Source organism: Stenotrophomonas sp. S39, from assembly GCF_016624665.1.
In the GTDB taxonomy this organism is placed as follows: domain Bacteria; phylum Pseudomonadota; class Gammaproteobacteria; order Xanthomonadales; family Xanthomonadaceae; genus Stenotrophomonas.
This window is the reverse complement of the sequence record NZ_JACVTT010000028.1, coordinates 1-49,251: the sequence shown is the minus strand read 5'-3', so window position 1 is coordinate 49,251 and position 49,251 is coordinate 1. Positions and strand designations below refer to the sequence as shown.

Genomic DNA, 49,251 nt, shown 5'->3' with positions numbered 1-49,251 from the left:
CCCCCCCCCCCCCCCCCCCCCCCCCCCCCCCCCCCCCCCCCCCCACTCTACGGAGAGCGGAAGAGCAGCCGAGCAAGCTCGACTCTACGGAGAGCGGAAGAGCGGTCGAGCAGGCTCGACCTCTACAGACAGCGGAGCGCCGCGATCAGTCTTCGATGCGCAGCACGGCGCCAGGCTTCAGTACGGCGCTGCCGCTCAGGCCGTTCAATGACAGCAGTGCCTTGACCGGCATGCCGTAGCGGCGGGCGATGGTCCACGCCGATTCGCCATTGCGCACGGTGTGGCGGCGGTTGCGCGGGCGGTCAGCGGCGCTGGCCACGACCTTGGCGACCTGCGGGGCCGGCTGCAGGCTTGCAGTGGCGGTGGCCGCGCCCGCGGCGGTGGCCACCGAGGCAATATCGGACACCGGCGCGGAGGCCGCGGCCACCGGGGCCAGCACGCGGGTGGTGCCTGACGGGCGGCTGCTGCCGGCCAGGGCCGGGTTCAGGCGGGCAATGCGGTTCGGGTCCAGCGCACGCTGCGCGGCCCACTGCTGCACGCTGGTGCCCGCTGGCAGGGTGTGGCCCTTCAGTACGGGCACGGTACGGTCCAGCGAGGCCATCACGCCGGGTTCGTCTTCGGCATCCTCCAGCACACAGGCCAGGGCATGCAGCTTTTCGACGTAGGCATGGGTGACCGGCGACAGGCCGGGCAGGGCGGCCGGCTTGGCGTTCTGGGCGTTCATCCCCGCCTTGCGCATCGACTGCAGCACGCGGTACTCGCCGGCGTTGTAGGCCATGGTCGCCAGGCGCCAATCGCCGCCGAACATGCCGTGCAGGGTCTTCAGGTAGCGCACCGCGGCCTGGGTGGAATCGACCGCCGAGAGGCGGCCGTCGTAGCCGTTGGCCATCGGCACGCGGTGGTTGCGCGCGGTGGTGGCGATGAACTGCCACAGGCCGGTCGGGCCGCTGCCGTTGCGGGCGTTGGGGCGGTAGCCGCTCTCCACGAACGGGATGAGCGCGAATTCGGTGGGCAGGCTGGCCTTGCGCAGTTCTTCGACCACATAGCCGAACAGCACCAGCGCATCGTCATCCTGGTTGGCCAGGCGTGAGGGGGCGTGGGCAAACTGCTTCTGCCAGCGCGGGCTGGTTGCGTCAGCGTCACAGGTCGGTTCGGCCAGGCCCTCGCGGAAGCTGGCGAAGATCTCCTGGCCGTTGCGGACCGACGCGGCCGGCAGCAGGGCCGGGTCCATCGGCACGGCCGACGCGGCGGTCAGGTTCTGGCTGATGCCGGCACCCAGCGACTGCGCGCCCGCGTTTCCGGCCAGCCCCAGGACAAGGCCCAGGGCCAGCGGCAGACTTCGGCGCATCATGCGCGGAAGCCGTCTTTCCAGTGCCGGAGACCGGCCATGACATCGACGTCGTCAACGACATCGCGCCCCAGGTGCGCCGACACCGCCGCGCGGATCGGCGCGGTGTGCACACGCAGGAACGGATTGCAGTCCAGTTCGTTGGCCAGGGTTACCGGCAGGGTGGAACGGTCATCGCGGCGCATGGCCAAAGCCTCCTCTTGGCGCTGCCACAGGGCAGCGTTGGCGGGGTCGACATGCCGCGCGAAGACGGCATTTGACACGGTGTACTCATGGGCGCAACAAAGCAGCAGTTGCACGGGCAAGGTACCCAGCTTGCGCATCGACGCCAGCAGCTGGGACGGCGTACCTTCGAACAGGCGTCCACAGCCCAGGCTGAACAACGAATCTCCGCTGAAAAGATGTTCAGCGGTGTGAAACGCGATGTGGCTGCGGGTATGCCCGGGCACGGATAGTACGTGGAACATCCGGCCTAGTGCCTGAACGCGTTCACCTTCGCCCACCCGCTCGGTGGCCGTCGGGATCCGCTCCTCGACCGGAGCGATGACCCGTGCGCTGGGAAAACGCGCCTGCAGCGCGGGTACGCCGCCGAGGTGGTCGTCGTGGTGGTGGGTCAGCAGGATGGTGTCCACGCGCAGGCCTTGGTCGGCCAGGGCCAGCACGGGCGCGGCATCGCCGGGGTCGACGACCACGGCGGCGCCATCGTCGGCGATCAGCATCCAGATGTAGTTATCCGCAAATGCGGGCAGGGCAGTCAGTCGCATAGAATTGGACCATGCCCCTGCTGCAGAGCCACCGTCAAGCGAGCCTGGTGCCGTGGTTCGACAGCGAGCCGGCGGCGGCCCTGCGCGTGCTCGAGCGCCAGCTGCTGCTGCCACGGCTGGCCACCCTGCCGTCCCAGCCCTGGCTGTGGATCGCCCCCACGGCATCCTGGCTGGAGGATGCGCAGCTGGGCGGCCGCGGCCTGCGCCTGTACCGCGACGGCGCCGGCTATGCCGGTGATACCCGCTGCGCGCTGCCGCTGCCGCTGGCCAACGAGAGCGTCAACGCCATCGTGCTGCAGCACGTGACCGCCGCCGATGCCGATTACCTGCTGGATGAATGCTCGCGCGTGCTGATGCCCGGTGGCCAGCTGTGGCTGAGCAGCCTCAACCCGTTCAGCCCGTACCGCACCCGCTGGCGCCAGCATGGGCTGGTGGTGCGCACGCCGCAGCGGCTGCGCCTGCTGCTGGCCCGCCATGGGCTGGAATGCGATGACACCCGCTACCTGGGGCCGCTGTGGCAGGGGGCTGGCAGCCGCCGTCGCGCGCGCTGGGCGCCGCTGCGCGCGGCCTGCCTGTTCCATGCCGAAAAACGTACGCTGGCCCTGCCCGGGCCGACCCCGCTGCCGGTGCGCTGGCACGGCACCGTTGCTACCTGATCTGGAGTTGTATTGAAAACCATTGAAATCCACACCGACGGTTCCTGCCTCGGCAATCCCGGCCCCGGTGGCTGGGCCGCTCTGCTGCGCTACAAGGGCCACGAGCGCGAACTGAGCGGCGGCGAAGCGCACACCACCAACAACCGGATGGAGCTGATGGCAGCCATTTCCGGGCTGGAGACGCTGACCGAGCCGTGCGACATCGTGCTCTACACCGATTCGCAGTACGTGCGGCAGGGCCTGACCCAGTGGATGCCGGGCTGGATCCGCAAGAACTGGAAGACGGCCGGCGGCGACCCGGTGAAGAACCGCGAGCTGTGGGAGCGCCTGCATGCGGCCACGCTGCGGCACCAGATCGACTGGCGCTGGGTGAAGGGCCACTCCGGCGACCCGGACAATGAGCGGGTCGACACCCTGGCGCGCAATGCCGCGATCCAGATCCGCGACGGCAGCCCGGTAAACTGAGCCCATGCGTCAGATCATCCTCGATACCGAAACCACCGGCCTGGAATGGAAGAAAGGCAACCGCATCGTTGAAATCGGCTGCGTGGAGCTGTTCAAGCGCCGCCCGACCAACAACAACTACCACCAGTACATCCGGCCCGACGTCGACTTCGAGCAGGGTGCGCAGGAAGTCACCGGCCTGAGCCTGGATTTCCTGGCCGACAAGCCCGAGTTCGCGCAGATCGCCGATGAGTTCCTTGCGTTCATCGATGGCGCCGAGCTGATCATCCACAACGCGGCGTTCGACCTGGGCTTCCTGGATTACGAGCTGTCCCTGCTGGGGCCGCAGTACGGCAAGATCACCGACCGCTGCACGGTGATCGATACCCTGGCGATGGCGCGCGAGCGCTTCCCCGGCCAGCGCAATTCGCTGGACGCCCTGTGCCGGCGCCTGGGCGTGGACAACTCGCACCGTGCGCTGCACGGCGGCCTGCTCGATGCGCAGATCCTGGGCGATGTCTACATCGCGCTGACCTCGGGGCAGGAAGAGATCGGCTTCGGCCTGGAAGACGACAGCGGGGCCGACGGTGCCGCGCTGCTGGCCTTCGATACCAGCGCGCTGCTGCCGCGCCCGCGCGTGGTGGCCACGGCATCGGAGCTGGAGGCGCACACCGCGCGCCTGGAGCGCCTGCGCAAGAAGGCCGGCCACGCGTTGTGGGATGGCCCGAAGGTTGAAGAGGCCGCAAGCGCGTAAGGGGTCGGGGGGATGCCGGGCATGGACCGGCATCCACGACGCGTCATCCACGCATGGCGTGGATCTACCGGTTAATGGCAGCGCACCAGGATGACGGTGATGTTGTCCGATGACGCGCCAGCGCATTCGCGCTGACGCCCCACAATTTGCGCCGCAAATCGTGGGCCCCGTCTCATCACCACCCACACCCCCGCCGCTTCGCGTCCGCCCCCTGACTCAGGGGGCTCTCCTCCAGACGCCCTGTGCGAGCGTCAGGATCAGTGGCAGCGCACCAGGATGACGGTGATGTTGTCCGACCCGCCGCCGTCCAATGCGGAGGCGACCAGGCTGTCCACGCATTCCTGGGCGCTGGCATCGTCGTAGGCCAGGGTGCGGGCGATGTCGCGGTCGTCGACGTCTTCGGTCAGGCCGTCGCTGCACAGCAGCAGCTGCATGCCCGGGCGCAGTTCGCCGCTGGTGGTGGCCACGTTCAGATGGTTCGGGTCGGTCACGCCCAAGGCCTGGGTGACCACGTTGCGGTGCGGGTGGGCGCGCGCCTGTTCGGCGGTCAGGTTGCCCTGCGCCACCAGTTCCTGCACCACGCTGTGGTCCTGGCTGAGCTGGGCCAGCTGGCCGTCGCGCCACAGGTAGGCGCGGCTGTCGCCCACCCAGGCCACTTCATAACGGTTGCCCTGCACGCGTGCGGCGACCACGGTGGTGCCCATCGGCAGGGTGTCGTTGCGCCGACGCGACGCACGGATGATCTCTTCGTCGGCGGTGCGGATGGCGTGCGCCAGCGGCGCGCCGCGGCGGATCTCGCGGACGATGGTCTCGCGTGCCAGGGCGCTGGCCACCTCACCGCAGGCGTGCCCGCCCATGCCGTCGGCCACCAGCCACAGGGCCAGCTCGCTGTCACCGTAATAGGTGTCCTCGTTGAGCTCGCGGCGCAGGCCAGGGTGGGTGAGGTGTCCGAATTCAATCATGGTGGTTGCTGGGCGGGGTCATGCCGGGGAGAACGGCATCATCACGGCCAAGCGGACATCCGGCAAGGCGTTCAGTCAGAAAATTTTCACATGATGGGCCGCAATGGCTTGTGGTCTGCCGCGCTTCCTCGTATGATGCGCGTCCCCGGTTCGCCGGGGAACACCTGGAGAGGTGGCAGAGCGGTTGAATGTACCTGACTCGAAATCAGGCAGGCGTTTATAGCGCCTCGGGGGTTCGAATCCCCCCCTCTCCGCCAGATTAAAAAAGAAGGGCTGCCGAAAGGCAGCCCTTCTTTTTTAATCTGGCGCGGGACGCGAAACGCGCTTTGCGCGCTTCGCCCCATGCATTGCTGCGCAACGCATGGGCCCCTCCCTTTGCCTGCCTCTCCCCGCCCCTGTCGGGGCAGCCCCTCAACAGAGGGGCTTGTTCCACCCGATGTCTTGCTGGAACGGGTGCATTGCGTGGATGCCGTTCGCACACTGCGGGTTACCATGTACGCATCACCTGTTGGAGCGCTGCCATGACCGCTGAAATCCTTGTGCCTGTTTCCTTTGGCGAGCTGCTCGACAAGATCTCGATCCTGCAGATCAAGTCCGAGCGCATCAGCGATGAAGGCAAGCTGGCCAACGTGCGCCGCGAGCTGTCCGCGCTGGATACCACCTGGATGGGCCACCCGGCGGCGGTGAAGGACATCGCCAAGCTGCGTGCCGATCTGAAGGCGGTCAACGAGCAGCTGTGGGACATCGAGGACGAGGTCCGCCTGAAAGAGAAGGCCCAGGCCTTCGACCAGGCGTTCGTCGACCTGGCCCGCAGCGTCTACCTGCGCAATGACGAGCGCGCGCGCATCAAGAAGGCGATCAACCTGGCGCTGGGCTCGGCGTACGTGGAAGAGAAGTCCTACAAGTAATCCCACGCCCTGCGTGGAGGGTGCGGGCCATGGGCGGCCCGCACCGGTCGCTCAGCCGAGGTGATCGGCCACGTAGCGTTCGAAGGCGGCGATGCCGTCCTCGACGGTGATCAGTTCCATCACATCGTCGAACTCGATCTTGGTGCCCCACTTGAGATCGGCGGCGGTCTTGCCCAGGTACTTGCGCGCGGCATCGTCGTAACGGTCCACGCAGTAGCGCCGGTCGGAATAGGGGCCGCTGCGGTGCGGGTTGCTGGCCGCATGCAGGCCCAGCACCTTGGCGCCCATCGCGTTGGCGATATGCATCGGGCCCGAATCAGGCGTCATCACCAGATTGGCGCGGGCCAGCAGGGCCGGCAGCTGCTTCAGCGTATCCCTGCCCACCAGGTCCAGCGCCGGCGTCGTCAGCTGGGTGAGGATGGCATCGGCCATGCTGCGCTCCAGTTCGCTGCGGCCACCGCACAGCACCACCTGCCAGCCACGCGCGCTGGCATGGTTGGCCACGGCGGCATAGCGGTCGGCGTACCAGTTGCGCATGACGTGGCTGGAGCACGGCGAGATCATCAGCACCGGGCGGCCATCATCGGCCCACTGCGCTGCCGCCCATTCGTAGGCCGACGGCGGAATGGCCAGATCCCAGCTCACTTCGGTCTGGCGCAGGCCCAGCGGTTCGCAGAAGCTGCCGATGGCATCGAGCACGTGGATGCCCGGGCGGTCGGGAATACGTTCGTTGACGAACAATCCGTGCAGGTCCTTGGAACGGCTGCGGTCGTAGCCGATGCGGCGCTCGGCCGGAATGAAGGCCGACAGCAGGTTCGCGCGGAAGGCGACCTGCATCTGCAGCAGCGCTTCGAAGCGGCCCGGCGGCAGCTGCGTGCGCAGCTCCTTGACCCCGGCCATGCCGGTCTTCTTGTCGTATGGGTGGAACACCACGCCAGGCAGGCCATCCAGCAGCTTGTGGCCAACCTTGTCGATGATCCAGTGGATCGGCGTGTCCGGGCGCGCGGCCTGCAGGGTGCGCACCAGGGGAACAACGTGGGTGACATCCCCCAGAGCAGACAGGCGCAGGAGGCACAAGGATGAGGACGCTGATGCCATGTGTTGTTAGACTCAATGGAATGGTCGTATTTGACGCCAATGAAGCGCTGACGCCATGCCGCGAGGGTCGCGGCATCGGGGCCATTCTGTTCGACCGCGAGCGGCTGCGGCAAGCCGACGTCGGCCTGTTCTCGCCCCAGCACTGGGGCAGCAAGGCCCGACCGGTGGGTGAAGGCGGGCGGGGCAGTGCCTGGTTCGTCGATGCCTCCTTTGGTCCCGGGGTGCTGCGCCACTACCTGCGCGGCGGCCTGGCAGCCAAGCTCAGCCGGGACCAGTACATCTGGCGCGGCGCCGACCGTACCCGTAGTTTTGCCGAATTCCGGCTGATGCGCGCCCTGCGCGCGCAGAAGCTGCCGGTGCCCCGGCCAGTAGCGGCCTTCTACATGCGTGAAGGCATGCGCTACCGCGCGGCCATCCTGATGGAACGCATCGAGGGCGTGCGCTCGCTGGCCGACCGCGCGCTGGTGGCCGGCCGTGGCGCGCCGTGGGAAGAGGCGGGCCGGCTGATCGCGCGCTTCCATCGCGCCGGCCTGGACCATGCCGACCTCAACGCCCACAACATCCTGTTCGATGGCAATGGCCACGGCTGGCTGATCGACTTCGACCGCGGGGTCATCCGCATCCCGGCCACGGCCTGGCGCGAGCGCAACCTCAAGCGCCTGCTGCGTTCGCTGGTCAAGCTGCGTGGCGAGCGCAGCGTGGAAGACGTGCAGAAAGACTACGCGCGGCTGCGTCGCGCCTATGACATGGCCTGGAACCGGGGCACCTGATGGACTGGTCGTTGCGTTTTCTCGGCGTCGGCAATGCGTCGGCGGTCGAGCTGGGTTCCCCCATGTCGGTCATCGAGCGTGATGGCCGCCCGTGGCTGACCATCGATTGCGGTGGCGAGGGCCTGACCGCCTTCAAGGCGCACTACGGGCACCTGCCGCAGGCGCTGTTCGTCACCCACGTGCACCTGGACCACGTGGCCGGCTTCGAGCGGCTGTTCGTGGATACCTTCTTCAACACGCACCGGCGCGGCAAGGTGCGCCTGTACGTGCCGGCCACCGTGGTGCCGCTGCTGCACAAGCGCGTGGGCGATTACCCCAACGTGCTGGCCGAAGGTGGCGCCAACTTCTGGGATGCCTTCCAGCTGGTCGTGGTGGGCGATGCGTTCTGGCATGAGGGCGTGCGCCTGGAAGTGTTCCCGGCACGCCACCACTGGCCGGAGACCGCCTATGGCCTACGCCTGCAGGGCGCGTTGACCTGGAGCGGCGATACCCGGCCGATTCCGGAGATGCTGGCGCGCTTTGCCAACGACAACGAACTGATCGCCCACGACTGCGGACTGCATGGCAATCCTTCGCACACCGGCGTGGACGATCTCGAGCGCGAGTACAGCGCTGAGCTGCAGTCGCGGATGATGCTCTACCACTACGCCAGCGCGGCCGATGGCCAGGCGTTGGCCGCGCGTGGGCACCGCGTGGCGCAGCCGGGGCAGTGCGTGCCGCTGGCGACCCCGACGGCGCCGCACGTGCTGGCGCAGGATCCGCCGTGAACACCTCTGGCCAGCCTGCTGATGCAGCGCTGGCTGCCGAGCTGGAACATCTGGAACGCGCGCTGCACACCCCGCAGGTGCGCGGCGATCGCGCGCGGCTGGCGGAACTGCTGGATGAGGATTTCAGCGAGATCGGCAGCTCCGGCCAGTGCTACGGCCGTACGGCGGCGCTGGCCGAGATTCCGCTGGAACGGGCGCAGGTGCAGATCGAATCGGAGCAATACGCAGTCTCGCTGCTGACGCAGGACCTGGCCCAGGTGCGTTACCGCAGCCGCTACCACCTCGACGGCCAGCCGCAGCGCTGGGTGCTGCGCAGTTCGCTGTGGCGCCGGCATGCGCAGGGATGGCGGGTGGTGTTCCATCAAGGAACGCCCGAAGCACGGTAGCGCCGGGCCATGCCCGGCGAAGGGCGCCAACCAAGGTTGGCAGCTACCAGAGCGCGAGACGAAGGGCGCCAACCAAGGTTGGCAGCTACCAGAGCGGGGCACGGCCCAAAAAGGCGGTGGCCCCGCCGGCTGACCTCGGCGCCCGCGTCGATCGATACCGTTGCTGCCTTCCGGCCCTGGCGGGATTTTCGACCTAGCGTCGCGAGGGGCCGACGGGGCCACCATAGAGACGTTGGCCGCCCAAGGGCGGCCGGTTCACGGATCAGGGGAAGCAGCGCGTCGCGCGCCGGAGACCACAGCCGGACTGCGCATCGGCTGGCCGATGGCAGGCGCGCATTCTAGCGCAGGCGTGGGCTTCGACGCCAGCTTCATGCGATGAATCGGCTGTAACCCGTACACAGGCAGCACGGCCGGCACGTGCCCCCGTTGCTAGAATGCGGCCGCAGGAGGAACGACCTCCCCCGCATCGGGAATCAATGACCAGGACGGCCTGGCCCTACCAATAGGAGGGCCGTCATGGCCTGGATCTATCTGTTGTTCGCCGGCCTGCTGGAAATCGTCTGGGCCGTGTCCATGAAGCAGTCCGAAGGCTTCAGCAGGCTCACCCCCACCGTGGTCACCATCCTCGGCATGATCGCCAGCTTCTGGCTGCTGGCCGTGGCCATGCGCACGCTGCCGCTGGGTACCGCCTACACGATCTGGACCGGCATCGGCGCCGTGGGCGCCTTCGTGGTCGGCATCGTGTTCCTCGGCGAGCAGGTCAGTGCGATGCGCATCGGCGCGGCCGTGCTGATCGTCTGTGGCCTGGTGCTGATGAAGCTCTCCAGCAGTTGAGGCTGCGCGATCAGGCGGAAATGCCTGCCAGCGCCGCGTACATCACCACCACGTTGACCAGGAAGAAGTAGACGCCGCCGATGAGGGTGTAGCGCAGCACGGTCAGCAGCTTGTTGCCGCCGTACACACGCTGCTGCATCCACAGCAGGTAGACCGGCACCGCCAGCCACAGCAGTGCGGTGATCCACAGGCCGAGCGTGGCGACCAGCGGCGAGGCGAGTGCATTGCTGATGCTGGCGACCAGGAAGGTCGCCAGCACCACCATCATCAGCCAGCAGTGGCTGTACAGCGCCACCACCAGATGTTCCAGGTAGCCCATCGATCGCGGGATGTAGGCAATGCGCAGGACCAGCGCGAACACCGGCATCAGGAAGAACAGCGCGCCGGGCAGTGCGGTCAGGATCGCCTGCATGTACAGATCGGTCTTGCCGCCCATGCGCTGGATGTTTGCGTTGCCGTTCTGCAGGCGCCGGTTGAGCCAGTTGTTGGCAAACTGCGGCAGGCCGGCGAGCACGATGGGATTGGTGTCCGCATCCCAGGGCTTGCCGTTGATGCTGTAGTTGAAGAACGTGCCGTGATTGTCGTCGGTCGGCGACGCGGGGGTGTCGGTGGGTGCGCCGAGCTCGGCCCTGCGCTGCGCGGCGGCGGCATTGACGGCAGCCCGGGCAATGGCGAAACCGGGGTTGCCGGTGTTCGTGGTGCTGGCCTGCTGGTCGATCAGTGCCATCTGCTGCGCGCGTACGGCTTCGACCTGTTCGGCGGTGGTGGCCTTGCCGAACAGCGAATTGCCGCTGGCGCCCACGCTGAAGTTGTCGACGTGCACGAACATCTTGCCGATGAAGAAGGTGAACAGGGTGAGGATGACGAACAGCCGCAGCGGCTGCACGTAGCCCACCCGGCGGCCCTTGAGATAGTTCAGTGCAATGCGGCCGGGCACCCACAGGTCGCGCAGCGTGCGGAAGATGCGCCCGTCCAGGTGCCAGAACGATTCGAAGACTTCCTCGATGGCGTGGCCGACATGCTTGAGCGGGTTGTGCGCGGACTGCCCGCAGTGATGGCAGTAGTGGCCCTGCAGGGCGGTGTCGCAGTTCTCGCAGGTGCCGTGTGCCGACGGATCGGCGTCGGGCAGGGCGGCGTGCACGCGGTCGATCGAGCTCATCGGGGCAAAAGGCCGTGCGTAGGGTGAAGGCGCCTACGATAGCGATTTTTCAGGTTTCGTTCAGCTTTTGGGACAGGGGCGTTTTTGGGGCGCGGGCGTGGCATGCCATCCACGCATGGCGTGGATCTACTGCAGGCGTACTTCCATGTGCACGGCGTGAATTCCCGGGCCGTGACCGTCCGTTACCCGTTGGGTGACGCGGAAGCCCAGCCCGGCGTAAAAGCCCTCGGTGTGCTGGCTGGTGCTCAACGCAATGCGCTCCACGCGGGGGTCGGTGGCGGCCTGCTGCAGGCGCACCCGTGCAAGATGGCGGCCAAGTCCTTGTCCGTGCCGGGATTTCTCCACCATCCCCCAGCAGAACCCGGCGGTCCCGTTCGTGGGAGGAGACAGCCCTCCGCAGGCGACGACGCTGCCGTCGAGTTCGATGACCTGGTAGGCGTGCTCTTCCGCCAGCCCGCGCAGGAACGACTCGAAGTCCGGGCGTTCCTCCGGGGCGAAATAGGTCGGCAGATTGCTGTCAAAGATCGCCAGGCAGGCGGCCAGATCGTTGTGGTGGTAGCGGCGGGTCTTCATGGCGTGACCATAGCGCGTAGGGCCGGGTGGGGAAGGGCTGCCGGGTGGCGCGCCATCCACGCATGGCGTGGATCTACTGCCTTCGGGGGAGAGGCAGGCAAAGGGAGGGGCCCATTCGTTGCGCAGCAACGCATGGGGCGAAGCGCGCGCAGCGCACTTCGCGTCCCGCGCCAGATAAATAAAAAAGGCCGCCCGAAGGGCAGCCTTTTTTATTTATCTGGCGGAGAGAGGGGGAGCGGATTGAATCCGCTCTAACCCCTTCTTCCTTCAGCGAAACGCAAACCGGGCCTGTGTCCTGTGTTGTGACCATGAGTCTAACGCCCTCCACATGGCTAAGCTTCCGGGTGGGTAGGAGAATTCCTATGACGAAATGACATCCGTTCAGCTAATATTTGGAGAAAGCAAGGTGGTGTGACGATTCGCTACCAAGTTCCGCAGGGGGGAACAATGCACAGAGGTTTTCAGATTGAAGGTCTTTCGGACACCTTCGGCACGGAGAGTGATTCGCGTGGACGCGCGATCCGCGATAAGCAAATTTCCACGGTGAGGAGCACTTTGGATGCATATCTTTCGGACGACGGAAGTTTGGACGCAAAAGCACTTAGCAAGGCTTGGTTCCCTGCCATCAAAGCTGACGTATTCATATCTCATTCTCACAACGATGAGGCCAAAGCCCTTCGCCTAGCAGGTTGGCTTGAACAGCATTTCGGCCTGAATTCATTCATTGATTCAACTGTCTGGAATAGCGCAGATGCGCTATTAAAAAAAATAGACGATAAATACTGTATGCAGGAGAATAGGACAAGCTACGACTACGATAAGAGAAATCTCTCGACGAGCCACGTGCACATGATGTTGGCTATGGCAATTACGGAAATGATTGATCGCTGTGAATGCTTGTTTTTTTTAAATACGCCTGCGTCGATAACCCCGGGCAAGACGATCAATGAAGCCAAGACTTCATCACCCTGGATTTATGCAGAGATAGCCATTTCTAAGACGATCCAAAAGAAGCAGCTGCCGTCATCCCGTAGGGTTTTAGAGTTCGTAGCCATGGACTCAGTCTCTAAAAAGGCGGACGGTTCAGTCCCGCTGATCCATGAGTTGGACGTGGCTCACTTGTCGAGAGTAAGCGAGATGCAATTGCATATATGGGCAATTAAAAGCTGTCTTCCTCCCAAATCAAATCCTCTTGATGTCCTGTATGAGCTAATACCGGTCAGAAAATATACACATCTATAACATGGAGTTTGAGATGAGCTATCGTAATAAAACCTATATTGCTTTCGCAAGTGAAGACATCAGGTCCTATCGTTTGATGGAGGCATGGAGAGACAACGATAAGATTGATTTTAATTTCTATGACGCGCACGACCTATTTGAGGCGAGAGACACAAGTAAGCCTGAGACAATCAAGCGTAATCTGAGAGAGCGGCTAAAAAACGCGAAGCAGGTAATATTGCTTGGAAGCTCCTATGGAAAGAAAAAGGGCGGCGATGGTATCTCATTCTTGGCCCATGAAATCGAAGTCATTAAGGAGTTCGATCTTCCAGTCATTGTTGCGAATTTGGATGGTGACCGCAATATTGATGAAAACTTCATACCTAAGCCTCTCTTAGATGCGAACTATTACACCATGTCGGTGTCGTTTCAAATGAAAATTATAAAATTCGCCCTGGATAATTACGTTGGTTTCTACCCATCTAAGAAGGGTCAAGGACCGCACTACTATCAGTCAGCCTTCTATACAAATCTTGGCCTGTAAAGGTAAATGATCATGGGAGACCTGATCCAAGATATGACAACCCGTCGATTTTGGAAGAATTACATTCTGAAGTCGTTTGCCGTATTGGGAACAATTATTGCTGTCATTAGAATAATTGTTCTCTTCTTCCCTGCGCGGGCAGAACTGCTGAATGAAATATCATTTATCATCGTAGTCGTTTCATCGCTTGCAGCCGGCCTTTATCTGAACTGGCCAAATCCTATCCAGGCTGAGTATTCCTCTCCTAAGACCAAAATAAAAATAGTTAAGGGTGATATTTTCAACCAGAGTGGAAATATTGTCATCGGTGTCTGCAATACGTTTGACACGGAAACTCCAAATATCATTGAGCGGAAGAGCCTTCTGGGTCAGGCAATCGACAAGCTTTATGAAGGCTCATGGAAAGAGCTGGATAAGCAGATAAGTGACGCTCTGGTGGGTAAGGTTCCGGTTTCCCCTATCGAAAAGGAAGGGAAGAAAGAGAAATATGAAATAGGAACCGCTTTGACTGTCAGGCACTGTGGGAAGAAAATCTTTCTTTCGGCATACGCCGATATGGATCAGAACAATAAAGCGAGCTCGCAGATCGAGACACTGACAAAGAGTTTGTTCGACTTGTGGGCTGAGGTCACGACAAAGGGTAACGGGCAGCCTGTATCTATCTCACCCTGGGGCGGAGGGCTGTCGAGAATATCAGGCGTGCTCCCGGCTCAGGACTCAATTAGACTCATCATTCTTTCCTTCATGTTTTGTTCAAGAAAAGAAAAAGTATCCGATGAGTTAACGATAGTCGTTCCTGATGACCAGTTTAAAAAACTGGACCGTTTGGAGCTGCAAGCCTTCTTGTCTTCTCTAAGGAGCTCGTAATGGGCGAGACCAGCATTGATCTTCCTGACGACGGTGCGTGTGCCTTCTGTGCATATCTCAGGGGAGATAGGCCTTATACGATCTTGCGGCGTGATGAACTCACGGCAACGCTGGTGACTCGGGAGCAAAGGGGCGTTCCACATCTGCTGGTCATTCCGATTGCCCATCGACCAACGCTGTTGGAGCTGCATGACAGTGAGACGCTCGCCTTGATGACCGCTGTTCGGGATGCAGCACGGCTTATTGATAAAACGTATGAGAGGCCTGGCATCGCGGTGTGGCAGAACAACGGGAAGGACGCGAACCAGGCCATTAGCCATCTTCATTTCCACGTTGCTGGAACGCTTGATGAGGGGGGGACTGAGTGGGGAAAGGTGAAAGAGATCTCGGTTGAGGAAACGGATGAAATCGCTGAGAAGCTCCGGGCACCAAAAGCGGAGGAAGACCGCGCTATGCGACGTTCCACCCGCTTGTTATAGTTACGCTCCGATCAATTAGTCCACTGGCCAAATGAGCAAACCGACCCTTGATTCAATCGCTTCGGCCAAAGCCAAGTTGGCCGAAGAACTTCGCAAGCTTGAAGAGCAAGAAGCGAAGCTCATTGAAGACGAAGCGTCCGACGCGTTCTTGCAGATTTCAGATCTGCTGAGCCGTTACGGGCAGCACCTGACGTCTAAGCAGAAGGCGGATATCGCCAATCAAGTTGGCAGTTCTTCCAATGGGCCAGGTCGCCCGAAGAAGTCAGCTGGCACTGACACGCGCAAAGAAGTGGCCCCGAAGTATTGGCTGCCGCATACGCAAGAGACGTGGACTGGTCGTGGCCGGACTCCACGTGCCTTTGCTGCCTGGGAAGGTTCTCCTGCATACAAAGAGTGGAAGGCCAAGCATCCCGATGAAAAGTTCCCGAAGTATCCGGGATGAAATAAAAAGGCCCCGCAAGGGGCTTTTTTATTTGTGAAACTTCGATTTTCTTGAGAGGGCTTTTGCAAACTGTCCAGGGGTGTATGCTGGGATCTCAATTCCTGGATAGAACTTAGAGAGTGTCTCCGCGCAAGCTCGTAGCTCAGGCGGGCAAACTCCTCTGTCGATGTAGCTCATCAGGCCCGGGACCGAGACGCTTTCGGATGGGGCTCCCACGACTGTGTGTCCAGTGAGTGCGGCAATCTGCACCGCACCAACTTTTTCTTTGGTTAAATTAGAGGCGAAGGTATGGCGGAACACGTGTGAGCCGATGCCTTTCTTGAACCCATGTTTCTTGATGTATCGGCTAAACTGCTGAACAAGTGTGCCGCCGTAGCCCTTGATGTATGCCTTGCCATCTTTGACCGCGACGGTGAGGGGCAGGTGTGGGAAGAGTCGATCTTGTCCAGTGGCTCGAACTTCATTGACATAGGCCAAGAAGTTGGCATCTAGCAACGGCTGGGCAATGGGAATGGCGCGAATGGAAGAGGCGTTTTTAAGGCGTTGCCCCGTCGCCGTAACCTGGATGCAGATGCATGTGACCCCATCGACAGTGTGAATATCCGTCGTTCGAAGCTGTGCGATCTCGCTAATCCGTGCTCCTGTGTAAAGCGCCAGGAGAGGGCCCCACCACCTGTGGGGCTTGTCTTTGGTCCACTCCGAATAGGCTTCCGGCTCAAAGATCTTTTCAAGCTCGCCTCTAGTGAAGGGGCGGCGGTTCTTCGCTGCTGTAGAGACGTCAATTAGTTTAGCAACGCCTTTCGCGGGTGATCTGAAAGACTTGTCCGCTTCCTGTTGCGTATTGAAGAAAGCGTTGATGCGTCTGATATGACTATTATAAGTCTCGCTATTGATGGGGGAGGGGGTGCTTCTCTTCCCGATTTCCAAGATCTCAGCAAAGCTTAGGTCTTTCATGGATGGATTTCGTCGTGCATTGCTTGGCCAAAATTTGAAGCTGTCCAAGGTCCTTCGGATATCATTGCCAGTGATTGATGCTAATGGCTTGTTACCGATAGCGGCAAGCATAATTCCAAGTGTTTGCCTGTTGAGTTGGATGTAGGTCAGGGCGAGATTGCGGCGTATTAGATCTGATATGTAGCGTTGAATGACATCATCCAGCAGATCTACTGTGCTTTGTGTGGGTGATGTGCAGGCGACAGATTTCTTGGCGCGTGACTTGCGCTTCAATAGGCGAAGTATTTTATCGCAGCATTGCGCTGCGTTCTGGCCTTCTACGATGATCTCTCCCACAACGCCATTTTCAACGGGGAGGTTTCTTATTATGCAGCGATGGATAGACGGTTCGGATTTTTGGTCGGGCATGGTGTTTCCTTCGTGTCCGAACCTAACGTCAAGCAAATGTCTGTCAATAGCTGATGTATTTAAATGGAGTTTCAGTCCACATTATGTTGTTTCGCTCATGCTGCAAAACCTTGCGGGACAGGGCGTCGTCGACAGTGTTATTTAACATGGCTAGTGTTGTTGCGCTAGTCTCAGGACTTGAAAATTTTGCTGTTAAGGAGGACGCTCAGTTCCTCGTGGCTGATATAGCCGTGCACAAAGAGCTTCATAAATTCCTTCGCCCGCTTCGGCAAGAGCATTTGATTCTTCCGCAAGATATCAAGCGACTCTTCGCAGATCTGGGCACGGGAGTCTCGTTCCGAATCGGTGATCCGGGGTATGACTGGCTTAATTAATCCATCTGATAGTTTTTTGCCCATGCGGCGATTTATATCTCGGAATCATCTATAGTCAAGTCGATCCCTTTACGGCTATTGGAATCATCGAAAACTCGCGCGTCTATCTCTGATTCGCTAATGGCTGCGGGGCTTTTGAGAGCGAATAGGCATCAGGCTGGTAGCAATTAGAAATCGGAGGATGTGTCATATTTCTCGTTCAGGAGGACCAACATATGAGCAATTCGCTGCCTCTCTTTCAGTTCATGGACGTTGCCCACGGCTGCGCCGAAGCCGCTCGGGAGAGCAACGCTCTTGCGTTGAACCGCTGCGCAGAGCTAGATGCTTTCATTGACCGGACAGCTTCGAGTCGTTTGAAGCCGCCAATGGCCGCAATCCTTCGGATCAATGCGCGAGGGATGTTCTGCGCATCGATCAATACGGCCCTAATAGGGTATCGGGCTGCGCTTTTTCCTACGTTACGCGCATCTTTGGAGGCCGCGTGCTATGCCCAGGAAATTGAGATCAAGCCAGAACTCAGTGATCTTTGGGTTAATCGGCATCGAAGCGATGAAGATCGAAAGAGAAGTCGAAAGGCCTTCGGGGACGCTGTGCTCAACACCTGTAAGCGTTTTAGCCGCCTAATGCCGGACAACGCGGGATTGGTGCGTCAGATGTATGACGCAATGATCGACGACGGGGCACACCCCAATGTTAGGTCCATCTTGCCTTCGCTCAGGATGAGGGAGACAGAGACGCATCATGAAGTTGCCATTGGTCTGGTGGTTCCTGAGCGCGTCGAGGTATCACTTTTTTGCTGCTATGAGATCGGCCTTTTTACTTCTTGGCTTATGGGCGATCTTGATCAACCTGACGAAGAGTTCTGGATAGAAGCCGCACGACTCAACGAAATCAAGAACGATTGGGAAAACGAACTACTGGCTGGGAGGAGATGATCTTCATTTCATATGAAAAGAGCCCCAAAAGGGGCTCTTTAATAATGGTAGCGACGCTTGACTCAGTCCATGCTGACCCGAGCGATGACTTTGTAAGAGCCCCCAACGTCAGCAAAGGTAAAGACCCCATTGAACTGTTGGTCAAACTTTCCACCCATCGCCAGGACTCGCGACTTCACCGGGCAGTTGTAGCCAGAGTCAACCTTGGTGCACTTGCCAAGCTCGAACTCCATCAGGCGGGCATCTTCTGATCCGTTGTCTTTGACATAAGCAAGCATGGCGTCCTCAGCCTTGTTCTGGGAAGGGCCGCTCGAACATGCGGTCAGCGCAATGGCCAGGACGGTGGCAGTCGCGAAGCGCTTCATGGTCATCATCATTCCTTGGTTAATTTAAAAGATAGAAGCCAGGAGGGCATAGACGCCCATCCACAAGAGACCAATTACGGTCGATCCGAGCCAAGCAGCCAAGGCCAGACGCAGTCCTGCGGAGGTGTTTCCCTTCGTTGCTGCCAAGACCCCGTGCAGGATGGCGACGATGGACAGGACGATCAGCACAACGAACCCGATCACCGGAACGATGGGAGCCACCCAGCCGATGTAGGCAATCCGCCATCCTCGGTTCACCAGCTCTCTTGTGGCGTCCCCACTTCCAACAGCATTCCCGTGTGAACTCATCCTGCGCTCCCTGGACCGGTTGACGTTCCATCGCAAGATACGCTAAACGTAGGCTACGGGCAACGTAATTTACGAGCAACGTAGCTTACGTTCATCCTTGGTGGCATGAATGCTCCCAACGCCCGCAGTGCCCGAGAAGTCTTTGCCTACCGTATGAAGGAGGCAAGGCAAGTCCTTGGGATGAGCCAAAAAAAATTAGGAGTGGCGATGGGATTGCCCGAAGATGTTGCAGGCGTTCGAATCAACCGATACGAGCGGGCTGTGCATGATTGCGACACGGAGACGGCCCAGAAGATGGCTAAGGCCTTGGGTGTGTCACTGGCCTATCTGTATGCAGAGACAGATCAGCTGGCTGAACTGATCCAGGAGTTCGGACGATTGACTGCCAAAGAGCAGAAAGAACTGCTGGCCAAGGTCAAGGAAAGATCGGCGAAGTCTTGACCCATTTGATCGTCAAATCTGGCCCCAAGGCAGCAGGAGGCGTGCGCTTGGTTTAATGCCACGTAGGGTGAGTTGCCACTTTGCTACCTGCTTTTCAAACAATGCAACGTCATACGGAGCAAATTCGCAAGCCGCAAGGGTATCGAGAACGTCATTGCTGATCGCCATCACCTTCATCCCAGACTTCTGGTGCTATAACAGAAGCAGCTCTGACGCAATCAGATGGAGGTCTTGCGTCTTCTCCGATCTTGTCACTGAGGTATTTTTAGAATCGCCCAAATAATTTATCGAGCGCACAACTCGCAGAGCTTCAAACTTAAGAGAATTAAATTTGTTGACCTTTGCCATGAGTAGGCCTGAGTAATAGCCAGCGATGGTGCCGGGGATCAGCGCCATTGCTAAGTCATAATAGAAACTAGTCATCATTTGCTCTCTCCAACAGTTTTGATCTAGATCCCAAGTCAGGCACCACTACTTCATCTAAGAGGTCCCGAAGTTCTCTCTGGGCAATCCATTCTCGAAGAAGCGAAAAGCTCATGAACGCATACCATGCAAAAATGGCCGCTGCCACTAAGAAGGTTATTCGCTGTTCTGGGAGCTCTTTGGAAAAATGCTTTTCAAGCCCTGGATCGGCCCAAATTTCACAAAGAATGTCGCGGTCATCCTCGTGGAACCCAACTTGGGGCTCTGCTTCATCTTGTTCGTTGCTACAAGATGATTTGTTGATTGTTGCCCTCTGCCCAAAGGGTTGAAAAACGCGGGCTTCGTCCTGCGATAACCAAAGCCAAGTGTCTGTTGCCTTAAGCGAGACAAGCAATTTGCTGCTCGCTGCGACGGCTGAGAAGCCTGCTGTCGCCAGGATCATGACGAGTAAGAAAAATGCAGGAAGCGCGAGCCACGCTCCGTGAGGCACTCGATTAGGATTGAGGGTCAGACTCTTTAAATTAAACGCCCAGCCAGCCCTTCCTATCAGGTCGAGCGGAATGTTCGTTCTATTAGAGAATTTTGATAACTTCTGCGCGTCACGCAGGGTCCGCACTTTCACGCCGTGCGTCATCCTGAAACTGACCAATGCCGTTTGATCTGCCAAACTCTTTTTGATGATAGGATCCTCCACCTCATCTTTGGCGATAAAAAATCGCAGAAGGCGAACATTGACTGGGTGGAACGAGCCTACACGCCAGCATATTATGAGTGCCGCAGCCGAGATCCCGAGGATTGATCCAATCGCAACATCGCGGGTCAAAAAACTAATCCAGTCCATGGAGTGCTCGCCTTCTAATCTTGATCATCACTGCATAGCTTATCGGCAGAGAGAATGGAAAGTTGAGTGTTCGACCGAGTCTCGGTCACCGCTGAATAATGTTGAGAATTTATAATTCATTAAGGTTTATTCAGTCGTTGAGATTGATTGGATAAACGCACCTAATGTTGCCGCCTTAAAGTGGTCGTGGCAAAACCCAAAATTCTATGGAGCAAGAGCCCACATATGGTTTTCGCTCTGCGAAAACCGTGGGCATCGCTTTGCGATGAAAAGAGCAATATTCGACGCGATTAAATCCTCGTGATAATTGTCACGATAAAATATGTTGGCAAGCCTATTTACAAATAAAGTCTAGCGCCTTTGATGTTCACTTCACTAACATGAATTGGGATATCAATGGCGATTTACCACGTCAATATAAAATCATACAGCAGAGGGAAGGGCCACTCATCGGTAGCAGCGGCAGCTTATCGTGCGGGGTTCAACTTGCGCGATACAAAAAATGGCACCGTCCATAAATACAAAGGTAGAGGGGGAGTCGTCTCCCAAGAGATGCTAGCCCCGAAAGGCGCGCCGGACTGGTGCCTTGATGTTCGCTCATTTTGGGATAAAAACGAGATGCACGAGACAAGGTCCAACGCCAGGCTTGCCCGGGAGGTCGAGATTTCTTTACCCAAAAGCTTGGACTCAAAGCAACGACATCATCTGGCGATTGATCTAGGCCGCCTGATGGTAGATCGGTATCAGGTTGCTGTTCTTGTTGCGGTTCATGCACCCAGCAAGAAAGGCGATCAACGCAACCATCATGTTCACCTTCTACTGTCGGCACGCAAGGTCGATGCGACTGGCTTAGGGGAACGAGCTTGTGCTGCTTTTGACGCAAGGCAGGGTGCGGGAGCCGCAGAGATGAAGATCTTGCGGGGCAAGATCGCATCGGTCATCAATGCTCACCTCATCATGGCGAGCGTCAACGCCAGGGTTGACCATCGGACGCTTCGTGCTCAAGCCGCAGACAAGGCGCGGCAGGGTTTGCATGAGGAAGCGCGTGCCCTGTCGAGAGACCCGATACGTCGTATTCCAAAAGACAGCTTTTACGGTAAGAAGAAGGTAAGGCAAGCCGTCTCTGCGGCAAAGAATGCTCCTTCTGTGGCAGGACTACGCTTCACTCAGATTTTAAAAGAGCGTCGCCAAGTCCAGGGAGCCAAGTTCGTCCACCCGGTTCCAGAAACGCACAGCCACGAGGCCGCATTGCGGGATCGAAACAGGGAGGGTCGTTCTCATTGGAAAACTGCCAACTCACCAGAGCAGCCGAGCAGCACGGTTCGTGATCGGATCCCTACTCACTACAACCCGCTTACCCGGCAAGTGTCTAAGGTGTCGCGGCTGTCGCGATCCAAGGGGGCAAGTGCCGAAGTGCTGAACAAGCAGGCCGAACTGATCGAGCAATGGTTGGAGGCTCAGCGAGAAGTTGCAGAGCAGGCACTGGAAATCTTGAACAGCATTCCAGGGATACAGATCGAGCCCTGCTTTGAGCGAGCTTACGCATTAATCCACTCGCGCCGGGCAGACCATTACGGTGGTAAAGGGCTTCTCTTTGAGGATACCGAAGCACTCGGGAGGGCTATGGTGCGCTATGCACGAATGCTGGTCAGTCCCTATCGGGCGCAGTGTGACTACCTAGCAGCCAAGGCCAAGCTTTCAGAGTTCGACTACGAGCCACCGTCACCGGCAGCAGCTAGGGCGCGGCGTCGGATGCTGAGGATGAAGCATCTGGCCTCTTCTGGGGTGATGAAGCGTAGGGAGTGGCGCATAAGACAAACGAGAGCCGCAATGGCTGCGGCCTCGATTTGTATTGGAGTTGGAGACGAAAGTTGTAAAGAGATCCATGACGAAGGCCCGTCTGAACAGACGGCCTCTGCCAATCATCATCGCCAGCTGAGATTTAGGCCGCGATTTTAACGGTTTCCCTAAAAGTCTGGTGTGATAGGGATACAAATGTATTGGCGGTTGACAGAGAACTGTCAACCGCTATGTTAGGAGGGAATAAGTTGGAACGCATATGTCAAGCAAAAGATTAAAGAGAAAGATTTGGATAGCGGCTTACCTTAGGGCTTTGTCCATCGCTGAGCCACAGCGCGCTGCTGAAATCGCCGAGGAATCAGTTGATATTTACTTGGAAAAATTTCCTGATAATAAAGAAGCAGAAAATTTTGACCCGTATGATCCTCGATGCTGGTCTGCCGAAGAACGAGCATCTTTTGAAGAGGCTATGAGAGAAGATTAGTGGAAATCTAACCAGATGGCCCCATCTTTCTCTTTTTTTCTGTAGATGGTTTCACAATTTCTTTTTCTCTTCTCGGCTTCCTCTCAGGAGTTGCGGGCATCGGCGGTTTCTTGGTGGCGAGCTTCTGAAGTTGACTGTTTGTGGGCGCTGGTCGATTTTCTAGCACATAAGCATTTACCAATGACTTCAAATCAGTAGTCCGAGTAATGTGCGAAAAAACGGACCCACTTTTAGACGTGATGATTACATTTATTTCCTCGTCAACGTTGCCGCATAGATAGTTTACATATTCCTGAAAATCAGCCAGCGTCAAACCAAAATGTTGCCAAAAGTGAGCTCCCCCATCGGTGGTTATCAGCCTTGCCTTCTTATTGTCGAGTAGTTTTGGATGTAAAGTGGAAATATCCTGATATTGAATGGAGTCAAATTCTTCTTTTTTGACCAAGCCAAAGCTGTAGGTATCTAAGTGGCTCATTGCTTCCTCTACCTGATGGTCACCTATTGGTAGGGCGCTTGGTGCTGAGAGCCCGCCTAGATGCTTAGTGCCCGCAATGTAGGGGACAATGCAGAAATCGCCACGGGGATCATTAGGCAAGGTGGAATGTCGCCAGAATAAAAAATGATGGCATGCGAGGGATTTATTTAGTAGAGACTCTGCAATTCCTGCAAAAGGTGACTTCGGATTGAGTTTGCCCACCACCCTGAGTAGCCGCCGCACCTTCCGATACGCCCACTTTGGATTCGCTTTGCTAGTTCTGTCGAGGATTTTTCTCTTGGTCCATTCGTCTTTAATGGTCGCTCCCGTAGACTTTATTTCAAAGATATAAAATCTATCATCGAAAGCTACCTCAGCATCTCCTTTCTTTTTTTCAGCCTTGCCTTCCAATGAAAGAAAGAGATCAGGAGACTGTCTTTTCGGTCTCAAGTTGCGCCACTGCCAATCGCGAAATGCAATTACTACAGAGTTCTCTGCTAGCTGAGCCATGTGTCACTCCTTTCGCTAAAACCGTTTTAAGGTTGAAAAAATGTCCTTTTGCGGTATTAGGGTGAACTTTCCTCCTGCTGATAGAGGGCGGTCTCTTCCAATAGGCTACTACGGTAAGGCCACAAGATGAGTCTGAGAATCGTCCACCACAGTACGATCGTCGCAGTAGATGCCAGTTCATCATCATTCATCAGCCCATGTCCGTAGCGGTTTCGAAGATTGTGCCCCGCCTTGTGGGTGAGAATTGCTTTGAGCTCCAAAACCAAGTCAGGAAAGAGAACCTTAGATACCTCTGGGTGATCTAACAGCTTATTCAGAGATTTCTCTTCCTCCCCATGCTCCTCCACTGAAACAGTGCTTACATTGCAGCGTTTGAAAGCGGCACGAATGAAGGGCTCTGCTTGGGGGATAAGGAAAACTGCCGCCTCGTGCCAGTTGTGATCTAGCCCTGCCAAAAGTCCACGAGACAAGGTCCAGCGGTGTCCTTCTGGCACACAAGGCGATTCGCTGACGATTGCCATCACTTCGTTTAATGAAGGCTCGAAGCGATGGCGAACAATGTTGATGGCATGAATAATGGCAACATCAGCCAGGAGCGGATGATGGAACTCGCACAGGCTCTGCACCATATGCCTTTCCATGCTCTCTTCGTCGTTGATGTCAAGGGGCGCTGATCGAACGAGTGGAACACCGTCGCGATTGTAAGTAACACGGGCGAAAAGATGCTGGAAGAGATATTTTTCGTTCGATTCTATTACCTCCTGCCGAATTGCCTCTGCTGAGCTAAATTGGGAAAAAGCGAAGGCAACTTGCAGGAGCGCGCGTGGAAATGTGTCCGCATCAACCCTCCTGCCAATGTCTTCGACAAGGTCTTTGACGTCAATGGGGTGACTGATTACATGCATCTCTTCGTGAATGGCTTGGCGGACATCTGCAAGCTCAATTTGTAATTGCCTGATAGCATCTCGATCTCCACCATGGCGGCGCAAGATCGCAATGCCTTCGCTCATCCATTCGGCTCGCACCATCGCTTGACTAGGTTGCCGCGATTTGGTGATCAGCGCCTCACCAGATTTGAAATAGCAGGCCTTAGATCGAGCAGCGTTTTTGGCCGTGTTCCAAAGACGTGCGGCATGGTTGAATGCCCTCGAAGCAAAATCCATTGCGCTTGGATCGGGATCGCTACACCAGAACTCGGCTAGGTCTTCCAGTTTTTTTGCGTTTGAAGATGCTAAGTCTGGCCGTCTTTGGATGATCTCCTCTGCCAATGGGAAGAGAATTCCCAAAAAGCGCTTTTCAATTGCTACGTCGAAAGCTGACTGAATTGTTGTCCAAAGGTCGGCTTGAAAGACCGGATCCTTCTTGGCATAGATCCAGCCCAATTGGAGCGCTCTTTGAAGATACTTGACCGCGTCCATTGCTCGGACCGGCTCGGTGCCGTCAATGAACTTCTTGGCCTCTTCCAAGTAGGCGTGCGCTGCAACTGGGCCAATCCTCCATTCCGGGACACCGAGCTCACGTCCAGCCACACAAGCGACGTCTGCGATGCGCGCTCGGAGCCAGGAGCTTGAACAATTTTCGGCCATTTGGTGAAGGAATTTGACATCTTGTTGGTCAAGATGCTCTGGTATCGCCGTGCTCTTATTGCCATCTCGCATCAACGCGGTGAACGGCTTCGATGTCGTTCCCGTCAGGTGCATGGAAATGACGGCAGCTAAGAGTTGAAGTAGGCCCGCCTTCGCCAAGTCACCTTGGTCTTCGAGGGCTTTCGCTCTCTCCCGAACCGCTAAAACTGCCCCGTAGCGATGCATTGTCCAGTCATGATCGCGAAGCTCACCCTCCCAATCAAAGTGCGTCAGCGCCTCCTCTGGAATTCGGTGTTTAATAATTCCAGATGCTTCAACGGCCGTGGCGTCTTCGGAGACTGCTGATTTTTTGTTTTCAGGAGAGGCCTGATTGGCTTCGTTTGACATCATTGTCTTCTCCAAATTCCGTTTATTTTTTAAAATTCGAAAGGCGGTTGATCTTCAATCCATAATTCACAGCACCTAGTCCGCCAGCCTGAGAGCCGAGTCCAAAGAGCTTTTCCGCATTGGTGAACTCACGGCTATAAGTTGCATGATGCTCATCGTCGAGTTCGTGCCCAACGATCTGAGCCCGCAGTTCCGAGGCCACACCTGCGCCTTGCATCTCTTGAATAAGGGTCTTGCGCAGTGAGTGGAAGCCTCGTTTTGCCTTAGGCCAGTTCTTTCCCACTTCCGCAACATGACGACTGAACGCCTTGCTGATCCAGTTGCCTGCGCCATTCGTTGCGTTGGCTTTGGCTTGTGGGAAGAGCCGATCATGACCCTTGGATCGCAGCTCTTCGGTCCACTCCCAAAATCCAAGCTTCAAGAGGTCGGGATGGATGGGGACAGTGCGGAGACTCGATTCGGTTTTGACCTTTTGGAACTCACCTTCATCATTGATGCGGATGCAGACAATGTCGCCGTCTTTGAAAACGTCAGAAAGCAAAAGCTGACCAACTTCCGAGGCTCTTGCTCCTGTGTAGAGCCCAATCAATGACGCCCAACGGGCACTCGGAGAGAGCTTTTCAAAATTACTGGGGTCAAAAAGCGCCTGGATCTGATGCAAGTCATACGCTTTGAAGCCCAGCTTGCGTCGAACACGTTTTTCGCGAACGGAGTAAGTAATGTGACCACTGGCTGGGTTATCTTCTTGCGGGTAGTAGCCGGACGCCATGCACCACTCGAAAAACCCACCCTTACCGCCAATGTAACTCTGCTTATTGGTCAAAGTGGGGGTCGAAGCACCACCCTCCCGCATGTGCTGATACCACCGAGCAAGATCGGGTCGCTTGATCGTGTGGACCTTCGTTTTTTCGCCGATAAATTTGACGAAGAAGTCGATCGCAGATTTTTTGATGACATAGGTCTTCGGAAGCGTCGTGGCTTTCAAAGAGGCCAGCCATCCATCCCGGGCTTTGCGAAGAGAGATGACTTCGGCCACGTTGGTTTTTGCTTCTGGCTGGTGAACAAGATCTGGGGGAAGAGCGCCAATGCCAGCTACTTCCGAAGCCGCGTTCCAGACCTGAGCTTTCCGGAAGAGCCGGACGTCTTCCTCGTTGTCGATCTGCCAGCGCTCAGTCACCGTCCCATTGGGCGCTTGGGTGCGATGAAGCGTCAGATCTTGCCGCCCCGTTTCCTTGGTCAAACGCTCGATGAGCGCGTCCACGTCCTTAGTGGTCATTCGGTCCATTGGCAGTCCCCTAACTGCATCGAAGACCTGAGCATAGCGCGACGCCAAGATGATCGCCTGCACCTGGGCTTGGCGCAGATCCGTGGTTCGCAGACTTCGCTTGACGACCGTCCGGCCAAGCTTGGCATGGAGATCTGAGGGGACTCGCTGCCGGAAGGACCAGCGGCCACCGGGGGAGCGGATGAGATGATGGGGAATTCGCATCGGGTTGTGTCCCGATTTGTGTCCCGTCTGATGCTCTCCCAGAAAAGCAAAAACCCCTGCGTAAACAGGGGTTTGCATTTATCTGGCGGAGAGAGGGGGATTCGAACCCCCGAAGCGCGGTTTAGACGCTTACACACTTTCCAGGCGTGCTCCTTCAACCACTCGGACACCTCTCCGGATCCCTGCCACCGGCAAACGCCTCAGCAGGGGCGCAGATTCTAGCGGGCGGCGCGGCCATACACAAGCACCCCCAGTCATCGATGTGCAGTGGGCGTGCCGGAGGCGAGGGGGCTGGACAGGCATGGCACAATGGAACATCCGATGGAAGACGGTGGCCTGATGTCCTATCTCGTGCTTGCCCGCAAGTGGCGTCCGAAGCGTTTTGCCGAGCTGGTGGGCCAGGAACACGTGGTCCGTGCGCTCAGCAATGCGCTGGACAGCGGCCGGGTCCACCACGCGTTCCTGTTCACCGGTACCCGCGGCGTGGGCAAGACCACCATCGCGCGCATCTTCGCCAAATCGCTGAACTGCGAACAGGGCACCAGCGCCGACCCGTGCGGCCAGTGTGCGGCCTGCCTGGACATCGACGCCGGCCGCTACATCGACCTGCTGGAAATCGATGCCGCGTCCAACACCGGCGTGGATGACGTGCGCGAGGTGATCGAGAACGCCCAGTACATGCCCTCCCGCGGCAAGTACAAGGTCTACCTGATCGACGAAGTGCACATGCTTTCCAAGGCGGCGTTCAACGCGCTGCTGAAGACGCTGGAAGAGCCGCCGGAGCACGTGAAGTTCCTGCTGGCCACCACCGACCCGCAGAAGCTGCCGGTCACCGTGCTCAGCCGCTGCCTGCAGTTCAACCTCAAGCGCCTGGACGAGGACCAGATCCAGGGGCAGATGACCCGCATCCTCGCCGCCGAGGAGATCGAGGCGGACGGCAGCGCCATCGTGCAGCTGGCCAAGGCCGCCGATGGCAGCCTGCGCGACGGCCTGTCGCTGCTGGACCAGGCGATCGCCTACGCCGGCGGCGCGCTGCGCGAGGACGTGGTGCGCACCATGCTGGGCACGGTCGACCGTACCCAGGTGGCCGCCATGCTCGATGCACTGGCCGAGGGCGATGGCCCGCGCCTGCTGCAGGTGGTGGCCGCCCTGGCCGAATTTTCGCCGGACTGGAGTGGCGTACTGGAAGCGCTGGCCGAAGGCCTGCACCGCATCCAGGTGCAGCAGCTGGTGCCCGGCGCCGCCGCCCCTGCCGAGGGACTGGATGCCGCCGCCTTCGCCGAGCGCCTGCGCCCGGAAGTGGTGCAGCTCTGGTACCAGATGGCCCTGAACGGTCGTCGTGACCTGCCGCTGGCCCCCAGCCCGCGTGCCGGCTTCGAGATGGCGGTGCTGCGCATGCTGGCGTTCCGCCCGGCTGCTGCGGTGCCGCCGGTACCGAAGACGGTCGAAGGGGCTGTTGGTGGCGGCGCCAGCGGCGGCAATGCCGGCGGTGGCCATGCCGGTGCCGGCAGCCAGGATGCCGCGCCTGTGGCTGCGGCCGCCGCGGCGGGCCCGGTGGCCGTGGCCGAGGTGACCGCGCCGGTGCAGGCCGCGCCGCGCGAGCCTGACCCCGAACCTGAGCCGGCTCCGCAACCTGAGCCGGACCCGACGCCGGAGCCTGAACCGGTCCCGGTGCAGGAACCCGAGTCGCCGCCGCCGGTGAAGGCCGAAGCGGCGCCGCAGGCGGCCGACGACGATCTGCCGCCGTGGGCCACGGATGAGGCCGAGGCTCGCGATCAGGCGCTGGCCGAGGAGATCGACGTGCCGGTCGTGATGGCCACCCCGGAAGCGGCCATGGTCGCGCCGTGGCAGGAGCCGCCGGCCCCGGCACCGGTTGCTGTGGCGGCCGAGCCGGAACGCACGTTCCAGGCCGAAGGCATCGCGATCGCCCCGGCCCCACCGAAAGCGGCACCCGCGCCGCTGGCGCAGGAGGGCGTGTCCGATCTGGCCAGCGCCGAGGACTGGCTGGATCTGGTGGCCAACAGCGGCCTGAGCGGCCCCTCGCGGCAGCTGGCGGCCAATGCCGCCTTCATCAGCTGCCAGGGCGGTACCTTGAAACTGGGCCTTTCGCCCGGATTTGAATACCTGCGTTCCGAACGCGCGCTGTCCGCCCTGGGCGAAATGCTGGAAAAGGCCCTGGGCCAGGCGCCGAGGATCGTGGTCGAGACCGTGGAAACCGAACACGTACCGGCCGAGACCCTGCACCAGCGTGCCGACCGCCAGCGTGGCGAGCGGCAACAGGCCGCCGAGGCCATTTTCATGGACGATCCGGAAGTGCAGCTGCTGATCCAGCAGCATGGCGCCCGGGTTGTTTCCGATTCCATCCGTTCTTTTGACGAGTAAGACACTATGCGCGGCAACATCGCCCAACTGATGCAGCAGGCCCAGAAGATGCAGGAAAACCTGCAGAAGGCCCAGGAAGAAATCGCCAAGATCGAAGTGACCGGCAGCGCCGGTGGCGGCATGGTCAGCGTGACCCTGACCGGCGCCAAGGAGTGCCGCAAGGTGCGCATCGACCCGTCGCTGGCCAGCGATCCGGAAATGCTGGAAGACCTGATCGCCGCCGCCTTCAACGATGCGTCCAACAAGATCGACGCCGAATCGAAGTCGAAGATGGGTTCGGCCACCGCCGGCATGCAGCTGCCGCCGGGCATGAAGCTGCCGTTCTGATGTTCAGCGTGGCACCCGTGCAAGCGGGTGCCATCGACCGCGTAGAGTCGAGCTTGCTCGGCTGTTCCAACCTTCAGTCGAGCAAGCTCGACTCTACAAAGCCTGTCGCCGTGTCCGCACCCCTGCTTGAACAACTTATCGATGCACTGCGGGTGCTGCCTGGCGTCGGCCAGAAGACCGCGCAGCGCATGGCCTACCACCTGCTCGAGCGCGAACGCGAAGGCGGGCAGCGCCTGGCCGGAGCGCTGGCGCTGGCGGTCGAACGCATCGGCCATTGCGCGCAGTGCCGCGATTTCAGCGAAACCGAGCTGTGCCCGACCTGCGCCAACAACAGTCGCGAACGCAGCCAGTTGTGCGTGGTCGAATCCCCGGCCGATCGCCTGGCCATCGAGAATGCCACCGGCTTCCGTGGCGTCTACTTCGTGCTGCAGGGCCGGCTGTCGCCACTCGATGGCGTCGGCCCGCGCGAGCTGGGCCTGGAGCAGCTGGAACAGCGGCTGGCGCAGGGCGAAGTGCAGGAGCTGATCATCGCCACCAGCGCCACCGTTGAAGGCGAAGCCACCGCGCATTACCTGGCCCAGCTGGCGCGTGCGCGCCAGGTGCAGCCCAGCCGCCTGGCGCAGGGCCTGCCATTGGGTGGCGAACTGGAATACGTTGATCGCGGCACGCTGTCGCATGCGTTCGGGACGCGCAGCGAATTCCGCGATTGACCGCGGCCGCGCGTGGCGTGGCCGGCCTACAATGGGGAAGACATCACGCCGAGGCCGACCATGAGCACCGAAACCCTCTTCAGCAAGATCATCCGTCGCGAGATCCCGGCCACCATCGTCTACGAGGATGACGAGGTGCTGGGCTTCAAGGACATCGCGCCGCAGGCGCCGGTGCACGTGCTGTTCATTCCGAAGAACGAGATCATCCCGACCCTGGACGACCTGCAGCCCTCGCAGGCGCACCTGATCGGCAAGCTGGCCCTGGCCGCCGCCGCGTATGCGCGCAGTGAAGGCTTTGCAGAAGAGGGCTACCGCATCGTGATGAACTGCCGCGAGGATGCCGGGCAGACCGTGTTCCATATCCACATGCACCTGCTGGCCGGTGCGCCGCTGGGCCATTTCGGTACGCCGGGGCGTTGAGGCAGCCGCATCCATGGTTTCCGTGCCGACCAACGGTCGGCACCCACCGTAGATGGCGGGTTTTCAGTAGATCCACACCATGCGTGGATGGCGCCAGCAAAAAAGGCCGCCCGAGGGCGGCCTTCTGCATCACGTCAACCGTCGCGGGCTTACCACCAGCCCCAGCCACGGTAGCCGCCCCAGTACGGGCCCCACGGACCCGGGCCCCACGGGCTGTACGGGTAGGGCACCACATCGACCTGGCGCTGTTCCGGCCACAGGTAGATGACGTCGGCCGAGAGCTTGGGCAGGCGGTAGTCGTACTCGCCGATGCGGGTGTTGGCGTAACCATCGATCTTGCCGATGAAGGTCACGTCACGGCCTTCCTCGAAGACGGCCGGGTCGTAGAAGCCGGCGCGGCAGGCGATGAAGCGGCCGTCGCTGGCGTCGGACGAGGTGGTGTTCGGGCGGCCACTGCCATTGAGCGGGCGCGAGATGATCTGGAAGCAGGTCTCGCCCTGGCCGGGCTGGGTTTCAATGATGCGGCCACCCCAGCGAACGGGGGTGCCGACCTGCTGGGTGGCAACCGAGTCGCGCGGGGAAACCACGCTGAACTGACCCTGCAGCGGCTTGGGGGCCGTGGCGCAGGCCGACAGGGCCAGGGCGGCCACGGCGGTGAGAAGGAACTTGGTGTTCATGAAGTAGCTCCGGAAGTCGGGCGATGCCTGCGCAGGTCCCGCAATAATGGGGCGAGCTCGGTTCGAGTACCAGCGTAGCGCGCTTCGGCGAAACGCTGGCTGAGTGCGATGAGGGCCGGATCGGGGCGCTGGGCGTGCACCCGCTGGGCCCAGGCCAGGGCCGGTTCGTGCGCCTCGCGGGCCAGCCCCAGCCGTGCGTAGCGACGGCCCAGCCGGTGCCAGGCGCGCAGCAAGGGGTCTCGCTCGCGTTCGCCACGGGCCAGCAGCCAGGCCATCCAGCCCAGCGCCAGCATGGCGGCCGCCACGAACCCGGCCAGCAGCTGGCCCGGGCCCAGGTCATCCAGGCCCAGCGGCTGCAGCAGTTGCTGCTGGCGGCGGGCGTCGAAGGACAGCACCAGGTCGTTCCAGCCCCGGCGCAGCCAGTCGCCGAGCTGGCCAGCCTGCAGCCAGCGCTGCTGCAGATTGAGGTCGCCGCCTTCGGGAAGGCGGTCTTCCAACGTATCGAGGATGCGCTCGGGTGCCACCGCTGCGGTCGGGTCCACCCGCACCCAGCCACGCTGGGGCAGCCAGACCTCGGCCCAGGCATGGGCATCCATGCGCCGCACCACCCAGTAGTGACCCACCCGGTTGCGGGTGCCGCCGGCGAAGCCGGTCACCACGCGCGCGGGAACGCCGGCATTGCGCATCAGCACCACGAAGGCCGAACTGAAGTGCTGGCAGAAGCCGGCCTTGTAGCCGAACAGGAACTCATCCACCGGATCGCGCCCGGGCGGCGGCGTCACCAGCGTGTAGGAGAAATCAGCCTTGATCCAGTCCAGCGCGCGGCGGACCACGGCGGCATCGTCGGTGCCGGCTTCCTGCCGCCACTGCCGGGCCAGCGCCGCGGTGCGCGGGTTGAAGTTGGCCGGCAGCTGCAGCGCCGCCCGCCGCTGGTTGTCCGGCAGGTCGGCATCGAAGCGTGCTGCGGGTGCCGAGTGCAGGCGCCAGCGGCTCAGCGCCGACAGCGTGCGCTGGCTGGCCAGGCTCATCTCGGCATTGAGCATCGCGCCTTCCGGCGCCGCCGTGGGCAGGTCCAGCGCAACCAGCAGGCGGCGGTCCGTCGGCTCGTAGTCGATCTGGTAGTCCCAGCCCTGGCCTTCGTGCGCCACCTGGGGCATGGGCCGGTAATCGGCGTTGCGGTCGCGCGTCCAGACGTGGCCATCGAACCGGCTCAGCACCGGTCCGCGCCAGTAGCGCTGCTCGGGTTGGGGCGCGGCACCGAAGAACTGCACGCGCAGTGCCGGGGTGTCGTCGGCCATCAGGTCCAGCCACTGGTCCGGCTCCATCGATTCGGACAGGCCCGGCGTGCCGACCGCGCGCTCGGGCACGCCCCACAGCGGCGAGGTCAGCCGCGGGAACAGCCAGAAGCAGGCCAGCGCCAGCGGCAGGCCGATCAGCAGCAGGCGGCCGACGCCGCGCACCTGGCCAGTGAGCGGCAGCGGCGCGCTGCGGCCTTCGTTGTGGGCCAGCCGCTGCAGGGCGAGCAGGGCGGTGACGCCGGCCAGTGCGGCCAGCAGGGTGGTCAGCGGCCCCTGGTCGAGCAGGAAGGCGGCAAACGGCGCGAACAGGGCGAAGCCGAGCAGGCTGCGTGCATCGCGTACGCTGCGCAGCTCGCTGGATTTGATCGCCAGCATCGCTGCCAGCAATGCGCAGCCGGTGTCACGCCCCGGGCGCACCGCGCCCATCTGCCAGACGATGGCACCCAGCATGGCCAGCACCAGCAGCAGGCGCACCGGTATGGGCAGTACGCCTCGCAGCGACAGCGCAGCGGTGGCCACGCCCGCCACCGCGATCAGTGCCGCCAGCGGCCCGGGCAGCTGCAGCAGCAGGGGCAGCAGTGCCAGCGCAGCGCTGGCCAGGGTCCAGCCACGTGCATTGCGATCCAGCAGGAGGGCGGGCTCAGTCATGGGGCATCAGTGCCAGTGCGCGCAGGCACGCTTTATGGTGGCTCGCGCCCTGGCCGGGGCCGAGCGCGGGCTGGCCGGGCAGCAGCAGCGTGTAGCGGCGCCCTTCGCGTTCGGCGCTGTCGACCCAGCGCGCCAGGCGCGAAATGCGCACTTCCGTCGGCAGCGTGGCCAGTGCACGCCAGTCCAGCACCACTTCGATGCCGACCGGCTTCTCGTATTCGCGCACCAGCAGGGTGTCGCGCCGTGCCGAGTGTTTCCAGGCAATGCTGCGCGGCGGATCGCCTGCGCGGTATGGGCGCAGCTGGTGCAGTTCTTCGCCGCTGGCATGGGCGCGGGTGTGCAGCGGGTCGCTGCCCTGTTCGGGCAGGGGCTGCGCCACCGCTTCGGCCACCGGGTGCACCAGCAGCGGTTGTTCCGGCCACACCCAGGACCATGCGCGCACCAGGCCCAGCGGCTGCGTGCTGGACAGGCGGATGCGTGGCAGATCGAGCCAGCCACGGTGTTCGGTGGGCACGTCCAGTTCCACTTCGCCCCGGCCCTGTGCGGGAAGGTCGGTCCAGGCCTGGCTGTCGCCGACCTGCAGTTCCAGGCCGTGCCGTGGCCGCGGATCGCGCAGCGACAGGTCCACGCGCAGGCGCAGCGGCTGGCCGGCAGGCACCGGTTCGGCCGAGATCGCATCGACCTGCACGCCCGACAGCTGCAGGTGGGCGGCGATGGTGCTGGCGATGGCGGCTGCCGCCAACAGCAACGCCAGCAGCAGGGCCGGGTTGTTGTTGTAGTTCAGTGCGCCCAGCAGCATGGCCGACAGCAACACGGCCACGAACAGCCCGAAGCGCGTGGGCAGCACATAGATGCGTCGGCGGTGGAGCCGCTGCGGCAATGCTTCGGGCGTGCGCGGGCGCGCCAGGCGCAGCAGGCGTGAGCCGCGTGCAGGCATCCTCAATCCACCGCGACGGTCTGCAGGATCGCGCGCGCCAGCGCCGGCCCCGTGTTCGACTCGGACTCGCCGACCAGGCGGTGGCCGGCCACGGCGACGAACAGGGTCTGCACGTCTTCGGGCACCACGTGGCCGCGGCCGAGCAGCAGCGCGTGCGCCTTGGCGGCGCGCAGCAGGGCCAGGCCTGCACGTGGCGACAGGCCCACGCGCACGCCGGCATGCTGGCGGCTGCGGGTCAGCAGGGCCTGCACGTAATCCACCAGGGCGTCGCTGACGTGGATCTGGCTGACTGCAGCGCGCAGTTCGCGCACCTGGTTGTCATCCAGCTGCGGCACGGCACGCGCGATCAGGTCGCGGCGGTCGGTGCCGCGCAGCAGCTCGCGCTCGGCCTGCGGGCTGGGGTAGCCCATGGCCAGCCGCAGCAGGAAGCGGTCCAGCTGCGAATCGGGCAGCGGGAACGTGCCGGAGAGATCGACCGGATTCTGCGTGGCGATCACGAAGAACGGATCGGGCAGCGGATGGGTCTGCCCGTCCAGGGTCACCTGCTGTTCGGCCATCGCCTCCAGCAGTGCGCTCTGCGTGCGCGGCGGCGCGCGGTTGATCTCGTCGGCCAGCAGCACGTGCGAGAACACCGGGCCGGGGTGGAACTGGAACTGGCGCGTACCGGCGTCGTAGACCGATACGCCCAGCACATCGGCCGGCAGCAGGTCTGAAGTGAACTGCACGCGCTGGAAGCTCAAGCCCAGGCTGCTGGCCAGTGCATGGGCCAGCGTTGTCTTGCCCAGGCCGGGCAGATCTTCGATGAGCAGATGGCCACCGGAAAGCAGGGCGACAAAAGCCAGCCTGACTTCCGGCACCTTGCCGAGCACCAGTGCATTGACCTGATCCTGTGCCTCCCGCAGGGCCTGGCGCAGTTGATCGGTTAGCATGCTGGGCATGGGGGACGGAGCTGGCATGGTCGTCTCACGTTCGGGAACCATTCGATTCTATCCATAGAGCAATGCAGGGCGAACAACGCGCACGCACGATTTTTCTCTGGTTGTGGACGCTGGTCACAGCGGCCAAGCTGCTTGTGGCCGCACGTCTGCCTTTGTTCGTGGACGAAGCGTTCTACTGGCAGGAAGGCCAGCACCTGGCCGCCGCGTACTCCGACCTGCCCGGGCTGACCGCGTGGCTGGCGCGCCTGGGCGTGGAGATCGGCGGCCATCACGTGCTGGCACTGCGTCTTCCGTTCCTGGCCATCGGCGCCCTGTTGCCACTGCTGGTCATGCGCATCGCCACGCGCTGGTTCGGCAACGTGGCTGGCTGGCAGGCGGGCAGCCTGACCCTGCTGATGCCGTTGTCGGCCACCCTGGGCCTGCTGGCCGTGCCCGATGTGCCGATGGCACTGGCCGCTGTGCTGTGCCTGGATGCCGGTGCACGCCTGCTGCGCAACGTCGATGCGTCCTCGGCCATCATGCTGGGCCTTGGCCTGCTGATCGGCGCGCTCAGCCATTACCGCTTCATCGGCGTGATCGGCGTCGGCTTCATCGCGCTGCTGGCACTGCCGCAGGGCCGGCGGATGCTGACCGACCCGCGCGTGTGGGTGGCGCTGGCGGTGGGCGTGCTGGCCTGGTTGCCGCTGCTGGCCTGGAATGCCGACAACCATGATGCCGGCCTGAAATTCCAGGTGGTCGAGCGCCATCCCTGGGCGTTCGAGTGGCGCGGCCTGTGGTTCCTGGTCATCCAGCCGATGCTGGTCACGCCCATCCTGTGCATCGCGATGTGGAAAGTGGCGCTGGCCGGTACGCGCAGTGGTGGGGGCGCGCGCGTGCAGTGGCGCTACTTCGGCCTGGTCGGTGGCGTTTCCACCCTGGGCATCTTCCTGCTGGGCTTCTTCACCGATGTCGAGCGCATCAGCTTCCACTGGCCGCTGCCCGGCTACCTGGCGCTGCTGGTGGCGGTGCCGGTGGTGCTCAACGGCTGGCCGCGCTGGCTGCGCCGTACCGGCTGGTGGCTGGCCGGCATCGGCATGGCGCTGTCCTTCGGCTATTACCTGATGGCATCCACGCCCTCGCTGCGCGAGCAGCTGGCCGGTGACAAGTGCTACCCGCGCAACTTCGCCGGCTGGGAGCCGCTGGCGGCCGCCGTGCGCGACGAACTGGCACAGATGCCGGAAGGCACGCGCGTGCTGGCCGGCAACTTCAAGGTGGGTGCCGAGCTCGGCTTCCAGCTGGGCGACGCCGATATCCTGGTGCTGCCGCACCCGCTGAACGACAAGCACGGGCGCACCGCGCAGCTGGCGCAGTGGGGCCAGGTGCATGAAGGCGAGCGCAGCGGGCCGATGCTGCTGGTGCTGTCGCCCAGCGACCAGCGCTTCCGCGATCTGGTGCCGCGCTACCACGCGGTGTGCGCGCAGGTCGGGCCGCTGCCGCCGCCGCGGGTGGTCAGCAACGATCACGGTTTCCAGCGCTTCCTGCTGTTCCGCCTGCCTGCGCAGCGTGCCGAGGGCGAGTGCGTGACGCCAGCGGTGGCCTATCTCGATTCGCCGGGCAATGGCGAAGCGGTGTCGGGCACGTTGGCGGTGAAGGGGTGGGCGTTCAAGGACGGCATCGGCCTGGCGCGCGTGGAAGTGCTGGTGGACGGGCAGCCGGTGGGCGATGCCCAGTACGGCCGCGAGCTCGACATCCGCCCGATGTGGCCGATGTCCAACGACCCGCAGCATCCGAATGCCGGCTTCGATGCCAGCGTGGAGACGCTGGGGCTGTCACCCGGCCGGCATTGGCTGGGACTGCGCCTGCACGGCCGCGATGGCAGCGTGGAGGACTGGCAGGAACAGCCGTTCGAGGTGGGTCGGTAGCTCTTGTAGAGTCGAGCTTGCTCGACTGCCTTGAACATCCAGTCGAGCAAGCTCGACTCTACGAAGAGGTAGCCGAGCATGGGCTCGGCTCTACGGCACTGCGAACCCGGCCCGGCGCAGCAGCGCACACAGGGCAATCAGCGGCAGGCCGACCAGGGCGGTGGGATCGCGGTTGTCGATCGCCTCGAACAGGCTGATACCCAGGCCTTCGCACTTGAAGCTGCCGGCGCAGTCCAGCGGTTGTTCGGCGGCCACGTAGCGGGCAATTTCCCCGGCCTGCAGCGGGCGGAAGCGCACTTCGGTCAGGTCCATCGCCGCAAACGATTCTCCATCGCGCGTGAGACTGATGGCTGTATGGAAGCGCACCGTCTGCCCGGCCATCGCCGCCAGCTGCGCGCAGGCGGCCTCGACCGTGCCGGGCTTGCCCAGCGGCTGTCCATTCAGGTCCGCCACCTGGTCCGAGCCGATCACCCACGCGCCGGGGTGCCGTGCGGCGACCTCGGCAGCCTTCGCGGCCGCCAACCGTCCGGCCAGGGCCAGCGGTGCCTCGCCGGCCTGCGGGGTCTCGTCCACCTCCGGGCGTGCGCAGTCGAAGGGCAGGCCGAGGCGCTGCAGCAGCTCGCGGCGGTAGCGGGAGGTGGAGGCCAGGAGCAGGGCAGGCATGCGACAATTCCGGGGCAGGGCGCGGCAGTCTGGCCCGGCATCGGCGCTGCCAGCAAGCCCCTGTATGGCGGGCATTTGACAGCGGCGGTCCCGATCCTTAGTATTCAGCGGCTTATGTCCGCGAACGTGCCCGAAACGCTGGATGCTTGGCGGATGGTCGTAGCGCGAAGGCGCTTCGACGGCCAGGTCTCTTTGGCTGATTTGACTCGCCTGCAAGGGTTGGTCGCCGATACCGACGGTGAGTGCAATTACTCGCTTGAATTCGGTCGCGACGACATCTTGCGGGTATCCTATGTGGAACTGACCATCGATACCGCGTTGCCGCTGACCTGTCAGCGCAGCATGCAGCGATTCCTGTTGCCGGTGAAGATGACCCAGAGGCTTGGCCTGATCCGCGACGAGGACGAGGAATCGTCCCTGCCCGAGGAGTACGAGGCGTTGCTGGTGCCGGAAGATGGGCAGCTGCGTCCGCTGGATCTGGTCGAAGATGAATTGGTGCTGGCGGTACCGGTGGTGCCGCTGTCGCCGGACGGTGAGGCAGTCAACAGGGACTGGGCACCGACCGAAGAAGAAACGAAGCAGGCCAACCCGTTTGCGGCGTTGGCGGCACTGAAGAAAGAGTAAAAGCATTAGCAGCCGGATTGTCGTCGGCGGCTGCGGCGAAAGCGAAAGTGTGCTGGGCGCTGGCGTCCTGCGCGACGATACGACGAAGCAAATCGAACCGAGTTTGGAGCAATCCCATGGCTGTCCAGAAATCCCGTGTCACCCCGTCCCGCCGCGGTATGCGCCGTGCGCATGACGCCCTGAGCGCCAAGCAGCTGTCGACCGACCCGACCACCGGCGAAGTGCACCTGCGTCACCACATCACTGCTGACGGTTTCTACCGCGGCAAGAAGGTCATCCAGACCAAGACCTCGGCCGTCGAAGAAGATTGATGTGCCGGAAGGCCGCTGCCCCCAAGGCAGCGGCCTTTGCCTTCTTCCCCGGGCATGCCGGTGATCGGCAGCCTGCGCAACAGGAAACATGATGAGCAAGCGGATCTACTCGAGGATCGCGGGCACCGGTAGCTATTTGCCGGAAAAAGTCCTGACCAACGCCGACCTGGAAAAAATGGTCGAAACCTCGGATGAGTGGATTCAGTCGCGCACCGGTATTCGTGAACGGCACATCGCGGCCGAAGGCGAAACCACCAGCGACCTCGGCTACCACGCCGCGGTGCGTGCGCTTGAAGCGGCCGGTATCGACGCTTCCCAGCTCGACATGATCGTGGTCGGTACGACCACCCCTGACCTTATTTTCCCGTCCACCGCGTGCCTGATCCAGGCCAAGCTCGGTGCGTCGGGCTGCCCCGCCTTCGACGTCAACGCGGCCTGCTCGGGCTTCGTGTTCGCGCTCAGCGTGGCCGACAAGTTCATCCGTTCCGGTGACGCCCGCCATGTGCTGGTGATCGGCGCCGAAACGCTGACCCGCATCGTCGACTGGGAAGACCGCACCACCTGCGTGCTGTTCGGCGACGGTGCCGGCGCGGTCGTGCTCAAGGCCGACGAAGAAACCGGCATCCTCAGCACCCACCTGCATTCCGATGGCAGCAAGAAAGAGCTGCTGTGGAACCCGGTCGGCGTGTCGGTCGGTTTCAAGGATGGCAGCGGCAACGGCGGCGGCACCATCAACATGAAGGGCAACGACGTGTTCAAGTACGCCGTCAAGGCGCTGGACTCGGTCGTGGACGAAACCCTGGAGGCCAATGGCCTGGGGAAGTCCGACCTGGATTGGCTGATTCCGCACCAGGCCAACCTGCGCATCATCGAAGCCACCGCCAAGCGGCTGGACATGTCGATGGACCAGGTCGTGGTCACCGTCGACCGCCACGGCAACACCTCCTCCGGCTCGGTGCCGCTGGCGCTGGACGCCGCGGTGCGTTCGGGCAAGGTCGAGCGCGGCCAGCTGCTGCTGCTGGAAGCCTTCGGTGGCGGCTTCACGTGGGGTTCGGCCCTGCTGCGCTATTGATAGCGTAGTTACGACAACGTGAAGTCTGTCGTTACGGCCCCTCTGGGGCCGTAACGCGTTTCAGGAGATCCGTCATGGTTGAGCCCATCGTCATTGAAGGGCAGCGCGCCTGGCTGAAGCAGTACGGCAAGGGAAGCCGCGCATTCGCCTTGGGCCTGCTCAATTTCATCGCCCGCCGCTTCCACCTCGATGCCCTGCGTCCGCCGCCGCACCGCGGGGGAGATGCTGCGTGCAAAACCGAGGCGCGCCGCCTGGGCGAGCTGCACGCGCAGGGCGTCAACGTGCCCGAAGTGATCGGCAGCGGCCACGCCGCGCTGGTGATCGGCGACAACGGCGGGTCCTTCAATACCTGCCTGCGCGAAGCCGATGACGCAGGTCGTGACCGGCTGGTGGCGGCGGCCATGAAGGCGCTCGCCGAGGCCCATGGCCGTGGCGCGTATTTCGGCCAGCCGGTGCCACGCAACCTCACCTGGGACGGGCAGAACGTGGGCTTCATCGATTTCGAGGAAGACCCGCTGGAAGTGATGGACCTGGCCGAGGCCCAGGCGCGCGACTGGCTGATGTTCGGCTATGGCGTGGCCAAGTATTACGCCGACCGGCCGCAGCACCTGCAGGCGATGATGGCCGAGGCCATGAATGGCGTGCAGGCGCCGGTGCGCGCGCACGTGCATTCGGTCAGTGGCCGGCTGCAGGGCCTGGCCCGGGTCTGCATGAAGCTGGGCCGCTCGGCCCGCGCGCTGGCGCAGTCGATCTTCATCACCCACGGCGCCACCACGCTGGGCCTGCTCATGGTGGTGGGGCTGTGCGTGGACTGGTTCGCCGATGGCGAGCTGGACGTCCTGCAGCTGTTCTGCTGATTGCATCCGCCGGGCATGGCCCGGCGCTACCCCAAACCGTTCGCCGGGCATGGCCCGGCGCTACCCCCAACCGTTCGCCGGGCATGGCCCGGCGGACTCCATACGCCCTGCATACGCGCACGTACAGACGACACGGGGGATTCGCCCTTATCATGGCCCGCTTCGATTGCAACAAGCGGATGACCGCGTGACCGTATCCACCCTCGCATTTGTCTTCCCCGGTCAGGGCTCGCAGTCCGTGGGCATGCTGGCCGAGCTGGCCGAGCTGCACCCGCAGGTGCGTGAAGCCTTCACCGAAGCATCCGATGGTGCCGGCGTCGACCTGTGGGCGCTGTCCCAGGGTGGCCCGGAGGAAATGCTCAACCGTACCGAATACACCCAGCCGGCCCTGCTGGCCGCAAGCATCGGCGCATGGCGCGCCTGGAACGCCGCAGGCGGTCCGCGCCCGTCGGTCCTGGCTGGCCACAGCCTGGGCGAATACACCGCGCTGGTCGCTGCCGGCGCACTGAGCCTGCATGACGGTGCGCACCTGGTGCGCCTGCGCGGCCAGCTGATGCAGGAAGCCGCGCCGGCCGGCGTTGGTGCCATGGCCGCTGTGCTCGGTGCCGAGGACCAGCTGGTGCTGGACGTCTGCGCCGAAGCGGCGGGCAGCCAGATCGTGGTGCCGGCCAACTTCAACTCGCCGGGCCAGATCGTCATCGGTGGCGACGCTGCCGCGGTCGATCGCGCGCTGGCGCTGCTGGCCGAAAAGGGCGTGCGCAAGGCGGTGAAGCTGGCCGTCAGCGTGCCCTCGCACACCCCGCTGATGCGCGAAGCCGCCAACCGCCTGGCCGAAGTGATGGCCGGCCTGTCCTGGCAGGCACCGCAGCTGCCGGTGGTGCAGAACGTCGATGCCAAGGTGCATGACGGCGTCGATGCCATCCGTACCGCGCTGGTGCAGCAGCTGTACCAGCCGGTGCAGTGGACCGGTTGCGTGCAGGCCCTGGCCGCCCGTGGCATCACCCAGATCGCCGAGTGCGGCCCGGGCAAGGTGCTTACCGGCCTTATCAAGCGCATCGACAAGTCCATCGACGGCCGTTCCCTGGCCACCCCGGGCGACTTCGAAGGCGCCCGCGAGGCGTGGTCGGCCTGATCCCCCTGTTCCTGCCGACCGTGCCGGTGGCCGCTGCAAGCGGCACGGGCGCGGTCGCTGCCCACGTTTGAGGACAACATCATGAGCAAGCCCCTGCAGGGTGAAATCGCACTGGTCACTGGCGCCAGCCGTGGCATTGGTGCCGCCATCGCCGATCTGCTGGCCGCCCAGGGCGCCACCGTCATCGGTACCGCCACCACCGAATCCGGCGCTGCCGCGATCGGCGAGCGCCTGGCGGCCCACGGCGGCCACGGCCGCGCGCTGAACGTCACCGACGCTGCCGCCCTGGACAGCGTGCTGGACGGCATCGCCAAGGAATTCGGCGCCATCTCGATCCTGGTCAACAACGCCGGCATCACCCGCGACAACCTGCTGATGCGCATGAAGGAAGACGATTGGGCGTCGATCATCGACACCAACCTGACCAGCGTGTTCCGCACCAGCAAGGCGGTCATGCGCGGCATGATGAAGGCGCGCAAGGGCCGCATCATCAACATCGCATCGGTGGTGGGCGTGACCGGCAATGCCGGCCAGGCCAACTACGCCGCGGCCAAGGCCGGCATCATCGGTTTCAGCAAGTCGCTGGCCAAGGAAATCGGCTCACGCGGCGTCACCGTCAATGTCGTCGCCCCCGGCTTCATCGACACCGACATGACCAAGGCGCTGCCGGAAGAAGCCCGCACCGCCCTGATCAACGACATCGCCCTCGAACGCCTCGGTTCGCCGGAAGACATCGCCCATGCGGTGGCCTTCCTGGCCAGCCCGGCGGCCGGCTACATCACCGGCGAAACCCTCCATGTGAACGGCGGCATGTACATGCCGTAAGCAAGGGGCGCACGGATTGCGCCGCAAGTGGTTGATCTGCTGGGTTTTTTGCACCTATGCAAGGCCCCGCCGGTTTCCACTACACTATCCCACGGCCATCGCCATCCGATGGCGACCACTTTTGAACCACTACTCCATCTGGAGCGATACCCCATGAGCACCATCGAAGAACGCGTCAAGAAAATCGTCGTCGAACAGCTTGGCGTCAAGGAAGAAGAAGTCACCAACAGCGCATCGTTCGTCGATGACCTGGGCGCTGACTCGCTGGACACCGTTGAGCTGGTGATGGCCCTGGAAGAAGAGTTCGAGTGCGAGATCCCGGACGAAGAAGCCGAGAAGATCAGCACCGTGCAGGCCGCCATCGACTACATCAAGGCCCACGTCAAGGCCTGATGTCAGACGGCAGTGCGCGCGCGGGTTCCGCTCGCCGCGCACCGCACCCCATGGGGCCGCAGTTGCGGCCCCGTGTGTTTGAGCATCACATCGAAGCAAACCGAGTTGCCCGTTGACATCATCGGGTCAGGAGAATCAGCAATGAAGCGTCGCGTCGTCGTAACCGGCCTGGGTATCGTCTCGCCGTTGGGCAATGATCTGGCCAGCAGCTGGGAAGGCATCACCCAGGGTCGTTCGGGCATCGGTCCGCTGACCAACGTTTCTGATGCCTACCTGGATCGGTTCACCACCAAGATTGCAGGTGAGGTCAAGGGCTTTGACATCACCGCCGACAACGAACTGTTCGGCAAGTACCGGGTCAGCGGCAAGGATGCCAAGAAGATGGACCCGTTCATCCATTACGGCCTCGGTGCCTCCTTCATGGCCCTGCATGATGCAGGCCTGGAGATCACCGAAGCCAACGCCGAGCGCATCGGCGCGATCGTCGGCGCCGGCATCGGCGGCCTGCTGGGTATCGAAGAGCAGACCATCGATTTCCACGAGGGCAAGAAGATCTCGCCCTTCTACGTGCCCAAGACCATCATCAACATGCTGCCGGGCCAGCTGAGCATCATCACCGGCCTGAAGGGTCCGTCGTTCTCGGCGGTCTCGGCGTGCGCAACCTCGAACCATTCGATCGGTACCGCGATGCGCATGATCCAGTACGGCGATGCCGACGTGATGGTGGCCGGTGGCGCCGAGCGCGGTTCCTCGCCGACCGCCCTGGGCGGCTTCTGCGCGATGAAGGCCATGAGCACCCGCAACGACGCTCCGGAACAGGCCTCGCGCCCGTGGGACAAGGACCGCGACGGCTTCGTGCTGGGTGACGGCGCCGGCATCCTGGTGCTGGAAGAGTACGAACACGCCAAGGCCCGTGGCGCGAAGATCTACTGCGAACTGGCCGGCTTCGGCGCGAGCTCCGACGCGTACCACATGACCGCGCCGAGCGAGAACGGCGAAGGCGCCGCCCGCTGCATGGCCATGGCCATGCGCGACGCCGGCGTGACCCCGGAACAGGTCGGTTACCTCAACGCACACGGCACCTCCACGCCGCTGGGCGACCTGGGCGAAACCATGGCCATGAAGGCCGCCTTCGGCGACCACGCCTACAAGATGATGGTCAGCTCCACCAAGTCGATGACCGGCCACCTGCTGGGTGCCGCTGGCGGCGTGGAAGCGATCTTCTCGGTAATGGCGCTGCAGGACAACGTCATCCCGCCGACCATCAACCTGGAACAGCCGGGCGAAGGCTGCGACCTGGATTACGTGCCCAACGAAGCACGCCAGGCCAAGGTCGACGTGGTGATGTCGAATGGTTTTGGCTTCGGCGGCACCAACGGCACGCTGATCTTCAAGCGCGTCTGACCAACGTGTGGCGCCGGGCCATTGCCCGGCACCGCCTTGGTAGAGTCGACTGTCAGTCGACTGCCTTTCGATCCGCCGCGGTGATCGTTGATGGGAAAGCAGTCGACTGACAGTCGACTCTACCTATCGGCAATCCGGCAAACGGATCAACGCCGTGCATCACGGAGCCGCCGCAAGGCGGCTTCCGTGCATCTGAACCCCGAACTGGCCGCCATGACCCACGCCCCGCTGATCCAACCGCTGCCGCACCCGATCGACCTGCTGGCCCTGCAGCAGCACGACCCGGCGCGCTTCCCGCTGCTGATGGAATCCACCGCCTCGGGCACTGCCCAGGGCCGCTGGAGCCTGCTGCTGGCCGCGCAGGGCGACAGCCTGCGGCTGGACGCCGACGGCCAGGTGCGCGACCAGCACGACGCCGTACACGCCGGCAGCTTCCTGCAGGTGCTGGACCGCGCCTGGCAGGCCGCGCGCCTGCCGCATGACGGCAGCCACAGCCTGCCGTTCCGCGGCGGCTGGGCGCTGATGCTCGATTACGAAGTGGCCAGCCAGATTGAAACCGTGCTGCCAGCGCGCGCGCGCGACGACGGCCGCCCGACCGCACTGGCCCTGCGCTGCCCGGCGGCCGTGCTGCACGACCACGAGAACGATGCCAGCTTCGTCATCGCCGAAGCGGGCGAACAGGCGCTGCTGGATGCGCTGCTGGCACAGGCCTCGGCCGTGCTGCCCAACGCCGGGCAGGATTGGCAGCCCCCGCAGTCGGTGGGCGAGGACGCGCCGCAGCGCTTCACCGACGGCGTGCGTCGGGTGATCGAGTACCTGCGCGCGGGCGATGTGTTCCAGGTGAACCTGTCGCGGCGCTGGAGCGCGCAGTTCGCCGCGCCGGTCAGCCCGCAGGCGCTGTACGCGCAGTTGCGCCGCGCCAATCCCGCACCGTTCGCGGGCCTGTTCACCGCGCATGGCCGTCACGTGGTCAGCTCCTCGCCGGAGCGGCTGGTGTCGGTGCATGCCGGCCACGCGCAGACCCGGCCGATTGCCGGCACCCGCCCGCGCTTTGAAGGCGACGATGATGCCGCGCGCATCCAGGAGCTGGTCGGCCACCCCAAGGAGCGTGCCGAGCACGTGATGCTGATCGACCTGGAGCGCAACGACCTGGGCCGCATCTGCCTGCCCGGTACTGTGGTCGTCGATGAACTGATGACCGTGGAAAGCTATGCCCACGTGCACCACATCGTCAGCAACGTCAGCGGCCACCTGCGGCCCGAGGTGACCCCGGGCGAGGTGATCGCCGCGACCTTCCCGGGTGGCACCATCACCGGCTGCCCCAAGGTGCGCTGCATGCAGATCATCAGCGAACTTGAACAGGTGCCGCGCGGTGCCTATACCGGCGCATTTGGCTGGCTGAACCGCGACGGCGACCTGGACCTGAACATCCTGATCCGCACCGCCGAAGTGGATGGGCATGAGGTGAGCTTCCGCACCGGTGCCGGCATCGTGGTCGACTCGGACCCGGACAAGGAACTGGACGAGACCCGCGCCAAGGCCCGCGGCCTGCTGCGGGCGCTGGGCCAGCAGGGGTAATCGATCGCCCCCCGCCGGGCATGGCTGGTGGGTGCCGACCGTTGGTCGGCACAGACGCCCCATGGTCCCGGTGGGTGCCGACCGTTGGTCGGCACGGACGCCTGGCATGGCTTGTGGTGGGTGCCGACCGTTGGTCGGCACGGACGCCCCCACGGCCGGTCATCCACGCATGGCGTGGATCTGCTGGTAGGTGCCGACCGTTGGTCGGCACGCAGACGCCACCCCGGTCATGACCCCACGCCACCCGGCACGGTATCCTGCACGGCGGAATCGCATTCAGAGGTAGTCCATGGCGGGAGCCAAGCGCGGGTGTCTGTTCGTGGTAACGCTGGTGGTGGTGCTGGGCGCCGTCCTCGCCGGCGTGGGCGCGTGGTTCTTCTACCAGCAGGGCCAGTTCGCCGACCGCCACATCACCCCGTCCGCCGAGAGCGTGGTCATCGCCAGCGGCGATGGCATGAACACCGTGCTGCGCAAGCTGCGCGATGCCGGTGTGGATGAAGGCCAGGACACCCAGTGGCAGCTGCTGGCCCGCCAGCTCGATGCCGCCGGCAAGCTGAAGGTGGGCGAGTACGCGCTGGACAGCAGCCTGACCCCGCGCGAGCTGCTGCTGCGCATGCGCGCCGGCAAGGTGCTGCAGCACCGCGTCACCATTGTCGAAGGCTGGAACATCCGCCAGGTGCGCGCTGCACTCAAGCGTGCCGAGCCGCTGCTGCACACCACCGATACCCTGGATGACGCCGCGCTGATGCAGCGCCTGGGCTTCGGCGGCCAGCATCCGGAAGGCCGCTTCCTGCCGGAAACCTACGTCTACCAGCGCGGCGACAGTGACATGGACGTGCTCAAGCGCGCCCATGCCGCGATGGAAAAGGCGCTGGACGAGGCCTGGGAAAGCCGCGCCGCCGACCTGCCGATCAACAGCCCGTATGAACTGCTGACGATCGCCTCGATCATCGAAAAGGAAACCGCGCTGGCCAGCGAGCGCCCGCAGATTGCCGGGGTGTTCATGCGCCGCCTGAAGATCGGCATGCGCCTGCAGACCGATCCCACCGTCATCTACGGCATCGGTACGGCCTACGACGGCAACATCCGCCGCCGCGACCTGACCACCGATACGCCCTACAACACCTACACCCGTGCCGGCCTGACCCCGACCCCGATCGCCATGCCCAGCCGCGATGCGCTGATGGCGGCCGCCCAGCCGGCGGCGGGCGATGCGCTGTACTTCGTCGCCGTAGGCGATGGCAGTGGCGCGCACGTGTTCTCGCCCAGCCTGGACCAGCACAACGCCGCCGTAGCCCGCTACCTGCAGCAGCTGCGCCAGCAACGCACCAAGGAGACCCCGGCGCAATGAGTTCCGCGCTGCTTCGCCACCCGCGTTTCGTCAGCCTGGAAGGCGGCGAGGGCGCGGGCAAGACCACCGCCATCAACGCCATCCGCGATTGCCTGCGCAGCCACGGCCACGAGGTCGTGCTGACCCGCGAGCCGGGCGGTACGCCGCTGGCCGAGCGCATCCGCGGCCTGGTGCTGAAGCCCGACGCCGAGATCGCCGCCGAACCGTTGAGTGCCGAAGCCGAGCTGCTGCTGGTGTTTGCCGCGCGTGCCCAGCACGTGCGCCAGGTCATCCAGCCGGCACTGCAGCGCGGCGCCTACGTGCTGAGCGATCGCTTCACCGATTCCAGCTACGCCTACCAGGGCGGTGGCCGTGGCCTGGACCCGCAGTGGATTGCCGACCTGGAGCGTCGTGCCGTCGGCCTGCTGCCGGGCCTGACCCTGCTGCTGGATGTGGACGTGGCCGTGGGCCGCGCCCGCGCCAATGGCCGCGACCTGTGGCCGGACCGCATTGAAAGCGAGCAGGACGATTTCTTCCAGCGCGTGCGCGAGGTGTTCCGCAGCCGCGCCCAGCAGGACCCGAAGCGCTTTGCGCTGATCGATGCCGGCCAGGTGCAGGAACGCGTGGCCGCCGATGTGGTGGCCAGCGTCGAGCGCTGGTTGCAGGCCGGGGAGGGCGCATGAGCAGTTTCTCGCCCTGGCAGCAGCGCGCCTTCGACCAGACCGTGGCCGCACTGGATGCCGACCGGCTGGGGCATGGCCTGCTGATCTGCGGCCCGGCCGGGCTGGGCAAGCGTGAGGTGGCGCTGGCCCTTGCCGACCACGTGCTGGCCCGTGGCGATGCCGCGCACGCCACGCGTACGCGCCAGCTGATCGCCGCCGGTACGCATCCGGACCTGCAGCTGGTCAGCTTCATCCCGAACAAGAGCGGCGACAAGCTGCGCACCGAGATCGTCATCGAGCAGGTGCGCGAGATCACCAACAAGCTGGCGCTGACCCCGCAGTACGGCGTGGCGCAGGTGGTGATCGTCGACCCGGCCGATGCCATCAACCGCTCGGCCGCCAACGCCCTGCTGAAGACCCTGGAAGAACCGCAGCCCGGCCGCTACCTGTGGCTGATCAGCAGCGACCCGGCGCGCCTGCCGCAGACCGTGCGCAGCCGCTGCCAGCGCCTGGAATTCAAGCTGCCGCCGCGCGATGAAGCCATGGCGTGGCTGCAGCAGCAGGGCCACAGCGAAGCCTCCGCGCGCGAAGCGCTGGATGCGGCGCGCGGCCACCCCGGCCAGGCCGACAACTGGCTGCGCGAAGACAGCCTGAGCCTGCGCCGCGACGTCGGCCGCGAGCTGGAACAACTGGCCGCCGGCAAGGCCGGTGCGGTGGAGCTGGCGCAGAAGTGGTGCGGCGATGAAAACGCGGCGCTGCGCCTGCGCTTTGCCGCCGATCTGGCGCTGGCCCAGGCCAGCACCGACGCCTTGACCGCGCCGGACCGATTGCACAAGCTTGCAGCGTGGTTCGATGCTGCCAACCGCACCCGCGACCTGCTGCGCACCACCGTGCGTGCAGACCTTGCGGTGGTCGAGTTGCTGCTGGCCTGGAACAAGGTGAACGAGCGGCCTGCCGCAAGGGGAAATCGATGAGTGCCAGCAACGCCCGCCAGGGCATCCTGTCCCTGGCTGTAAAGGACAAAGCCGCGCTGTACAGCGCGTACATGCCGTTCGTGAAGAATGGCGGCATCTTCGTGCCCACGCCCAAGCGCTACTTCCTGGGCGACGAGGTGTTCCTGCTGCTGACGCTGCCCGATTCCAGCGAGCGCCTGCCGGTGGCCGGCAAGGTGATCTGGGTGACCCCGGCCGGCGCACAGGGCAACCGCGTGGCCGGCATCGGCGTGCAGCTGGCCGACGGCCAGGAAGGCGAGAACGTGCGCCACAAGATCGAGACCCTGCTGGCTGGCCTGACCAGCTCGGACAAGCCGACGCACACGATGTAACGGGGCGCGATCGCCGCCCCTGGTAGCGCCCGGCCCAGCCCCGCGGGGCGCGCGGAACCCGGCGGGTTCCACCGGGATTTG

54 protein-coding genes, 2 tRNA genes and 1 other RNA gene are annotated in these 49,251 nt (G+C 62.6%); 36 read left to right on the top strand and 21 right to left on the bottom strand.

Annotated elements, in window-relative coordinates:
• Window positions 1–145: 145 nt before the first annotated feature.
• Complete coding sequence (locus IAE41_RS09710; protein WP_200732971.1) at window positions 146–1,351, bottom strand: lytic transglycosylase domain-containing protein; 1,206 nt, start codon at window positions 1,349–1,351, stop codon at window positions 146–148.
• Window positions 1,348–2,112, bottom strand: coding sequence for a hydroxyacylglutathione hydrolase (gloB, locus tag IAE41_RS09705; RefSeq protein ID WP_200732970.1), 765 nt, complete (start codon window positions 2,110–2,112; stop codon window positions 1,348–1,350). The genes IAE41_RS09710 and gloB overlap by 4 nt, the downstream gene beginning before the upstream one ends.
• An 11-nt stretch (window positions 2,113–2,123) precedes the next feature.
• Here gloB and IAE41_RS09700 point away from each other — a divergent pair, with 11 nt between their 5' ends.
• From IAE41_RS09700 to dnaQ, 3 genes are read left to right on the top strand one after another with little or no spacing between them, the layout of a single operon-like run.
• Complete coding sequence (locus IAE41_RS09700; protein WP_200732969.1) at window positions 2,124–2,768, top strand: class I SAM-dependent methyltransferase; 645 nt, start codon at window positions 2,124–2,126, stop codon at window positions 2,766–2,768.
• A 12-nt stretch (window positions 2,769–2,780) separates the two neighbouring features.
• Complete coding sequence (gene rnhA / locus IAE41_RS09695) at window positions 2,781–3,233, top strand: ribonuclease HI (protein WP_079220822.1); 453 nt, start codon at window positions 2,781–2,783, stop codon at window positions 3,231–3,233.
• Window positions 3,234–3,237: 4 nt separating this feature from the next.
• The gene (gene dnaQ / locus IAE41_RS09690; RefSeq protein ID WP_108758281.1) at window positions 3,238–3,966 is read left to right on the top strand and encodes a DNA polymerase III subunit epsilon; all 729 of its coding nucleotides are present in this window, start codon (window positions 3,238–3,240) and stop codon (window positions 3,964–3,966) included.
• Window positions 3,967–4,223: 257 nt separating this feature from the next.
• Here the strand turns inward: dnaQ and IAE41_RS09685 are convergent, their stop codons facing one another.
• Window positions 4,224–4,928 (bottom strand): protein phosphatase 2C domain-containing protein, encoded by a 705-nt coding sequence (locus tag IAE41_RS09685; protein ID WP_079220824.1) that lies wholly within the window; start codon window positions 4,926–4,928, stop codon window positions 4,224–4,226.
• Window positions 4,929–5,094: 166 nt separating this feature from the next.
• On the opposite strand from IAE41_RS09685, the gene IAE41_RS09680 reads away from it, so the two are divergent.
• Window positions 5,095–5,185: transfer RNA gene (locus IAE41_RS09680), tRNA-Ser, on the top strand.
• 264 nt (window positions 5,186–5,449) lie between these two features.
• Window positions 5,450–5,836, top strand: coding sequence for a DUF6165 family protein (locus tag IAE41_RS09675; protein ID WP_079220825.1), 387 nt, complete (start codon window positions 5,450–5,452; stop codon window positions 5,834–5,836).
• A 51-nt stretch (window positions 5,837–5,887) separates the two neighbouring features.
• On the opposite strand, the gene IAE41_RS09670 is transcribed toward IAE41_RS09675, so the two are convergent.
• Window positions 5,888–6,934: a glycosyltransferase family 9 protein gene (locus tag IAE41_RS09670; RefSeq protein ID WP_200732968.1), complete on the bottom strand. Its 1,047-nt coding sequence runs from the start codon at window positions 6,932–6,934 to the stop codon at window positions 5,888–5,890.
• Window positions 6,935–6,954: 20 nt separating this feature from the next.
• On the opposite strand from IAE41_RS09670, the gene IAE41_RS09665 reads away from it, so the two are divergent.
• The 3 genes from IAE41_RS09665 to IAE41_RS09655 are packed head-to-tail and all read left to right on the top strand — an operon-like array spanning window position 6,955 to window position 8,857.
• The gene (locus tag IAE41_RS09665; protein ID WP_200732967.1) at window positions 6,955–7,704 is read left to right on the top strand and encodes a 3-deoxy-D-manno-octulosonic acid kinase; all 750 of its coding nucleotides are present in this window, start codon (window positions 6,955–6,957) and stop codon (window positions 7,702–7,704) included.
• Window positions 7,704–8,471, top strand: coding sequence for an MBL fold metallo-hydrolase (locus IAE41_RS09660; protein WP_079220827.1), 768 nt, complete (start codon window positions 7,704–7,706; stop codon window positions 8,469–8,471). The genes IAE41_RS09665 and IAE41_RS09660 overlap by 1 nt, the downstream gene beginning before the upstream one ends.
• Window positions 8,468–8,857, top strand: coding sequence for a nuclear transport factor 2 family protein (locus tag IAE41_RS09655; protein WP_200732966.1), 390 nt, complete (start codon window positions 8,468–8,470; stop codon window positions 8,855–8,857). Before IAE41_RS09660 ends, IAE41_RS09655 begins: the two co-directional genes overlap by 4 nt.
• A gap of 119 nt (window positions 8,858–8,976) precedes the next feature.
• On the opposite strand, the gene ffs is transcribed toward IAE41_RS09655, so the two are convergent.
• An RNA gene (gene ffs / locus IAE41_RS09650) (signal recognition particle sRNA small type) lies at window positions 8,977–9,073 on the bottom strand.
• A 300-nt stretch (window positions 9,074–9,373) separates the two neighbouring features.
• Between ffs and sugE the strand changes: the two genes are divergently transcribed.
• On the top strand, window positions 9,374–9,691 hold the full coding sequence (gene sugE / locus IAE41_RS09645) for a quaternary ammonium compound efflux SMR transporter SugE (RefSeq protein ID WP_108767972.1): 318 nt from the start codon (window positions 9,374–9,376) through the stop codon (window positions 9,689–9,691).
• A gap of 10 nt (window positions 9,692–9,701) precedes the next feature.
• On the opposite strand, the gene IAE41_RS09640 is transcribed toward sugE, so the two are convergent.
• Both IAE41_RS09640 and IAE41_RS09635 read right to left on the bottom strand, forming a co-directional pair.
• Complete coding sequence (locus tag IAE41_RS09640) at window positions 9,702–10,850, bottom strand: DUF3667 domain-containing protein (protein WP_200732965.1); 1,149 nt, start codon at window positions 10,848–10,850, stop codon at window positions 9,702–9,704.
• 126 nt (window positions 10,851–10,976) lie between these two features.
• Window positions 10,977–11,423 (bottom strand): GNAT family N-acetyltransferase, encoded by a 447-nt coding sequence (locus tag IAE41_RS09635; RefSeq protein ID WP_200732964.1) that lies wholly within the window; start codon window positions 11,421–11,423, stop codon window positions 10,977–10,979.
• A gap of 411 nt (window positions 11,424–11,834) precedes the next feature.
• Between IAE41_RS09635 and IAE41_RS09630 the strand changes: the two genes are divergently transcribed.
• The 5 genes from IAE41_RS09630 to IAE41_RS09610 are packed head-to-tail and all read left to right on the top strand — an operon-like array spanning window position 11,835 to window position 14,976.
• Complete coding sequence (locus IAE41_RS09630; protein ID WP_200732963.1) at window positions 11,835–12,665, top strand: toll/interleukin-1 receptor domain-containing protein; 831 nt, start codon at window positions 11,835–11,837, stop codon at window positions 12,663–12,665.
• A gap of 13 nt (window positions 12,666–12,678) precedes the next feature.
• On the top strand, window positions 12,679–13,188 hold the full coding sequence (locus IAE41_RS09625) for a TIR domain-containing protein (RefSeq protein ID WP_200732962.1): 510 nt from the start codon (window positions 12,679–12,681) through the stop codon (window positions 13,186–13,188).
• 12 nt (window positions 13,189–13,200) lie between these two features.
• Window positions 13,201–14,055, top strand: a complete 855-nt coding sequence (locus IAE41_RS09620; RefSeq protein ID WP_200732961.1) for a macro domain-containing protein — start codon at window positions 13,201–13,203, stop codon at window positions 14,053–14,055.
• Window positions 14,055–14,534, top strand: coding sequence for an HIT family protein (locus tag IAE41_RS09615; RefSeq protein WP_200732960.1), 480 nt, complete (start codon window positions 14,055–14,057; stop codon window positions 14,532–14,534). Before IAE41_RS09620 ends, IAE41_RS09615 begins: the two co-directional genes overlap by 1 nt.
• 31 nt (window positions 14,535–14,565) lie before the next feature.
• Window positions 14,566–14,976, top strand: coding sequence for an H-NS family nucleoid-associated regulatory protein (locus IAE41_RS09610; RefSeq protein WP_200732959.1), 411 nt, complete (start codon window positions 14,566–14,568; stop codon window positions 14,974–14,976).
• Window positions 14,977–15,003: 27 nt separating this feature from the next.
• On the opposite strand, the gene IAE41_RS09605 is transcribed toward IAE41_RS09610, so the two are convergent.
• Window positions 15,004–16,338 (bottom strand): site-specific integrase, encoded by a 1,335-nt coding sequence (locus IAE41_RS09605; protein ID WP_200732958.1) that lies wholly within the window; start codon window positions 16,336–16,338, stop codon window positions 15,004–15,006.
• Window positions 16,339–16,927: 589 nt separating this feature from the next.
• On the opposite strand from IAE41_RS09605, the gene IAE41_RS09600 reads away from it, so the two are divergent.
• The gene (locus tag IAE41_RS09600) at window positions 16,928–17,647 is read left to right on the top strand and encodes a hypothetical protein (protein ID WP_200732957.1); all 720 of its coding nucleotides are present in this window, start codon (window positions 16,928–16,930) and stop codon (window positions 17,645–17,647) included.
• Window positions 17,648–17,709: 62 nt separating this feature from the next.
• Here the strand turns inward: IAE41_RS09600 and IAE41_RS09595 are convergent, their stop codons facing one another.
• A complete protein-coding gene (locus IAE41_RS09595; protein ID WP_200732956.1) occupies window positions 17,710–18,018 on the bottom strand; it encodes a hypothetical protein in 309 nt (102 codons plus the stop codon).
• Between the two features lie 18 nt (window positions 18,019–18,036).
• Window positions 18,037–18,321: a hypothetical protein gene (locus IAE41_RS09590; RefSeq protein WP_200732955.1), complete on the bottom strand. Its 285-nt coding sequence runs from the start codon at window positions 18,319–18,321 to the stop codon at window positions 18,037–18,039.
• A 153-nt stretch (window positions 18,322–18,474) separates the two neighbouring features.
• Here IAE41_RS09590 and IAE41_RS09585 point away from each other — a divergent pair, with 153 nt between their 5' ends.
• Complete coding sequence (locus IAE41_RS09585; protein WP_200732975.1) at window positions 18,475–18,762, top strand: helix-turn-helix transcriptional regulator; 288 nt, start codon at window positions 18,475–18,477, stop codon at window positions 18,760–18,762.
• 12 nt (window positions 18,763–18,774) lie between these two features.
• On the opposite strand, the gene IAE41_RS09580 is transcribed toward IAE41_RS09585, so the two are convergent.
• Together IAE41_RS09580 and IAE41_RS09575 are read right to left on the bottom strand one after the other, a co-directional pair.
• Complete coding sequence (locus tag IAE41_RS09580) at window positions 18,775–18,939, bottom strand: hypothetical protein (RefSeq protein ID WP_200732954.1); 165 nt, start codon at window positions 18,937–18,939, stop codon at window positions 18,775–18,777.
• Window positions 18,940–19,177: 238 nt separating this feature from the next.
• Entirely contained in the window at window positions 19,178–20,026 is an 849-nt protein-coding gene (locus IAE41_RS09575; RefSeq protein ID WP_200732953.1) for a DUF6216 family protein, read from the bottom strand.
• 396 nt (window positions 20,027–20,422) lie between these two features.
• Here IAE41_RS09575 and IAE41_RS09570 point away from each other — a divergent pair, with 396 nt between their 5' ends.
• Both IAE41_RS09570 and IAE41_RS09565 read left to right on the top strand, forming a co-directional pair.
• Window positions 20,423–21,985: a MobA/MobL family protein gene (locus IAE41_RS09570; protein ID WP_200732952.1), complete on the top strand. Its 1,563-nt coding sequence runs from the start codon at window positions 20,423–20,425 to the stop codon at window positions 21,983–21,985.
• A gap of 100 nt (window positions 21,986–22,085) precedes the next feature.
• Window positions 22,086–22,310 carry a hypothetical protein gene (locus IAE41_RS09565; RefSeq protein WP_200732951.1) on the top strand — a complete coding sequence of 75 codons (225 nt, stop codon included), beginning with the start codon at window positions 22,086–22,088 and terminating at the stop codon, window positions 22,308–22,310.
• Window positions 22,311–22,317: 7 nt separating this feature from the next.
• Here IAE41_RS09565 and IAE41_RS09560 read toward each other — a convergent pair whose 3' ends face one another.
• The 4 genes from IAE41_RS09560 to IAE41_RS09545 all read right to left on the bottom strand — a co-directional run bounded on the left by IAE41_RS09560 (window position 22,318) and on the right by IAE41_RS09545 (window position 26,933).
• A complete protein-coding gene (locus tag IAE41_RS09560; protein ID WP_200732950.1) occupies window positions 22,318–23,295 on the bottom strand; it encodes a hypothetical protein in 978 nt (325 codons plus the stop codon).
• Between the two features lie 56 nt (window positions 23,296–23,351).
• Window positions 23,352–25,268, bottom strand: a complete 1,917-nt coding sequence (locus IAE41_RS09555) for a DUF4209 domain-containing protein (protein ID WP_200732949.1) — start codon at window positions 25,266–25,268, stop codon at window positions 23,352–23,354.
• A gap of 22 nt (window positions 25,269–25,290) precedes the next feature.
• The gene (locus IAE41_RS09550) at window positions 25,291–26,757 is read right to left on the bottom strand and encodes a site-specific integrase (RefSeq protein WP_200732974.1); all 1,467 of its coding nucleotides are present in this window, start codon (window positions 26,755–26,757) and stop codon (window positions 25,291–25,293) included.
• Window positions 26,758–26,840: 83 nt separating this feature from the next.
• A tRNA-Ser gene (locus IAE41_RS09545) sits at window positions 26,841–26,933 on the bottom strand.
• 163 nt (window positions 26,934–27,096) lie between these two features.
• Here IAE41_RS09545 and dnaX point away from each other — a divergent pair.
• From dnaX to IAE41_RS09525, 4 genes are all read left to right on the top strand, one after another.
• Window positions 27,097–29,139 carry a DNA polymerase III subunit gamma/tau gene (gene dnaX / locus IAE41_RS09540; RefSeq protein WP_200732973.1) on the top strand — a complete coding sequence of 681 codons (2,043 nt, stop codon included), beginning with the start codon at window positions 27,097–27,099 and terminating at the stop codon, window positions 29,137–29,139.
• A gap of 6 nt (window positions 29,140–29,145) precedes the next feature.
• Window positions 29,146–29,466, top strand: coding sequence for a YbaB/EbfC family nucleoid-associated protein (locus IAE41_RS09535; RefSeq protein ID WP_004154630.1), 321 nt, complete (start codon window positions 29,146–29,148; stop codon window positions 29,464–29,466).
• A gap of 110 nt (window positions 29,467–29,576) precedes the next feature.
• Window positions 29,577–30,176, top strand: a complete 600-nt coding sequence (recR, locus tag IAE41_RS09530; protein ID WP_200732948.1) for a recombination mediator RecR — start codon at window positions 29,577–29,579, stop codon at window positions 30,174–30,176.
• Window positions 30,177–30,236: 60 nt separating this feature from the next.
• Complete coding sequence (locus IAE41_RS09525; RefSeq protein WP_108747771.1) at window positions 30,237–30,596, top strand: histidine triad nucleotide-binding protein; 360 nt, start codon at window positions 30,237–30,239, stop codon at window positions 30,594–30,596.
• Between the two features lie 149 nt (window positions 30,597–30,745).
• Here the strand turns inward: IAE41_RS09525 and IAE41_RS09520 are convergent, their stop codons facing one another.
• The 4 genes from IAE41_RS09520 to IAE41_RS09505 are packed head-to-tail and all read right to left on the bottom strand — an operon-like array spanning window position 30,746 to window position 35,112.
• Window positions 30,746–31,273 (bottom strand): Slp family lipoprotein, encoded by a 528-nt coding sequence (locus IAE41_RS09520; protein ID WP_079220835.1) that lies wholly within the window; start codon window positions 31,271–31,273, stop codon window positions 30,746–30,748.
• A complete protein-coding gene (locus IAE41_RS09515) occupies window positions 31,270–33,219 on the bottom strand; it encodes a DUF3488 and transglutaminase-like domain-containing protein (RefSeq protein ID WP_200732947.1) in 1,950 nt (649 codons plus the stop codon). The genes IAE41_RS09520 and IAE41_RS09515 overlap by 4 nt, the downstream gene beginning before the upstream one ends.
• Window positions 33,212–34,156, bottom strand: coding sequence for a DUF58 domain-containing protein (locus tag IAE41_RS09510; RefSeq protein ID WP_200732946.1), 945 nt, complete (start codon window positions 34,154–34,156; stop codon window positions 33,212–33,214). The genes IAE41_RS09515 and IAE41_RS09510 overlap by 8 nt, the downstream gene beginning before the upstream one ends.
• Window positions 34,157–34,158: 2 nt before the next feature.
• Window positions 34,159–35,112, bottom strand: coding sequence for a MoxR family ATPase (locus tag IAE41_RS09505; RefSeq protein WP_079225108.1), 954 nt, complete (start codon window positions 35,110–35,112; stop codon window positions 34,159–34,161).
• Window positions 35,113–35,156: 44 nt separating this feature from the next.
• Between IAE41_RS09505 and IAE41_RS09500 the strand changes: the two genes are divergently transcribed.
• Window positions 35,157–36,995, top strand: a complete 1,839-nt coding sequence (locus tag IAE41_RS09500) for a glycosyltransferase family 39 protein (RefSeq protein WP_200732945.1) — start codon at window positions 35,157–35,159, stop codon at window positions 36,993–36,995.
• 90 nt (window positions 36,996–37,085) lie between these two features.
• Here the strand turns inward: IAE41_RS09500 and IAE41_RS09495 are convergent, their stop codons facing one another.
• Window positions 37,086–37,658: a Maf family nucleotide pyrophosphatase gene (locus IAE41_RS09495; RefSeq protein WP_200732944.1), complete on the bottom strand. Its 573-nt coding sequence runs from the start codon at window positions 37,656–37,658 to the stop codon at window positions 37,086–37,088.
• Between the two features lie 114 nt (window positions 37,659–37,772).
• Between IAE41_RS09495 and IAE41_RS09490 the strand changes: the two genes are divergently transcribed.
• The 13 genes from IAE41_RS09490 (at window position 37,773) to IAE41_RS09430 (ending at window position 49,170) form a co-directional block, all read left to right on the top strand.
• Complete coding sequence (locus IAE41_RS09490; RefSeq protein ID WP_200732943.1) at window positions 37,773–38,282, top strand: YceD family protein; 510 nt, start codon at window positions 37,773–37,775, stop codon at window positions 38,280–38,282.
• A 116-nt stretch (window positions 38,283–38,398) separates the two neighbouring features.
• Window positions 38,399–38,593: a 50S ribosomal protein L32 gene (gene rpmF / locus IAE41_RS09485; protein WP_004154640.1), complete on the top strand. Its 195-nt coding sequence runs from the start codon at window positions 38,399–38,401 to the stop codon at window positions 38,591–38,593.
• Window positions 38,594–38,684: 91 nt separating this feature from the next.
• Window positions 38,685–39,665 (top strand): beta-ketoacyl-ACP synthase III, encoded by a 981-nt coding sequence (locus IAE41_RS09480; RefSeq protein ID WP_079220841.1) that lies wholly within the window; start codon window positions 38,685–38,687, stop codon window positions 39,663–39,665.
• A 74-nt stretch (window positions 39,666–39,739) separates the two neighbouring features.
• The gene (locus tag IAE41_RS09475; RefSeq protein WP_200732942.1) at window positions 39,740–40,522 is read left to right on the top strand and encodes a serine/threonine protein phosphatase; all 783 of its coding nucleotides are present in this window, start codon (window positions 39,740–39,742) and stop codon (window positions 40,520–40,522) included.
• 187 nt (window positions 40,523–40,709) lie between these two features.
• Complete coding sequence (fabD, locus tag IAE41_RS09470; protein WP_079220843.1) at window positions 40,710–41,654, top strand: ACP S-malonyltransferase; 945 nt, start codon at window positions 40,710–40,712, stop codon at window positions 41,652–41,654.
• Between the two features lie 81 nt (window positions 41,655–41,735).
• Entirely contained in the window at window positions 41,736–42,479 is a 744-nt protein-coding gene (gene fabG, locus IAE41_RS09465; protein ID WP_079220844.1) for a 3-oxoacyl-ACP reductase FabG, read from the top strand.
• 153 nt (window positions 42,480–42,632) lie between these two features.
• Window positions 42,633–42,872, top strand: a complete 240-nt coding sequence (acpP, locus tag IAE41_RS09460; protein WP_005415509.1) for an acyl carrier protein — start codon at window positions 42,633–42,635, stop codon at window positions 42,870–42,872.
• Between the two features lie 141 nt (window positions 42,873–43,013).
• Window positions 43,014–44,276, top strand: a complete 1,263-nt coding sequence (gene fabF, locus IAE41_RS09455; RefSeq protein ID WP_200732941.1) for a beta-ketoacyl-ACP synthase II — start codon at window positions 43,014–43,016, stop codon at window positions 44,274–44,276.
• Between the two features lie 213 nt (window positions 44,277–44,489).
• The gene (locus tag IAE41_RS09450) at window positions 44,490–45,854 is read left to right on the top strand and encodes an aminodeoxychorismate synthase component I (protein ID WP_200732972.1); all 1,365 of its coding nucleotides are present in this window, start codon (window positions 44,490–44,492) and stop codon (window positions 45,852–45,854) included.
• A gap of 289 nt (window positions 45,855–46,143) precedes the next feature.
• Window positions 46,144–47,205, top strand: coding sequence for an endolytic transglycosylase MltG (mltG, locus tag IAE41_RS09445; protein ID WP_200732940.1), 1,062 nt, complete (start codon window positions 46,144–46,146; stop codon window positions 47,203–47,205).
• Entirely contained in the window at window positions 47,202–47,867 is a 666-nt protein-coding gene (tmk, locus tag IAE41_RS09440) for a dTMP kinase (protein WP_079220847.1), read from the top strand. Before mltG ends, tmk begins: the two co-directional genes overlap by 4 nt.
• Window positions 47,864–48,820: a DNA polymerase III subunit delta' gene (locus IAE41_RS09435; RefSeq protein WP_200732939.1), complete on the top strand. Its 957-nt coding sequence runs from the start codon at window positions 47,864–47,866 to the stop codon at window positions 48,818–48,820. The genes tmk and IAE41_RS09435 overlap by 4 nt, the downstream gene beginning before the upstream one ends.
• Window positions 48,817–49,170 carry a PilZ domain-containing protein gene (locus tag IAE41_RS09430; RefSeq protein ID WP_079220849.1) on the top strand — a complete coding sequence of 118 codons (354 nt, stop codon included), beginning with the start codon at window positions 48,817–48,819 and terminating at the stop codon, window positions 49,168–49,170. Before IAE41_RS09435 ends, IAE41_RS09430 begins: the two co-directional genes overlap by 4 nt.
• The last annotated feature ends 81 nt before the right edge of the window (window positions 49,171–49,251 follow it).

Coding starts and splice junctions, on each gene's coding strand:
- mltG (WP_200732940.1), top strand. CDS start 46,144: ATGGCGGGAGCCAAGCGCGGGTGTCTGTTCGTGGTAACGCTGGTGGTG.
- IAE41_RS09615 (WP_200732960.1), top strand. CDS start 14,055: ATGGGCGAGACCAGCATTGATCTTCCTGACGACGGTGCGTGTGCCTTC.
- IAE41_RS09480 (WP_079220841.1), top strand. CDS start 38,685: ATGAGCAAGCGGATCTACTCGAGGATCGCGGGCACCGGTAGCTATTTG.
- IAE41_RS09580 (WP_200732954.1), bottom strand. CDS start 18,939: ATGAAGGTGATGGCGATCAGCAATGACGTTCTCGATACCCTTGCGGCT.
- tmk (WP_079220847.1), top strand. CDS start 47,202: ATGAGTTCCGCGCTGCTTCGCCACCCGCGTTTCGTCAGCCTGGAAGGC.
- IAE41_RS09490 (WP_200732943.1), top strand. CDS start 37,773: ATGTCCGCGAACGTGCCCGAAACGCTGGATGCTTGGCGGATGGTCGTA.
- IAE41_RS09625 (WP_200732962.1), top strand. CDS start 12,679: ATGAGCTATCGTAATAAAACCTATATTGCTTTCGCAAGTGAAGACATC.
- gloB (WP_200732970.1), bottom strand. CDS start 2,112: ATGCGACTGACTGCCCTGCCCGCATTTGCGGATAACTACATCTGGATG.
- IAE41_RS09590 (WP_200732955.1), bottom strand. CDS start 18,321: ATGAGTTCACACGGGAATGCTGTTGGAAGTGGGGACGCCACAAGAGAG.
- IAE41_RS09565 (WP_200732951.1), top strand. CDS start 22,086: ATGTCAAGCAAAAGATTAAAGAGAAAGATTTGGATAGCGGCTTACCTT.
- IAE41_RS09555 (WP_200732949.1), bottom strand. CDS start 25,268: ATGTCAAACGAAGCCAATCAGGCCTCTCCTGAAAACAAAAAATCAGCA.
- IAE41_RS09595 (WP_200732956.1), bottom strand. CDS start 18,018: ATGACCATGAAGCGCTTCGCGACTGCCACCGTCCTGGCCATTGCGCTG.
- IAE41_RS09685 (WP_079220824.1), bottom strand. CDS start 4,928: ATGATTGAATTCGGACACCTCACCCACCCTGGCCTGCGCCGCGAGCTC.
- dnaX (WP_200732973.1), top strand. CDS start 27,097: ATGTCCTATCTCGTGCTTGCCCGCAAGTGGCGTCCGAAGCGTTTTGCC.
- IAE41_RS09585 (WP_200732975.1), top strand. CDS start 18,475: ATGAAGGAGGCAAGGCAAGTCCTTGGGATGAGCCAAAAAAAATTAGGA.
- IAE41_RS09500 (WP_200732945.1), top strand. CDS start 35,157: ATGCAGGGCGAACAACGCGCACGCACGATTTTTCTCTGGTTGTGGACG.
- fabG (WP_079220844.1), top strand. CDS start 41,736: ATGAGCAAGCCCCTGCAGGGTGAAATCGCACTGGTCACTGGCGCCAGC.
- IAE41_RS09605 (WP_200732958.1), bottom strand. CDS start 16,338: ATGCCCGACCAAAAATCCGAACCGTCTATCCATCGCTGCATAATAAGA.
- IAE41_RS09600 (WP_200732957.1), top strand. CDS start 16,928: ATGAGCAATTCGCTGCCTCTCTTTCAGTTCATGGACGTTGCCCACGGC.
- IAE41_RS09620 (WP_200732961.1), top strand. CDS start 13,201: ATGGGAGACCTGATCCAAGATATGACAACCCGTCGATTTTGGAAGAAT.
- acpP (WP_005415509.1), top strand. CDS start 42,633: ATGAGCACCATCGAAGAACGCGTCAAGAAAATCGTCGTCGAACAGCTT.
- IAE41_RS09510 (WP_200732946.1), bottom strand. CDS start 34,156: ATGCCTGCACGCGGCTCACGCCTGCTGCGCCTGGCGCGCCCGCGCACG.
- sugE (WP_108767972.1), top strand. CDS start 9,374: ATGGCCTGGATCTATCTGTTGTTCGCCGGCCTGCTGGAAATCGTCTGG.
- dnaQ (WP_108758281.1), top strand. CDS start 3,238: ATGCGTCAGATCATCCTCGATACCGAAACCACCGGCCTGGAATGGAAG.
- IAE41_RS09550 (WP_200732974.1), bottom strand. CDS start 26,757: ATGCGAATTCCCCATCATCTCATCCGCTCCCCCGGTGGCCGCTGGTCC.
- fabF (WP_200732941.1), top strand. CDS start 43,014: ATGAAGCGTCGCGTCGTCGTAACCGGCCTGGGTATCGTCTCGCCGTTG.
- IAE41_RS09665 (WP_200732967.1), top strand. CDS start 6,955: ATGGTCGTATTTGACGCCAATGAAGCGCTGACGCCATGCCGCGAGGGT.
- IAE41_RS09505 (WP_079225108.1), bottom strand. CDS start 35,112: ATGCCAGCTCCGTCCCCCATGCCCAGCATGCTAACCGATCAACTGCGC.
- IAE41_RS09635 (WP_200732964.1), bottom strand. CDS start 11,423: ATGAAGACCCGCCGCTACCACCACAACGATCTGGCCGCCTGCCTGGCG.
- IAE41_RS09675 (WP_079220825.1), top strand. CDS start 5,450: ATGACCGCTGAAATCCTTGTGCCTGTTTCCTTTGGCGAGCTGCTCGAC.
- IAE41_RS09520 (WP_079220835.1), bottom strand. CDS start 31,273: ATGAACACCAAGTTCCTTCTCACCGCCGTGGCCGCCCTGGCCCTGTCG.
- IAE41_RS09660 (WP_079220827.1), top strand. CDS start 7,704: ATGGACTGGTCGTTGCGTTTTCTCGGCGTCGGCAATGCGTCGGCGGTC.
- IAE41_RS09640 (WP_200732965.1), bottom strand. CDS start 10,850: ATGAGCTCGATCGACCGCGTGCACGCCGCCCTGCCCGACGCCGATCCG.
- IAE41_RS09700 (WP_200732969.1), top strand. CDS start 2,124: ATGCCCCTGCTGCAGAGCCACCGTCAAGCGAGCCTGGTGCCGTGGTTC.
- IAE41_RS09525 (WP_108747771.1), top strand. CDS start 30,237: ATGAGCACCGAAACCCTCTTCAGCAAGATCATCCGTCGCGAGATCCCG.
- IAE41_RS09450 (WP_200732972.1), top strand. CDS start 44,490: ATGACCCACGCCCCGCTGATCCAACCGCTGCCGCACCCGATCGACCTG.
- IAE41_RS09570 (WP_200732952.1), top strand. CDS start 20,423: ATGGCGATTTACCACGTCAATATAAAATCATACAGCAGAGGGAAGGGC.
- IAE41_RS09610 (WP_200732959.1), top strand. CDS start 14,566: ATGAGCAAACCGACCCTTGATTCAATCGCTTCGGCCAAAGCCAAGTTG.
- IAE41_RS09575 (WP_200732953.1), bottom strand. CDS start 20,026: ATGGACTGGATTAGTTTTTTGACCCGCGATGTTGCGATTGGATCAATC.
- IAE41_RS09475 (WP_200732942.1), top strand. CDS start 39,740: ATGGTTGAGCCCATCGTCATTGAAGGGCAGCGCGCCTGGCTGAAGCAG.
- rpmF (WP_004154640.1), top strand. CDS start 38,399: ATGGCTGTCCAGAAATCCCGTGTCACCCCGTCCCGCCGCGGTATGCGC.
- IAE41_RS09535 (WP_004154630.1), top strand. CDS start 29,146: ATGCGCGGCAACATCGCCCAACTGATGCAGCAGGCCCAGAAGATGCAG.
- IAE41_RS09560 (WP_200732950.1), bottom strand. CDS start 23,295: ATGGCTCAGCTAGCAGAGAACTCTGTAGTAATTGCATTTCGCGATTGG.
- IAE41_RS09495 (WP_200732944.1), bottom strand. CDS start 37,658: ATGCCTGCCCTGCTCCTGGCCTCCACCTCCCGCTACCGCCGCGAGCTG.
- IAE41_RS09430 (WP_079220849.1), top strand. CDS start 48,817: ATGAGTGCCAGCAACGCCCGCCAGGGCATCCTGTCCCTGGCTGTAAAG.
- IAE41_RS09670 (WP_200732968.1), bottom strand. CDS start 6,934: ATGGCATCAGCGTCCTCATCCTTGTGCCTCCTGCGCCTGTCTGCTCTG.
- IAE41_RS09710 (WP_200732971.1), bottom strand. CDS start 1,351: ATGATGCGCCGAAGTCTGCCGCTGGCCCTGGGCCTTGTCCTGGGGCTG.
- IAE41_RS09515 (WP_200732947.1), bottom strand. CDS start 33,219: ATGACTGAGCCCGCCCTCCTGCTGGATCGCAATGCACGTGGCTGGACC.
- IAE41_RS09435 (WP_200732939.1), top strand. CDS start 47,864: ATGAGCAGTTTCTCGCCCTGGCAGCAGCGCGCCTTCGACCAGACCGTG.